At 37.7% G+C, this 57,502-nt stretch carries 57 protein-coding genes, 2 tRNA genes and 1 pseudogene (2 of these 60 only partly in view); 31 read left to right on the top strand and 29 right to left on the bottom strand.

All coding sequences use genetic code 11. From position 1 onward, the window contains the following. Positions 1-1,183, top strand: partial view of a rod shape-determining protein RodA gene (rodA, locus tag CPT03_RS21975; protein WP_099440827.1) — the 3' portion only. It extends 92 nt beyond the left edge of the window; the window shows 1,183 of its 1,275 coding nt (coding positions 93-1,275); its start codon lies beyond the left edge, outside the window; its stop codon occupies positions 1,181-1,183. A 3-nt stretch (positions 1,184-1,186) separates the two neighbouring features. Here rodA and CPT03_RS21970 read toward each other — a convergent pair whose 3' ends face one another. Continuing rightward, positions 1,187-2,191 (bottom strand): hypothetical protein, encoded by a 1,005-nt coding sequence (locus CPT03_RS21970; RefSeq protein WP_157766511.1) that lies wholly within the window; start codon positions 2,189-2,191, stop codon positions 1,187-1,189. 98 nt (positions 2,192-2,289) lie between these two features. Here CPT03_RS21970 and CPT03_RS21965 point away from each other — a divergent pair, with 98 nt between their 5' ends. After that, positions 2,290-2,880: a thymidine kinase gene (locus tag CPT03_RS21965; RefSeq protein ID WP_099440825.1), complete on the top strand. Its 591-nt coding sequence runs from the start codon at positions 2,290-2,292 to the stop codon at positions 2,878-2,880. A gap of 228 nt (positions 2,881-3,108) precedes the next feature. Here CPT03_RS21965 and CPT03_RS21960 read toward each other — a convergent pair whose 3' ends face one another. From CPT03_RS21960 to CPT03_RS21950, 3 genes are all read right to left on the bottom strand, one after another. Further along, positions 3,109-3,639, bottom strand: coding sequence for a ferritin (locus CPT03_RS21960; RefSeq protein WP_099440824.1), 531 nt, complete (start codon positions 3,637-3,639; stop codon positions 3,109-3,111). Between the two features lie 101 nt (positions 3,640-3,740). Further along, positions 3,741-4,106, bottom strand: a complete 366-nt coding sequence (locus CPT03_RS21955) for a hypothetical protein (RefSeq protein ID WP_099440823.1) — start codon at positions 4,104-4,106, stop codon at positions 3,741-3,743. Between the two features lie 311 nt (positions 4,107-4,417). Then, complete coding sequence (locus CPT03_RS21950; protein ID WP_099440822.1) at positions 4,418-6,745, bottom strand: glycosyl hydrolase family 95 catalytic domain-containing protein; 2,328 nt, start codon at positions 6,743-6,745, stop codon at positions 4,418-4,420. 326 nt (positions 6,746-7,071) lie between these two features. On the opposite strand from CPT03_RS21950, the gene CPT03_RS21945 reads away from it, so the two are divergent. From CPT03_RS21945 to CPT03_RS21925, 5 genes are all read left to right on the top strand, one after another. Then, positions 7,072-7,974 (top strand): AraC family transcriptional regulator, encoded by a 903-nt coding sequence (locus tag CPT03_RS21945; protein ID WP_099440821.1) that lies wholly within the window; start codon positions 7,072-7,074, stop codon positions 7,972-7,974. Positions 7,975-8,098: 124 nt separating this feature from the next. After that, positions 8,099-8,171 (top strand) — tRNA-Phe (locus CPT03_RS21940). 313 nt (positions 8,172-8,484) lie between these two features. Beyond that, positions 8,485-9,387: a hypothetical protein gene (locus CPT03_RS21935; RefSeq protein WP_099440820.1), complete on the top strand. Its 903-nt coding sequence runs from the start codon at positions 8,485-8,487 to the stop codon at positions 9,385-9,387. A gap of 126 nt (positions 9,388-9,513) precedes the next feature. Beyond that, positions 9,514-10,023, top strand: a complete 510-nt coding sequence (locus CPT03_RS21930; protein ID WP_099440819.1) for a hypothetical protein — start codon at positions 9,514-9,516, stop codon at positions 10,021-10,023. A 205-nt stretch (positions 10,024-10,228) separates the two neighbouring features. After that, positions 10,229-12,217, top strand: coding sequence for a hypothetical protein (locus tag CPT03_RS21925; protein ID WP_099440818.1), 1,989 nt, complete (start codon positions 10,229-10,231; stop codon positions 12,215-12,217). A 140-nt stretch (positions 12,218-12,357) separates the two neighbouring features. On the opposite strand, the gene CPT03_RS21920 is transcribed toward CPT03_RS21925, so the two are convergent. Beyond that, on the bottom strand, positions 12,358-12,750 hold the full coding sequence (locus CPT03_RS21920; protein ID WP_099440817.1) for a hypothetical protein: 393 nt from the start codon (positions 12,748-12,750) through the stop codon (positions 12,358-12,360). A 368-nt stretch (positions 12,751-13,118) separates the two neighbouring features. On the opposite strand from CPT03_RS21920, the gene CPT03_RS21915 reads away from it, so the two are divergent. The 4 genes from CPT03_RS21915 (at position 13,119) to CPT03_RS21900 (ending at position 15,876) form a co-directional block, all read left to right on the top strand. Beyond that, positions 13,119-13,631, top strand: coding sequence for a hypothetical protein (locus CPT03_RS21915; protein ID WP_099440816.1), 513 nt, complete (start codon positions 13,119-13,121; stop codon positions 13,629-13,631). Positions 13,632-13,770: 139 nt separating this feature from the next. Next, positions 13,771-14,262 (top strand): hypothetical protein, encoded by a 492-nt coding sequence (locus tag CPT03_RS21910; protein WP_099440815.1) that lies wholly within the window; start codon positions 13,771-13,773, stop codon positions 14,260-14,262. Positions 14,263-14,724: 462 nt separating this feature from the next. After that, complete coding sequence (locus CPT03_RS21905; protein ID WP_157766510.1) at positions 14,725-15,075, top strand: hypothetical protein; 351 nt, start codon at positions 14,725-14,727, stop codon at positions 15,073-15,075. A gap of 39 nt (positions 15,076-15,114) precedes the next feature. After that, complete coding sequence (locus tag CPT03_RS21900) at positions 15,115-15,876, top strand: DUF4595 domain-containing protein (RefSeq protein ID WP_099440813.1); 762 nt, start codon at positions 15,115-15,117, stop codon at positions 15,874-15,876. A 137-nt stretch (positions 15,877-16,013) separates the two neighbouring features. On the opposite strand, the gene CPT03_RS21895 is transcribed toward CPT03_RS21900, so the two are convergent. Then, positions 16,014-16,922 (bottom strand): hypothetical protein, encoded by a 909-nt coding sequence (locus CPT03_RS21895; RefSeq protein ID WP_099440812.1) that lies wholly within the window; start codon positions 16,920-16,922, stop codon positions 16,014-16,016. A gap of 911 nt (positions 16,923-17,833) precedes the next feature. Between CPT03_RS21895 and CPT03_RS21885 the strand changes: the two genes are divergently transcribed. The 4 genes from CPT03_RS21885 to CPT03_RS21870 all read left to right on the top strand — a co-directional run bounded on the left by CPT03_RS21885 (position 17,834) and on the right by CPT03_RS21870 (position 20,654). Continuing rightward, entirely contained in the window at positions 17,834-18,277 is a 444-nt protein-coding gene (locus CPT03_RS21885; protein ID WP_216641577.1) for a DUF4145 domain-containing protein, read from the top strand. A 20-nt stretch (positions 18,278-18,297) separates the two neighbouring features. After that, a complete protein-coding gene (locus CPT03_RS21880) occupies positions 18,298-18,963 on the top strand; it encodes a hypothetical protein (protein WP_099440809.1) in 666 nt (221 codons plus the stop codon). A gap of 72 nt (positions 18,964-19,035) precedes the next feature. Further along, on the top strand, positions 19,036-19,767 hold the full coding sequence (locus CPT03_RS21875) for an endonuclease/exonuclease/phosphatase family protein (protein WP_099440808.1): 732 nt from the start codon (positions 19,036-19,038) through the stop codon (positions 19,765-19,767). 401 nt (positions 19,768-20,168) lie between these two features. Next, positions 20,169-20,654, top strand: a complete 486-nt coding sequence (locus tag CPT03_RS21870; RefSeq protein WP_099440807.1) for a hypothetical protein — start codon at positions 20,169-20,171, stop codon at positions 20,652-20,654. A gap of 232 nt (positions 20,655-20,886) precedes the next feature. Here CPT03_RS21870 and CPT03_RS21865 read toward each other — a convergent pair whose 3' ends face one another. Then, positions 20,887-22,017 (bottom strand): tyrosine-type recombinase/integrase, encoded by a 1,131-nt coding sequence (locus tag CPT03_RS21865; protein ID WP_099440806.1) that lies wholly within the window; start codon positions 22,015-22,017, stop codon positions 20,887-20,889. 63 nt (positions 22,018-22,080) lie between these two features. On the opposite strand from CPT03_RS21865, the gene CPT03_RS22865 reads away from it, so the two are divergent. Together CPT03_RS22865 and CPT03_RS22860 are read left to right on the top strand one after the other, a co-directional pair. Continuing rightward, positions 22,081-22,144 (top strand) — tRNA-Phe (locus tag CPT03_RS22865). Positions 22,145-22,219: 75 nt separating this feature from the next. Then, the gene (locus CPT03_RS22860) at positions 22,220-22,390 is read left to right on the top strand and encodes a hypothetical protein (RefSeq protein ID WP_157766509.1); all 171 of its coding nucleotides are present in this window, start codon (positions 22,220-22,222) and stop codon (positions 22,388-22,390) included. Between the two features lie 366 nt (positions 22,391-22,756). Here the strand turns inward: CPT03_RS22860 and CPT03_RS21860 are convergent, their stop codons facing one another. The 5 genes from CPT03_RS21860 to CPT03_RS21840 all read right to left on the bottom strand — a co-directional run bounded on the left by CPT03_RS21860 (position 22,757) and on the right by CPT03_RS21840 (position 28,770). After that, entirely contained in the window at positions 22,757-23,878 is a 1,122-nt protein-coding gene (locus CPT03_RS21860; protein WP_099440805.1) for an ATP-binding protein, read from the bottom strand. Between the two features lie 237 nt (positions 23,879-24,115). Next, positions 24,116-25,642, bottom strand: coding sequence for an alpha-L-fucosidase (locus CPT03_RS21855; protein ID WP_099440804.1), 1,527 nt, complete (start codon positions 25,640-25,642; stop codon positions 24,116-24,118). A 180-nt stretch (positions 25,643-25,822) separates the two neighbouring features. After that, on the bottom strand, positions 25,823-28,042 hold the full coding sequence (locus tag CPT03_RS21850) for a kelch repeat-containing protein (RefSeq protein ID WP_099440803.1): 2,220 nt from the start codon (positions 28,040-28,042) through the stop codon (positions 25,823-25,825). A 259-nt stretch (positions 28,043-28,301) separates the two neighbouring features. Beyond that, entirely contained in the window at positions 28,302-28,550 is a 249-nt protein-coding gene (locus CPT03_RS21845; protein WP_099440802.1) for a hypothetical protein, read from the bottom strand. Positions 28,551-28,596: 46 nt separating this feature from the next. Then, a complete protein-coding gene (locus CPT03_RS21840; RefSeq protein WP_157766508.1) occupies positions 28,597-28,770 on the bottom strand; it encodes an alpha-ketoglutarate-dependent dioxygenase AlkB in 174 nt (57 codons plus the stop codon). 419 nt (positions 28,771-29,189) lie between these two features. Here CPT03_RS21840 and CPT03_RS21835 point away from each other — a divergent pair, with 419 nt between their 5' ends. From CPT03_RS21835 to CPT03_RS21820, 4 genes are all read left to right on the top strand, one after another. Beyond that, entirely contained in the window at positions 29,190-30,149 is a 960-nt protein-coding gene (locus CPT03_RS21835; RefSeq protein WP_099440801.1) for a D-2-hydroxyacid dehydrogenase, read from the top strand. An 11-nt stretch (positions 30,150-30,160) separates the two neighbouring features. Continuing rightward, a complete protein-coding gene (locus CPT03_RS21830) occupies positions 30,161-31,306 on the top strand; it encodes a glycerate kinase (RefSeq protein ID WP_099440800.1) in 1,146 nt (381 codons plus the stop codon). 244 nt (positions 31,307-31,550) lie between these two features. Continuing rightward, positions 31,551-32,105: a DUF2975 domain-containing protein gene (locus tag CPT03_RS21825; protein WP_099440799.1), complete on the top strand. Its 555-nt coding sequence runs from the start codon at positions 31,551-31,553 to the stop codon at positions 32,103-32,105. 2 nt (positions 32,106-32,107) lie between these two features. Next, positions 32,108-32,320 (top strand): helix-turn-helix domain-containing protein, encoded by a 213-nt coding sequence (locus tag CPT03_RS21820; protein ID WP_099440798.1) that lies wholly within the window; start codon positions 32,108-32,110, stop codon positions 32,318-32,320. 37 nt (positions 32,321-32,357) lie between these two features. On the opposite strand, the gene CPT03_RS21815 is transcribed toward CPT03_RS21820, so the two are convergent. The 6 genes from CPT03_RS21815 to CPT03_RS21790 form a co-directional block, all read right to left on the bottom strand. Next, complete coding sequence (locus CPT03_RS21815; RefSeq protein WP_099440797.1) at positions 32,358-33,752, bottom strand: aminopeptidase P family protein; 1,395 nt, start codon at positions 33,750-33,752, stop codon at positions 32,358-32,360. A gap of 15 nt (positions 33,753-33,767) precedes the next feature. Continuing rightward, a complete protein-coding gene (locus CPT03_RS21810) occupies positions 33,768-35,978 on the bottom strand; it encodes a S9 family peptidase (RefSeq protein ID WP_099440796.1) in 2,211 nt (736 codons plus the stop codon). 354 nt (positions 35,979-36,332) lie between these two features. Further along, the gene (locus CPT03_RS21805; RefSeq protein WP_099440795.1) at positions 36,333-36,824 is read right to left on the bottom strand and encodes a transposase; all 492 of its coding nucleotides are present in this window, start codon (positions 36,822-36,824) and stop codon (positions 36,333-36,335) included. Then, positions 36,817-37,296, bottom strand: a complete 480-nt coding sequence (locus CPT03_RS21800; protein WP_245869916.1) for a MarR family winged helix-turn-helix transcriptional regulator — start codon at positions 37,294-37,296, stop codon at positions 36,817-36,819. The genes CPT03_RS21805 and CPT03_RS21800 overlap by 8 nt, the downstream gene beginning before the upstream one ends. Positions 37,297-37,356: 60 nt before the next feature. Next, positions 37,357-37,725 carry a hypothetical protein gene (locus CPT03_RS21795; protein WP_099440793.1) on the bottom strand — a complete coding sequence of 123 codons (369 nt, stop codon included), beginning with the start codon at positions 37,723-37,725 and terminating at the stop codon, positions 37,357-37,359. Between the two features lies 1 nt (position 37,726). Then, positions 37,727-39,292 carry a sulfatase gene (locus CPT03_RS21790; protein WP_099440792.1) on the bottom strand — a complete coding sequence of 522 codons (1,566 nt, stop codon included), beginning with the start codon at positions 39,290-39,292 and terminating at the stop codon, positions 37,727-37,729. Positions 39,293-39,402: 110 nt separating this feature from the next. Between CPT03_RS21790 and CPT03_RS21785 the strand changes: the two genes are divergently transcribed. The 5 genes from CPT03_RS21785 to CPT03_RS21765 all read left to right on the top strand — a co-directional run bounded on the left by CPT03_RS21785 (position 39,403) and on the right by CPT03_RS21765 (position 43,480). Then, on the top strand, positions 39,403-39,774 hold the full coding sequence (locus CPT03_RS21785) for a hypothetical protein (RefSeq protein ID WP_099440791.1): 372 nt from the start codon (positions 39,403-39,405) through the stop codon (positions 39,772-39,774). 27 nt (positions 39,775-39,801) lie between these two features. Then, on the top strand, positions 39,802-40,494 hold the full coding sequence (locus CPT03_RS21780; RefSeq protein ID WP_099440790.1) for a uracil-DNA glycosylase family protein: 693 nt from the start codon (positions 39,802-39,804) through the stop codon (positions 40,492-40,494). A 69-nt stretch (positions 40,495-40,563) separates the two neighbouring features. Further along, positions 40,564-41,859: a 4Fe-4S dicluster domain-containing protein gene (locus tag CPT03_RS21775; protein WP_099441221.1), complete on the top strand. Its 1,296-nt coding sequence runs from the start codon at positions 40,564-40,566 to the stop codon at positions 41,857-41,859. 30 nt (positions 41,860-41,889) lie between these two features. Continuing rightward, complete coding sequence (locus CPT03_RS21770) at positions 41,890-42,690, top strand: (Fe-S)-binding protein (RefSeq protein WP_099440789.1); 801 nt, start codon at positions 41,890-41,892, stop codon at positions 42,688-42,690. Next, the gene (locus tag CPT03_RS21765) at positions 42,680-43,480 is read left to right on the top strand and encodes an MBL fold metallo-hydrolase (RefSeq protein ID WP_099440788.1); all 801 of its coding nucleotides are present in this window, start codon (positions 42,680-42,682) and stop codon (positions 43,478-43,480) included. The genes CPT03_RS21770 and CPT03_RS21765 overlap by 11 nt, the downstream gene beginning before the upstream one ends. On the opposite strand, the gene CPT03_RS21760 is transcribed toward CPT03_RS21765, so the two are convergent. Then, on the bottom strand, positions 43,443-43,925 hold the full coding sequence (locus CPT03_RS21760; RefSeq protein ID WP_099440787.1) for a hypothetical protein: 483 nt from the start codon (positions 43,923-43,925) through the stop codon (positions 43,443-43,445). The two genes, CPT03_RS21765 and CPT03_RS21760, sit on opposite strands and share 38 nt — an antisense overlap. Positions 43,926-43,976: 51 nt before the next feature. Between CPT03_RS21760 and CPT03_RS21755 the strand changes: the two genes are divergently transcribed. Continuing rightward, on the top strand, positions 43,977-44,456 hold the full coding sequence (locus tag CPT03_RS21755; protein WP_099440786.1) for an ABC transporter ATPase: 480 nt from the start codon (positions 43,977-43,979) through the stop codon (positions 44,454-44,456). A gap of 16 nt (positions 44,457-44,472) precedes the next feature. On the opposite strand, the gene mtgA is transcribed toward CPT03_RS21755, so the two are convergent. From mtgA to CPT03_RS21730, 5 genes are all read right to left on the bottom strand, one after another. Further along, positions 44,473-45,201: a monofunctional biosynthetic peptidoglycan transglycosylase gene (gene mtgA / locus CPT03_RS21750; RefSeq protein WP_099440785.1), complete on the bottom strand. Its 729-nt coding sequence runs from the start codon at positions 45,199-45,201 to the stop codon at positions 44,473-44,475. 106 nt (positions 45,202-45,307) lie between these two features. Beyond that, positions 45,308-45,751, bottom strand: a complete 444-nt coding sequence (gene rplI, locus CPT03_RS21745) for a 50S ribosomal protein L9 (protein WP_099440784.1) — start codon at positions 45,749-45,751, stop codon at positions 45,308-45,310. Positions 45,752-45,761: 10 nt separating this feature from the next. Continuing rightward, positions 45,762-46,025 carry a 30S ribosomal protein S18 gene (gene rpsR / locus CPT03_RS21740; RefSeq protein ID WP_012780908.1) on the bottom strand — a complete coding sequence of 88 codons (264 nt, stop codon included), beginning with the start codon at positions 46,023-46,025 and terminating at the stop codon, positions 45,762-45,764. After that, a complete protein-coding gene (gene rpsF, locus CPT03_RS21735) occupies positions 46,025-46,384 on the bottom strand; it encodes a 30S ribosomal protein S6 (protein ID WP_012780907.1) in 360 nt (119 codons plus the stop codon). The genes rpsR and rpsF overlap by 1 nt, the downstream gene beginning before the upstream one ends. Positions 46,385-46,471: 87 nt before the next feature. Further along, positions 46,472-47,692, bottom strand: coding sequence for an outer membrane beta-barrel protein (locus tag CPT03_RS21730; RefSeq protein WP_099440783.1), 1,221 nt, complete (start codon positions 47,690-47,692; stop codon positions 46,472-46,474). Between the two features lie 95 nt (positions 47,693-47,787). On the opposite strand from CPT03_RS21730, the gene CPT03_RS21725 reads away from it, so the two are divergent. After that, positions 47,788-49,608: a DNA polymerase III subunit gamma/tau gene (locus CPT03_RS21725; protein ID WP_099440782.1), complete on the top strand. Its 1,821-nt coding sequence runs from the start codon at positions 47,788-47,790 to the stop codon at positions 49,606-49,608. On the opposite strand, the gene CPT03_RS21720 is transcribed toward CPT03_RS21725, so the two are convergent. Together CPT03_RS21720 and CPT03_RS21715 are read right to left on the bottom strand one after the other, a co-directional pair. Continuing rightward, the gene (locus CPT03_RS21720) at positions 49,605-50,033 is read right to left on the bottom strand and encodes a hypothetical protein (protein WP_099440781.1); all 429 of its coding nucleotides are present in this window, start codon (positions 50,031-50,033) and stop codon (positions 49,605-49,607) included. The genes CPT03_RS21725 and CPT03_RS21720 overlap by 4 nt on opposite strands. A 174-nt stretch (positions 50,034-50,207) precedes the next feature. Further along, positions 50,208-52,427 (bottom strand): NADP-dependent isocitrate dehydrogenase, encoded by a 2,220-nt coding sequence (locus CPT03_RS21715; protein ID WP_099441220.1) that lies wholly within the window; start codon positions 52,425-52,427, stop codon positions 50,208-50,210. A 152-nt stretch (positions 52,428-52,579) separates the two neighbouring features. Here CPT03_RS21715 and CPT03_RS21710 point away from each other — a divergent pair, with 152 nt between their 5' ends. Together CPT03_RS21710 and CPT03_RS21705 are read left to right on the top strand one after the other, a co-directional pair. Next, complete coding sequence (locus tag CPT03_RS21710) at positions 52,580-54,652, top strand: TonB-dependent receptor (protein ID WP_099440780.1); 2,073 nt, start codon at positions 52,580-52,582, stop codon at positions 54,650-54,652. Positions 54,653-54,729: 77 nt separating this feature from the next. Next, positions 54,730-55,254, top strand: coding sequence for a hypothetical protein (locus CPT03_RS21705; protein ID WP_099440779.1), 525 nt, complete (start codon positions 54,730-54,732; stop codon positions 55,252-55,254). A gap of 7 nt (positions 55,255-55,261) precedes the next feature. Here CPT03_RS21705 and CPT03_RS21700 read toward each other — a convergent pair. The 3 genes and pseudogenes from CPT03_RS21700 to CPT03_RS21690 form a co-directional block, all read right to left on the bottom strand. After that, positions 55,262-55,821: pseudogene (locus CPT03_RS21700) on the bottom strand (HPP family protein). A gap of 133 nt (positions 55,822-55,954) precedes the next feature. Next, positions 55,955-56,605 carry an NAD(P)-dependent oxidoreductase gene (locus CPT03_RS21695; RefSeq protein ID WP_099440778.1) on the bottom strand — a complete coding sequence of 217 codons (651 nt, stop codon included), beginning with the start codon at positions 56,603-56,605 and terminating at the stop codon, positions 55,955-55,957. A gap of 64 nt (positions 56,606-56,669) precedes the next feature. After that, positions 56,670-57,080, bottom strand: a complete 411-nt coding sequence (locus tag CPT03_RS21690; protein ID WP_099440777.1) for an RrF2 family transcriptional regulator — start codon at positions 57,078-57,080, stop codon at positions 56,670-56,672. Between the two features lie 301 nt (positions 57,081-57,381). Between CPT03_RS21690 and CPT03_RS21685 the strand changes: the two genes are divergently transcribed. Continuing rightward, positions 57,382-57,502, top strand: partial view of a bifunctional helix-turn-helix domain-containing protein/methylated-DNA--[protein]-cysteine S-methyltransferase gene (locus CPT03_RS21685; RefSeq protein WP_099440776.1) — the beginning only. Its footprint extends 728 nt past the window's final position; only the first 121 of its 849 coding nucleotides appear in the window; its start codon is at positions 57,382-57,384; its stop codon lies off the right edge, out of view.

Genomic DNA, 57,502 nt, shown 5'->3' with positions numbered 1-57,502 from the left:
TATTTATGCTTCGGTACCTTCACATAATACCGCCGATTCTTCAGTATTTAATTTTACAAGTAATTATGGCAAGCAGCTGATTTACATTATTGCAGGTCTGGTTCTTGGTTTTTCAATATTATTGCTCGATGCTAAATTCTTCAGTGTCTTCTCGCCTATTGTTTATGGCGTTACGGTATTACTGCTTATTATTGTTTTGCTGGTGGGCAGGAATGTTGGTGGTAACCAGGCCTGGATATCTCTAGGAGGGGGTTTTAGGCTCCAACCTTCTGAATTCGCAAAATTTGGTACCGCTTTACTACTCGCAAGGTACATTAGTAGTTTTAGCCCTAAATTCAGAGATCTGAAATCAATAGCATTTGCAGGTTTAATTATGGGAATTCCGTTAGTGCTTATCATGCTTCAGCCAGATGCCGGATCGGCCCTTGTATTTTTAGCGTTCATGTTTCCAATGTACAGAGAAGGATTATCAGGTTACTTTCTGTTGATCTTTCTAGGAATGATCGTATTATTTGTGGCCGACTTCCTTGTGCCTATGCAGATTCTAATACCTACTATTCTGGTTATTGGCGGCATCTTTGTTTATCAAAACAAGCGAAAGCAAAAGGTCATGTTTTCGGCCATTATAGTAACAATAGTTGCAATTGCTTATTTATTTGTAGTAAAACTAGCTTACGAGAAAGTTTTAAAACAGCATCAACGTACGCGGATAGAGTTAATTTTGGGATTAAAAATGGATCCCAAAGGTGTTGGCTATAATGTAATACAATCTAAAATAGCCATTGGTTCAGGCCAGCTTACCGGTCGTGGTTTTTTACAGGGTACCCAAACAAAATATGGTTATGTTCCTGCACAAAGTACCGATTTTATTTTCTCAACAATAGGAGAAGAATGGGGATTTGTTGGCTGTTCAGTAGTTATCGGATTATTCTTATTCCTGTTGCTTCGCTTAATTAACCTTGCCGAACGACAGCGATCTACATTCTCCAGAGTTTACGGATATTGTGTTGCCAGCATACTATTCTTCCACGTATTTATTAATATTGGGATGGCAATAGGCATTGTGCCTGTAATTGGTATACCTCTCCCTTTTATCAGTTACGGGGGGTCATCACTTTGGAGTTTTACAATATTGCTGTTTATATTCCTTAAGCTCGACTCAAATAGAATGGGCTTTATCTAAAGCCTACGAAAACCGCTGATTTAGCAATTCATAAAATTTATCTACAGTTGTCTGTTTTGAAGCCCAATTATTCTTCTCTGCATAATTAACTTTAAGGAAGGTATCTGCTGTTTTAAAATCCGGCATTTTATTAATCAGGTCTATCGCTTCGGAATAAGCCAGGTTATAACCATTAAACAAATCCTTGATATATAATAGCTTTTCATTAAGGGTTATCCCCTTTTTAAGGTCAGTTATTGCAGGCTTATTGCTCTCTAAATTCAAATTAACAGAGTTGCTATTGCTCTTACCTGCCAGAATATCGTTTAAGGTTGGCTTTAAATTACTTACAGGCTCTTGTTGTGCTGGCTCTGGTACTTGTGGGCTCACAAAAACATTAACAGGCTCAGGGGCTTTAAAAACAACTGGTTCAGGTACAGGTATTGAAGCGGGTTTTGGAAGTTCTACTTCTTTCTGTACTATAGCCACAGGTTCTTCTTTATAAACAACCGGCTCCTCAATTGGTTCAGGTTCCTCTTCGATTGTTGCTTCTTCAATTGTAGCTTCTTCGATTTCGTTAGACTTGCTTTCCATTTGCTGCCTTTGCTTTTCGGCAATAATGCGTTCTTCTTCTTTACTTAATGGCCTATCAAAAATACTATCAACAGATTTTTCTTCAAATTCAAACTTATCTGTAGGCTCACTATCATTCAAAATAAATTCAAATGAAGGACTTTTAAACTCTATTTCTTCTACTTTCAGAACAGGCTCTGGCTCTTGCTGAATCAGAGGCTCAGGTATTTCTTTAACAGTATCTAATGTATGTTCAGGTAGTTCTTTTATGGGCCTGTTACTATTAACCTTTTTTACAATTTGAACATGATCTGACAGAAAATTAGCATTTGCCAAAAACAATTCCAGTTCTAATTCATTAAGTTGTTCAGGATTATGAGCTAAAAACTCATACTGATCTTGAAGTTCGTTTAGTATTTGTCCTATCTTTTTGAAAATATCACCTTGGTTCATCATAGTTTAATAACGGAAGAATTAACTTTTTATGTTGGTAACTTGCCATTCAAAAGTACTACAAAATTCTGATATTAGCAGGCTATAAGTACTACAATACGATGTTATTCAGCGAACAAAATTACAGAAGAGGAGAATTTTGCGGTAGCATAGAGGTAATTTGCGGCTCTATGTTTTCAGGTAAAACCGAGGAATTACTAAGGAGATTAAGAAGGGCACAGATAGCAAAGCTGAATGTTGAAATCTTTAAACCTAAAACAGACACCAGATATGATGAAAATGCAGTGGTATCTCATGATTTAAATTCGATTCAATCAACACCTGTTGAGACATCATCGTCAATCCTACTTTTAAATGCCGATACACAAGTCGTTGGCATTGATGAAGCTCAATTTTTTGATGAAGACCTTCCTGATGTTTGCAACAAACTAGCTCAGAAGGGAATAAGGGTTATTGTTGCCGGCTTAGACATGGACTTTCTGGGCAAGCCCTTTGGCCCTATTCCGGCATTAATGGCTATAGCCGAACTGGTAACAAAAGTAAATGCAGTATGTGTTAGATGCGGAAGTCCGGCTATGTATTCTTTCCGTAAAGTAGCCAGCGAATCAAAAATATTACTTGGAGAGAAGGATAGTTATGAGCCTCGTTGCAGACGTTGCTACCATATGGCTGATAATGTGATATTAAACTAAAAAGGTTAATTTAGGCCAAAAACTAGGCAAGAGGGCAATTTTTACATCGTTTCCCTCTAAGATATTTCTCACAGCAGTTCTTTTTCTTTTTATCCTTTTTCTCCTGCTTAGAATGCTTGTTCTTTTTATTTTTCTTTGACATAACCTATACAACCATTAACAAAAAAAGGCACATACTGTTTTACCAGCATGTACCTTTAAATACCAGGGTAAACTGGCTAAATTAGATTAAGCCTCGCTTTCGTATTTAATCTGGCCAACGTGTTTGTCAATCTGCCATCTTCCGGTTCCTTCTTCTCCAATTACATCAAACAGTTCAAGCGCACGACGAGCTTTGTATTCCTCTTCTCTTTGCTCTCTAAAGAACCAGTTTAAAAACTCTAGGGTTACATAATCCTGCTCTTTATGGCAACGAGCTGCAATGCTTTTAATAGATTGGGTTACATTAATTTCCTGATCTAAAGCTTCTTCAAAAACCTCACGGAAAGAGTTATATTCAATTTTGATATTTGTGATTTCAGGAGAAATTGCTGTACCTCCCATATCTAAAACATACTTATAAAATTTAAGCTGATGCGCTCTTTCTTCTTCTGCTTGCTTGAAAAAGTAATCAGACGAAAAGTCGTATCCGTTACGGTTACACCATGAGGCCATTGAAAGATAAATAGCTGATGAGTGGGCTTCTTTTTTTATTTGCTGGTTAATAAGTGTCTCTACATCTGATGAGAGTAAGCACTTTGCGCGAATGATATCTTTCATAATTACTATCTTTTAAATGATATTGTAACATCAAAAATAATGCAATAAATTAAGAATAGATAATATTAGAGTAATATGGAAAGATTCTAATTCTAAGTTAATCAGGCTACTATACGATGCAAACGATCGAATATGATATGATTTAACTCTAACATTACAAATGTACCTTGCAATAGTTCTTTTAAGGCAATAATCTCTAAAATGGATAGTACGTAACAATGATCGCAGGCACAGATAAAAATGATTTCAAGGTCCGGTGCTTTAGTACTATTTAAAAGCAGGTTCTCTATATCAATCTGGTAAACTGCTTTTCTAAGTTTAAGTAAATTGCGATAATCAAATCGGGCAAGTTTACCGGCAAAATCTATATACCAGCAGTTCTCACTATCTGATTGATAAATTGCGCCTTTGTTAGTATTAAATACTTCTGTAAAATTTATTGAAGGTAGTACAACTAAATCCTGCATGTTCACATTAAACTCTTGATAATACAAAGGTTGCTATTATTTAGAATTAATCCAAATCGTTTAGCATTTTATTTTAAAAAAACACCAAATGATTTAGGTTGCAACAAAACTCAAGGCTTTCACTAATGGTTGCTTAAAGAAATGAAACTATCATAAGCAGCCTTTATACAGGCCTGCTTACGATGATTTCCTATTAGGTTTTGCTTGTGTCTCGGTTAATTCAAAGAAAAGACGATTTGCTTATAAAAAGATTTACATTATTGTCTAAATATTAAGCGATTTTGACATAACCACGGACGTTATTAAACCTATTACAACCTTGAAGCCATTATATCGCTTACTTTTCCATTTACTTTAACTTTTACTCTTCTTGGATTAGTAGAACTAATGCGATAGCTGGTAATCCTCCCATCTTTCCAGGTCATATCTACTGTAAAATTCCCTCTCGCCCTTAATCCTTTAATTGAACCGTAAGCTTTCCAGGAATCAGGTATGGCAGGTAAAAGATCAATAAATCCATCATGGCTTTGTATTAGCATCTCAGCAATTCCTGCTGTAGCACCAAAGTTCCCATCAATTTGAAAAGGAGGCCCTGCTGAAAGCATATTGGGGTAAACACCGCCCCCTGCCCCATAATTCATATCGGTGCGTAAAGTTGGTTTTAGGATTTCTTTGAACAATTTAAAAGCACGATTCCCATCATGTAACCTGGCCCAAAACAATAGTTTATATGCTATAGTCCAGCTAGGTCCATCGTCGCCTCTCACCTCAAGGGTTTTCTTTGCAGCTTCTGCAAGCTCTGGCGTTGTAATTGGTGTGATTAAGGATGCCGGATACAGGCCATACAGATGCGATATATGACGGTGCTGTAATTCCGTTTCTTTATAATCTTCTATCCATTCCTGAATCCGTCCATCCTTACTTATTACTCCTGCCGGAGGAACCGATTTTAGCTTTTCCTGCAACTCATTTCTAAACTCTGCATCAACATTTAAAAGCTTTGAAGCAGTAATCACATTGGTAAACAATTCTCTTACAATCTGATTATCTATAGTTGGCCCCATAGATATGCTTGCTGTTTTACCATTTGGCAGATAGAAAGTATTTTCTGGCGATACCGATGGAGAAGTAACAGACCAGCCGGTTTTGGGGTCTTTTATCAATACACTTTTATAAAATTTAGCTGAGCCTTTTAAAACCGGGTAAATACTTTTTAAATAATTAATATCCTGGCTAAAGGCATAGTGATCCCACAAGTTGTTACACAACCAGCCGGAACCAGCATTTGTTGCCCCCCACGACGCACTTTCTCCAGGTTCCGTAAAGCCCCATACATTGGTAATAACGTGGGCAATCCACCCTTCGGCATTGTAATAGGCTTTGGCAGTTCTTTCTCCAGGTTTTACCAGCCCTTTTACCAAATCGGCCAGCGGCAAATTCAATTCAGAAAGATTTGATACTTCAACAGGCCAATGGTTCATCTGCACATTTACGTCTAAATGGTAATCACCATTCCATGGTGTATTGATTTGGTTTGCCCATAAACCCTGAAGATTTGGAGGAAGTAAACCTACCCTGGTGCTACTTATACTTAAATACCTGCCAAATTGAAAAAATAAGGCTGGCAAAGATTTATCATCTGCAAAGTTCTTATAAAAAAGCTCTAATCTTTTGTTAGTAGGAAGACTGGCCGATTTACCCTCTCCTAAATCGATGCTTACTCTTTTAAATAGTTTGGTATAATTTGCTATATGTTTATTTCTTTGCAATTCATAAGGAGTTTTGAGTGCTGCCAACAATAATTGCGCAGTTTTTTCTTTGAATTTAAACCCTTTAAAATCTGTTGCCGCTGAGACATAAATGATTAGTTCTGTAGCATCTTTAACAGCAAGCGCATCATTCTCTGCAAGAACTTTGCCTCCCTTTAACACAGTTCGCACCCTGGTCTGATATTGCATTCCCTTGCCATCAGTACCATTATCAAGCTGTCCGTACATTTGCAGTTCAGTGCCCTCAGTTCTTACATCTGATCTTTCCGAACGGTTAATAGATATTTTGCAATTTAACTTTCCGGGCTTATCGGCCGTTATTTTAATTACATCTACATCTCCGCCAAAGCTTGTAAAATACTCCCTTCTATAGGTTACCCCATTTATTTTATAGCTACAATTTGCTATGGCCTTATCCAGGGACAGTTCTCTGTGATACGCCTCTGGTATTATTTCAGCCGGTTTTATATCTCCGTAGGTAAAATCTATTTCAAGGTTTCCCAGAATTTGATATTTACCCCATTGGGCGCCTGCTGAGCCTTGGCCTTTACAAACAAAATCCTTGTTTACAAGATCCTGAGCCTCGTCATTTTTTCCTTGAAGAATTAACTCTCTGATCTTTGGCAAACTTTTATAAGCTTCGTAATTATTAGCATCCTGAGGGCTGCCAGACCAAAGTGTAATGTCATTTAATACAATCTTCTCTTTCAGTATGCCTCCATCAGGTGTCATACCTAATCTTCCGTTACCAAGTGGCAAGGTCTCTTCCCATACTTGCGCAGGCTTATCATACCATAACTTTGATGGTCTTTGCTGTGCATTGAGCTTTAAAGCAACAAGGGGCAATAAAAAAAATAGTTTTCTAGTCATTCCGGTTATTATACTTGGTTATTATGTGAAGCTAAAAATAGTCGACCTCAATTTCTTTTAAAATGTACAAACTTTAAAAAAGAATGGATTAAACTATCCTGTAGCCTATTAAAAAAAGCGACCACGTTAAACAAAAATAATTGACATGCATAAATAAAAAAATGGCAAAAACATTTAAGATCATGAACTATTCACTTATTTGTAATGCTTTTATTATTTAGGTATGAATTAATAAAACCCAGTTCTTAAAATCAGAATGTCCAATTCGATTAAACAACTAATCTGAATAAGCAGAATAATTCTTATAATTGTTAAACCGATAACGTATGAATGAGAAAAAAATACAGGATGGATTTGAAGGCGAGAAATATATAGCGATTCCTGAATCTGCATGGAAAAGTGCAATTAAGGACAATCCTGTTATGACTCAGTTGTATGTTACCTACATCGGTTATTTTCCTAAGGCGGCCTATCATTATAGAGAAAGACCTAAAGGTTGCGCAGATAATATATTAATCTATTGTACCCGGGGTAAAGGATGGTTCATCATAAACAACACACGCCTGGAGGTTGGGCCTAATGAATTTATAATCGTGCCGGCAACAAAAGTAGCTATGAGCTACGGGGCAGACATAAATGATCCATGGACAATCCATTGGGTACATTTTAGCGGCAAGGATATAGATTCTTTTAATAAAGGGTTTAATATTAATCTGTATGATGGCGCACAACAAATTTTATTAAATGAAAAGGGCCTCCAGATTTGGGAATCCATGTACCAAAATTTAGAGCTTGGTTATAGTAAAGAAAATCTGACAAATACAAATTTGTGCATGTATCATCTCCTGGCTACTTTCTTATACCCCGACAAGCATAGTAATGTTAAGGTTCAGGATGAAAAGAACATGATAAAAGAAACTGTAGCTTACATGAAGAACAATTTAGCTGAAAAACTTACGGTTGAGGATCTTGCCTGTAAAAACAATTTATCTACTTCACATTTCTCAAAAATGTTTAAAAAATCAACAGGAATGTCTCCGATGGATTATCTGATCCACTTGAAATTGCAAAGAGCGTGCGTACAGCTATACAATTCGGAAACCAAAGTAAAAGAGATTGCGACCTCGCTAGGTTACGATGATCCATTTCATTTTTCAAGGTTATTTAAAAAAAACATGCGCATATCTCCTAATCAATATCGAGCCAATCGAAGAAAAAAACTTGGATAACAAATAATATCAAAAAATAAATACACAGATAATCAGGCAGTAATACAATTAAATGAAATTATTTTATAAAAAGATTTTGTCATCCAAAAAAAGACACTACATTTGCAATCCCAAACGGGAAGTAGGTACGGTAGCTCAGTCGGTAGAGCAATGGACTGAAAATCCATGTGTCGCCGGTTCGATCCCGGCCCATACCACTTAAAAAGCTTCAGAGAAATCTGGAGCTTTTCTTGTTTTACGGGTTCTGTAAGCCGTCTAAGGCACTCTTTCAAACAACGCGATGGCCTTACGCCAATTGGTTAAACAATTTGTTATTTGCTTCAAGATACGAAAAATCTAACATTTTAACAAAGATTTGGCGCATTAGTTGGCGCATCTATCGACATATGACAGACTGGACAAATATCATTTTTACCGTTTAAATCATACAGGAACGAGTTACAAGCAACACTTTTATTCTAGTGATACCTTATCCTCCGGCCCATACCACTGTTATCATTACTTTAATTGGTGCAACTGCTTTCTATAGCAATACCTCTCCTAACACTTGATAATCTGTTACAGTTAAATATCTTTACAACGGAGTGGGCAAGTACTACTCCGTTTAAACAGATAGCTATGTACGAAACCACGCTCAATCCAGATTTCAATAAACTTAAGGATTACTCTCCTAACATTACTGATGCTGATATAACTAAGGTACAGGAGGCAGGAGGCGTCCCTGTTAACTTGGAATACATGAGAGAAGCACGTTATTTGACTGTCTCTGAAGGACTAAAAACAGTTGTTGAGACGTATGGTATAGCTGACCATTATGAGGAATTGCTATATTTGATATTACAGAAAAACGAACAAATAAGGGTGCGTTATGATGCCTACTGGCAGAACTATAATGACGATCTCACTTCCCGAGAGGTCGCAAAGTTTTTGTTGGCCTATAAGGAATCAAAGCCGAACCAACATTTTCAACTCGTTGCAAAGCCCTTAACAGGAAGCGTAGCAATTAAAGATACTGCAATAGCAAAATGGATGTGCGAACTGATATACAAAGCTATCGAGGCAAGGGATTTCCCATTAGATGTCTTTGGTGAGAAGTTGTTTTACGACCTCTTTGGTGATAATTTTGCTTCTGGCAATCCAATATCCTTGGACAGACTTAAAGCTACCGCACAGTTAAGCCCACGAAAGCCAACGGTACGAGTGAAAAGATTACTGGTTGAGTTCTGCTTATATATCCAAGTCTACCTTATAAAACATACAAACCTGACTACCCCATCCGATGTATTACTTACCGATGCACAGGTTAACTTCTTCTTTGATGTACTAGAACTGCTTGGATACTTGGATAGAGACGATATCGAATCTGAGCCTAAGGATTACATTCATACCATGATTAGAAATCACATTAAGTAAGTAACTGATCCTCATGGCTATATAAGTTTTTGATCTAGCTTCGGTATCATTGCCTCTGCCTACTCCCTATCTGCTGACTTTTGTATCATCATCAGCAATGAAGCGGGTGATTAAAAAACAAGAGTCATGAGACCTGAAATTTACAGAAACAACAAATCAACTGAGCAAGCTTATTTAGAACTTGAGCCAAGAGGGATGAACCAATATGCTCCACGAGCAGGTTATTACAAAGTAATACGCAAATGTAGAGTACCAATTTCAGGCCGCCTTATAAAGGGGGTAGTCGTATACTGGAAACTAAATATCGATGATGAGTTTGACACTGACTTTGAGACCAAAATACAGCTTGAGTCCTTCAATAGAAACCAATCTCCAAGTTCTTCACAATTACCGTCTGAAGACTTAACGAATAGAATCATTCATGTTAGAAGTGCCCAAATAAGGAATGATGGCATCCGTAAATTCATTGTTGATTGGGAAATACAGCCTATTATGAGAGCTACTATTGATGGCTTAAACAACTTACTTCAATCAGGCGAACATAATATTATTGACAGTGTGTTAGCATCTACTGAAGGTTTAGACTTGGATGGCGATGAAATTGATTACGGAGTCGATGACAGTCAGGATTATTAAGCACACATAAATATTCTAGTGGTTACTTTAAGAGGAAGCGCCTATGTGGTTAGCTTCCTTTTTTTGCTTACAAAGGTCTAGTGTAACTATTTGTATTTCAGGGCTATAAAACTTAGTTAAACCCCTTTCCTAGCATTGCCTCCCACGCATCTCTGCATCAACACTTTTGCATCAACGGAATCAAACCCCTCCGGCAAAAGATAAAATGAATGCCAAACACTTAGAGACCAAAGCAGCATTATCAACGATACTTCAAAGCGTTATCGAGAGCAAAACCATACCTACTGAACCCAACTATAATTACTGCTACTTAGACGGCGCTCACGATGCTATTAAGACTATTGTTACCAGACTTCATGTAGCTGATCGATTAGGTAAGGCATTTGATGTTCTACCTTCAAACGCCAACATTGACAAAGGACGGTGTGGCATTGGTGGCACAACGCTTGAAATTGAAGCTAAAAGACATAGTATCTTTATAGTATGTACACTAGGTGGTATCATAGGCAAAGCAAATGACAATCCTGAAATCTTTGCTATCCATGGAAAGATGAAACCAAAGGACATAGTGCCAGAGCTTATGAAAGATATGGGATATCGAAAGCTATTCGTAACACCGGATAGCTTTTGGAAGATCATTGAAGCAGCAGAGGATAGCATCGGCTTGAATAAGCTACACAGTGATTACTTTGTGCTTTATGATGAAGTACACACCGCAGTAACTGAAGCATGGAGACCAAACGTATTGGCTCCCTTTAAATGGATATGGGATTTTAAAAACAAGAGCTTCATTACAGCAACTCCATGTGAGATTAATGATCCTAACTTTCTTGCTTTACAGACCTACAGGATTGAGTTTCATGAACCACATGTCGGTAAAGTGAATATTATTGAATGTAAGCCTTATGAAATAAGCTCATGCGTTGATGCTCATATTGCGAACGCACCTAATCTACCGGGCAACCTGTTTTTCTTTTACAACTCTGTCACAGAGATCGCTGAGGCCATTAAACGCAATGGTATAAAAGATTGTCATATATATTGTGCTGCCAAAGGGGATAACTATGAAAAGTTACCAGAACAACTTGAAGTATTTCACAAAGAACCTAAGACAGGTGAGTATGCAAAGATCAACTTCTTCACGACAAGGTACTTTGAGTGTTTTGACTTAATGGCCAAGAACGCTACAATTATTTTAGTGACTGACACCACAAAACCGCACACTAGGGTAGGCATATCAAATAAAGGTGTGCAAGCGGTTGGGCGTATACGGGATAATGGTGAAGAAGGTGATAAGCCATATATGATTGCACACATTACCAACCACAGGAGCAGAAAAAAAATGAAGTCAAGAGAAGAATTTAAGCAGGAGTACGATTTGCACAAGACGCTTGTCATACCCTACAATCAGTATGTAGAGAAATGCAATTGTAGTAAAGTAAAGCCACTAATAAGCGCTCAGGAACCGATCAAAGCCATTACAGAGATTGATGAGGGTACCAACATAGCTACCTTCAGTCAGAACAAGCTAGACCAAGTAATCAATGAGCTAGTCTGCAATGAAGAGTTTAACGATTTACAGTTTATTATTGATGCTTGGGAACGAGGTAAGTATGGGGTGTCGGTTACGGAACACAGGAGTATCCCTGGGCTAAAAAAAACAGCAAAGAAGAATCGCTTTAGACAGTTAATAAACCTAATACACGATCTGGAGACAAACAGAGCTGGGTATATGATGGGAGTCGCAGCAAAGAGACTTAAAGAGATTCAGAAGGAGTCACCCTTAGCATTTGAGGCGTATCACACATTATCAATAGACGGAATTGATGCATTGGATTACAATGAGAAAGCTATTAGAACAGAGTTAACTGTATTACATAACATATCTGCAAAAGCTAAACTGTTATACCTGCTTGACAAAGAGTTTGAGGTTGGAGACGAAAAGCTCTCGGCTAAGAATTTAACTGATCGCCTACAGCATTGTTACGGTGTGGTGAGATTATTAAATGTAGGCAATCCTGATGCCATTCAAAAGGCACACCTCGCTGACTTTGAACGGGAAGGTTGGTTCAAGATAAAGGATGCTCGGGAGACTGGAAAAGAGCCACGTACCTATAGTATTGCTGAAAAGCTGTTCAACTTAGATGAGCCTTTATATAGTTCCGATGAGTCGGTCTCCCCACAGAATACCTAAAAACTGCATATAGTGCCTCTGTAAGGGAGAAATGTAAAAAACACATGATTTTGTGGGAATGGCGAGAGACTTGTTATACAGCAGGTCTTTTTTGATTGAGTCACCTGTATATGCTTATTTTGTTTTAAATGCTCAATACGTTATACCTTATAAACCAAACAGCCAAAAGCAACAGTTATCATATAGGAAATGGCAGTGATGTAATCCTCACGGCTAATGCTTTCCAGATGCTTGAAGTTCCAACTAAATAGTATGATTGTTAAAAGAACGCTCACAAGGAGTAGCACAACTTTTTTAAAAGCTGTAGGCCATGTTCTTGAACTGATAAAGTAATAAGCCACCCACAACAATATAAAGTTTGGAATTGAATAGGTTGAGGCAATAATTACTGCCAAAGCATAAAACGCCAATGGGGTAACTAAGGAATAGTTGTCTTTGTATCCACCTATGTGGATGATCAACAAATATAGCATTGGGCTAATTAATATACTGGTCAACCAGATCTTAAGTGGGTATTTGTAGTGTTGGAGCATTAAGCTAAAGGTAAACATATGCCAGTACTTATAATAATATATTTTTAACAAGCTGATCTTCAATACCCACCCCTCCACCCGACATTCTTGGGAATCAATTCTATATGTATAACGCTCGGTGAGGTTATGCTGATCTACCCATTTTTCCTATTCTTTTAAAAGGTGACAACGCTATCTCTTCCTCTCCTAAACATACTGCCTAAAGAAAAAAGCTGTTTATGTAGCGACTCATGTACCAGGTGGACATAAACCCCGGACATGCTTAGGATGGGGAAGCAAATAGTATATACAAGTCTTATTTGACATGGATAGAACCGCTTTTCCACAGAAGTTAACCCAGAAGAATTCACCGTTTAAAACAATCAGGAATGAGACCAGAGATCGATCACAATCAACCAATCCACAAAAACTTAGAGGCACAACAGGAAATCGAAGAGCGATTACGCTCGACTAAAAAAGTTTATAAAAACTCCACCCGTGCTAAACTAAAGGGTACAACAACACAGAAGGCAATGAATCCAGTGATAGCTAACATGTACCATATCATCAAGAAGAAGGTAAAGGAACTGTACAGTAGCCTCCCTAATAAAGAGGATAGAATCATCATTGAACTAAACAATGAGCTTGACCCTACAGATACACATGGTTTGTTTACTCTGATGACGCCTACGTTTTTCTTTTACTTGGAGTGTTCAATCACTAACCAGTACCGAATAGAATATTTGTTTCATCAATGCCCTGTTGAAGAAGAAATTCAGCAACTGATCAACGATTTCTCAATGAGGAGCTATAGTACGGAAGTGGTTAACCAAAAGGATTATCCTGCCTTCTTTCGCAGGTGCTTATCTGTACGGCCCTCCCGTTTTATACACCAACTTTAATCCACTTATAAGGCTTGTCAACTTCAACGACAGGCCTTTACTGTTTACAAGGTAACCTAGTCAAACGGGCTGCACCTGTAAGCATTTTACCTTTTAAAAGAATGACAAGCCACTAATCAAAACATAAAACCAAATCAACATGAAAACAAAGAAGGCAACAAACGTAAGCCAACAATTTACAGCAGAGCAACAGCAGAACAGCGAAGTACTTAACATATTCACACTTATTACAGAAGCAGCCCGGGCAGTTGTAAGTAACTTCGAGAATAGGAAATACAGAACCAGTGTACTCGTTAACCATCTTCTGAATAACAATAATAGTCTGGTACAGGAGTTTATCAGTTATTTCTTCAATGTTACCCTTACCCGAAATAAGAACTCTTTACTGGTCATCTATATTGGGTTTGACAGCGAGGCGGTGTCACGCTTTGGGACGCTGATACATAATATGTTTCTCCGAGAGGTGTACAAGTTAACCATGAAAGAACGAACAGCCGTAGATATCGAATCCTGCATCAGAATAGATGCTGTTACCAAGGATATACGTGGTTTCTTCTATCGCAGGCTTGCAGAGGGTGAAAATGATAACGTAACCTTTTTAATTGATGAACCAGTAGCTACTACAGAATAAATGTAACAGGCAGTTACATGAGTTTCGTTAATCTTCATTAGCTTTGTGTTATCACGAACTAATATCGGAGGAATACAACTGAAAGTATATAACATAACATAGAATTACATATTAAGATATAAGCGTTAAGCTTTCCGTTCTTGTCTAGGGAAATCGGCAAAATTAAAACTAAGACAACAAGAACAGATGAGTTCAACACCTACGCTCAATAAGCGTTAGGTGCTGACTTGTTTGTTGTTGTCAGGTTCTTGCCGAGCCTCCTAGACGCAAACATAGCTCAGTCCTAGCGCTTATTGTGTTTATTAACGCGCCGAGTTGGGACTATCGGTTATCATTTCGAATATGAATCAAGACAAGTCCAGATTACAAACAATCCTACTTACACAACTCCTAGGTGAAACACCAAAGAAGCAAGATTTCGACGTAATGGTTATCAATGACTACCAGACAAGTACAGTCATCATGAGGTTACACCTCACCATGAAAAGAGCAGGTACCGTATTCTTTCCAATGACTGAATCACTTCTGACAGTGTATTCAGATGAGAAATCAACCTTTGGTAAAGGTATCCGACTATTTCTTCTACTTGATAAACAGCATGGGTTTTTATCATGGCTTAAGCGAGAAGACATCAGGACAATCATAGCAACAACGGTTAAAGACCCATCACAAATGACTCGAGACAACCACTTTACCTTCTCGATAGCCGATTTGGAGCCTTTGGTTAAAGAGTTACGTTCTATTGAGTCGGCACACAAACAAGCTTATGAACTTGCTGTCAGCTCGCTTATTGCACAAAACATCTCCCGATAGTTCAACTACAATGAAATATTAACAATCAATTATAACAACATGAACAAATCACTATTAGCGCTCTCCGCAGTATGTCTGCTGATCGTAGCCTCATGCTCAAAAACCAAAAACGACCCTGAGCCAGACAAAGAACAAACCTGTAATGTAAAACTGGTTGAACATACCTATTCCAGTGGTAGTGGCAATGTAACCGACAAGTACTACTACAGCTATGATGGACAAGGCAGAATAACCCGTGTGGATTATGGTAAGGAACAATCCACTGAATTTCAAACCTTCACCTACGCTACGAATAAAGTAACTTGGAAAGGTGTAGATGGGGATACAGAAGTGTATAACCTCGATGCAAACGGAAGGGTTACAACGGCTGTACAGGGTGATGATGTGCTAAAGTTTAAATATAACACGGATGGTCAGTTAATTGAGGTAGGAACGGATGATGACGTGGAAACCTTCACTTATTTAAACGGTAACCTAGTTACCTCATCGTTTGATGGGAAGATTTGGATGAACTTAAGCTATGGTAGTGACGAAGTGAAAAACTCGATTGTTTACGCTTGGGTGTTTGGTGAACTATTGGATTACGATGAAATTGGTTATCGAGTGGCATCTTTTATTGGTAAGCTATCTAAGAATCTACCAAGTAAGATTATTTATGAACCTGGATCAGATCAGACTACAGCTGATCTGATCTATACAAGTGACGTGACAGGTAAGTTAACATCAGTTAAGATGGTATCGTCGTATGGGGCATCAAATAGCTTTACATCAGAGTATAAGTTTACCTACGAGTGTAAGTAACAGGTAAAACAGAATATCACTACAGAGCTGCACCAACGTGTGCAGCTTTTTCATATCCTCACCTTATATGGCATGAACTACACAGTTAGAATTACGTCACTAAGGATAGCATGAAAGTATGACTCTAGCCTTATATGTTATTCATCACGATTACTGTTTATAATACGCCTTGTAAAGTACTGAGAAACAGCAATGTTTTTAGATGAATCAGCTAATCGGTCTATCTTCAATTTGCCATCACTGAACATCTCATATTTGCAATTGACTACATTGCCCCCATCATATTTGAGTGTGATGGTATGCTTTATTGTATCAATAGTATACGCAGCATGTGTGTAGCTTGAAGCACCAGATTCATCATATTTGCCATACGCCCCAAAATATACTTTAAGATCACGACTGGCAAGCGTGCTATCCGCACTTTCTTCCTTTTCTAGCAGCCACTCTACAGGCTGTTGGCTCGGCCAATCCCCAGTTAAGGCATTACGCTGATTTCTGTATTTAATCAATGGCTCTGATGCAACATATCCTACTAGAGCAATCGCAACTATATTGATTGCAGTTTCAACTTTAGTAAGCTTAAATTGAATTCCTCTACCTATTATCACTATCAGGAGTGATTTGATCTTAGCCCACTCAAAGACCAGGGCCAAAATATTCAATATCAGTAAAGCACTTGCGATAACTTTAGTCCCGGGCCAAAGATCCAGTGCATAATTGATCAAAAACACATTAAGCGTTACTGGTAACATAAGCATTGCACCTAACAAGGTTGTCCTTCTAAACAATAACAAGATGGCAGGTATCAATTCAAGAAAACCTAATAGTACCTGAAACCATACAGAGTGCCCCAGGAAAGCCCAAGCAAGTGTAGTCCCTGACATTGACTCCAAGCTCTGTAATTCTGTTAGGGCAAACCCTGTTAGGACAAACTGGGTTCTTAATATCTTTGTTAACGCATAGGGAATCATAGTTATACCTAACAGGTATCTAGTCATCCCTAGATATAAATGCTTTTGGGTAAGAAAGGCGAGTACTTGCTTCATGTATTATACACTTTAAACCAAAACTAATAATTTAGAACAATAGTACTCTACTTATTATCAGGTTGCTATACAGCGCAACACATTCCTATTCTCAGGCTTCGCTCAAAAGAGGGGCTTAACCGAGGCGAAGCCTAAGTCCAGTCATTCGTTTATAAGGTAAACATCCTATAGTGACTATTTACAAACTGCACTGCGGACTAGTCGTACTATTATACACCTGTGGGTTTTGAACCAAGCTACACGCAGGAACAGCGGTATTCGCTGCTACTAAGCTGGCCATAAAATAACACCAGATGTCGTTTGCTTGATAAGCTTTACAAGCACATCTTCGCTTCACTTGCCCTAATGCACTCAGCTAGGCTTAGCAGCCTGGCTTAATCTACCCACATGCAATCTGTCATCATTTTTGGCTATCAGCAAGCGAAGCAGCTCATGAAAAGCTTTACTGTCTTTATTAAACGCTTCGCAATTAATAAACCCACCGCTTTTCTCAGTGTGGCTCACCTGCGGGTCGCTGTAGACTACACAACTGTCACGCCATTTGAGAGCATTCCCAGAGACCTTCAAATCAAATGCCTCGCCAGTTCTTTGTGTGAGACATTCTTTGCAGTCATGCTACGCATTACCTCTGCAAAGACCTACAGCTCCATTCGCAGGCGGTGAGCTTCTTATTTGACAAAGAAGTATGGTTTGCTTACATTTACCTCAACCAAATTAACTCGCTCATGAAGTTTGTACAGCCAAAAGCACTTCTTAAATCATTCACATGTCCTCATTGTAACGCTATTGCCCAACAAGGGTGGTGGCATTGTATGTTTAACGGATCAACGTCACCTGATACAAAAGATAATTCTATACGTGTTGGTGAATGCAAGCATTGTAATGCCTATACTATATGGGTAGTTGAAGATATGTTATACCCAGACAATGGTAATGCACCAAGTCCTAACATAGAAATGCCTGATGCAGTGAAGAAAATATACTTGGAGGCTTGTTCGATATATCAGAAATCTCCGAGGGGGGCAGCGGCCTTGTTAAGGCTGGGTATCCAAATGCTATGTAAAGAATTAGGAGAGAGTGGTGTTAATATCAATAATGACATCAAGAATCTTGTAAAGAACGGGTTGCCGGAGATTGTCCAGAAGTCACTAGACATAGTTCGGGTGACGGGTAATGATGCTGTACATCCTGGTCAAATTGATACTGACGATCCTAACACAGTTGCCAGCTTGTTTGAACTAACCAATATAGTGGTTCAGTACATGATAACTCTGCCTAAGCAAGTTGGATTACTTTATGATGCCTTGCCAGAAGACAAAACTCAAGCAATATCCAAAAGAGATACTCCTCAATAGCTACGTTGATTAATATAAGAATGAAAATAGAAGACATTAAAACCCGGATCAATGACTTGATTACACTTGCCGGAAATGTTCTCGGTACACACCATAGGAGTAATGATCCTCACCTTGTAGACACAGAGGCATTTGCAGAGTTTAGAACCTCATCCTTATCTTTTTTGGAAAAGGTCTTTGGTAAAGAGCATCCGTTCTATAGGGACTTTGATCAACAGGTCAAGGATATCGATCGATATATGACTGAGCAAGGTAGAGGTATTTTGAAAGGGGCAAAGCAAGAAATAGATGGAGGATGGTTGTTCACTGTGAAGGGCCTAGTGTCAGCAGAGATATTCTCTGATTTCTTAGAAATGGCAGAATACCTACTGCAAGAAGGATATAAAGATCCTGCGGCGGTTATGACTGGGAGTGTTCTTGAAGAGTACCTCCGACAATTATGCCGTAGAGATGGAATAGCTGTTGAGGTGGATAAAGGAGGGAAGCTATCTCCTAAGAAAGCAGACTTGCTTAATGCTGATCTGGCGAACGCGGGAGTTTATAACAAGCTAGATCAAAAGACAGTTACATCGTGGCTTGATTTAAGAAACAAAGCCGCCCATGGTAAGTATGCTGAGTATACAAAGGAACAGGTTGATTTCATGTACCAAGGTGTGACCAATTTTATTTCTAGAACCACTTCATAGCGTAAGACAAGCAGCTCACAATACGTAATTCTTTACACACTAAGTGTATTATAATATCTTTATCTTTCAGTCATGAGAATCATTACCTGGAACTGCAACGGAGCGTTCAGAAAGAAGTTTGAACACCTTGCAGCTTTTGATGCAGATATAATAATTGTACAGGAGTGCGAGAATCCACTAGAGTCTAAAGATAAGCACTATATAGACTGGGCAATAAACCATCTTTGGCACGGTGACACAAAGAACAAAGGGATAGGAATCTTTGCAAGGGAGGGTATCAAGTTGCAAAGATTAGATTGGCCAAGTGAACATATGGGACATACCGTTAAACACTTTCTACCATGCTCAGTAAACGATGAGTTCAACATTTTAGCGGTCTGGCTTCACCAGAATAAGTCGCCTACCTTTGGTTATATCGGCCAGTTCTGGAAATATTTACAGGTAAACAAAGTTAACATGATGAACACCATAGTTATAGGAGATTTCAATAGCAATGTTAGATGGGATCAATGGGACAGGTGGTGGAATCACTCAGATGTTGTCAGAGAGTTGGCGGAGATAGGGATAGTAAGTCTGTATCATAAGCTCTTAAATGAAGAGCAAGGGAAGGAAACCCGTCCAACGTTTTATCTTCATCGCAACCTAGAAAAGCCTTACCATATTGATTACTGCTTTGCTCCCGCAAGCTTTCACGCAAGACTGACTGAATTCACATTAGGCAACTATCAACAGTGGATTAGCATTAGTGACCACATGCCGATGAGTCTAAAATTTGAAGTTGCAGAGTCTTTCCATATCTTTTAAAAGGTAAACAGTTCCGAGTGGCCTACAGTGCATTTACCTTTTAAGACATAAAGGTGGAAGTAGCAACAGCATCCTCATCACCGCAACTTCTATACTCGATGGAGACTTGCCAGTGAATACAAACTCACTAAGCATTTTCTTGTTGTACTTTTATCATCATCCTACTGCGTTGCCAGTATTAATCTGTATCTGCATTTCAGCATAGTTATTCTACCGATGGTGCTTTACCTACAGTTTATAAATAGGGGGTATAAACCCTGTTGATAAGAAAAAGTGTAGGTAGCTATATCCAAAATCTGTACTCACCTATTAACAATGGTTTTTACAATAAAAAATGGATATCGAAGAGTGAAAGCAAACCGCTACCTTGACCTTTATTACATCAACTAGTAATAACCGCAATGAATGCTATATCAGGAGCAATAATAGGTGCAATATTAGGTTTCCTCTCGGGGGTTGGTTATCTCAACATGAACGTAAAGAAGAGCCAATGGTTAACTATGTTCCCAATAGTTACCTCAATAACCACGATTGTAGGCGCATGTACAGGAGGGAAGATTGGTTATAATATCGAGCGCTCAGAAAAAATAAACCGTGCACTGGGGCTTGACAAAGTTCATTATATTCATTTTAAGGTTGGTCGTTTTTGGCAGTCAGAGTCCACTTGGCAAGATTGTAAGGGGCGTACTTACAAACTAAAAACTCTGAAAGGAAACCAAGCCTCTGTTTCTTATCTGGATGGCTTTCTCCTCTGTAATCATGGGACTTCAGCGTCATCCGTTAATATAAGCAAGTATCATGCGGAAGCCAAAGAAGGAGTATTTAAAGCATTGAGAGAGAAGCATGGTGATGAGTACTTACAGATTCTAAACCAAAAGCCTAAGTAGAATATTTTAGTCTGATACTCTGTAGTCGATATCCAGAACTACCTTTAACGTGCATTAGACCAAAAGTGACTATAATAATAGCGAGTGTATTAATCATGCCACAAAGGTAAGCTTGTCCAATCGACACGTTTAAAGAAGTTCCCTTATCAAAATAAATTATCTACTGCACAAAATTTAAACAGCATCATTTATATAACCCACTCGTTTACAAATTGTGCAGTATTACCTAAGCTTAAAGCTCAGGTAATACATCTCTCAAACGTTCATCATTAATCTCCCCTAGCCCCCGAAGATAGTTAAGGGTAACAATCATATTGGAATGTTGTAGCAACTGCTGAAGAATGTGAAGGTCTTTAGTTTTCTTGTAAACGTTAACTGCCGCAGTATGTCGAAAAGAGTAGATGGTCTGTTCTTTTTCAATTAATCCAGCATCAATCATCTTCTTTTTAGCTCTTGACCATTGCGTGTTGAGGTAACTAACATTAAAGGGGTTAGCGGATTTACTCATGATGTAATCATTGGTATCACCAAGTTCTGCAACACGAGCTTTTAATATTGTCTGCACATAGGGTGGGACATTAACGACTCTTATTCGTTTACTTTTATTCTCACTACCCGCTAATACGATCATACTGCAATCCTCATTTATATGTCTGGCACAAAGCAATCTGGCCTCTTGATGGGGTCTTAAAAAGCAACCATAAGCAAGTAGGCAACATAGATGCAAGTTGGGATAGTGGATGCTAAGAAAAGCTAAAACACCCTTCAATTGATCTTGATTATATATTTTATGAAGGATTGCCTTTTGCTTTCTTCTTTGAGAGGTCTGTACTGGATTATCAGCTATAATCTTTGTTCGATATAGGTCAGAGAAGAATACATTAAGAACCCTTCGCTTATTCATATAATATGTTGCTGTAGAGCTAAATTGTGACAGGAAAGCCTCGACATCAAGATGAGTGACTTTTGTAGCTTCCGCATCTAGTTTTTCCACTGGTAAGAACTGTAAGAACTGGTCAACAACTTTAGACAGATCAGTCTTATAAGACTTGCTAAGGTCAGATGATAGCTTGCTATGCAGGATTGTTTCCAGCGCAACCTTTAAGGTTATCAATGGTTTTGAAGTTACAATTTCAACTTTGTTAGTTGGCTTCCAGCCTGCTTCCAGTGCTTTAGTAAACTCATAGGCAAGCTTTTTGAAGTGCTTTTGCCTGTCAGTATAGGTCTTACAATAATTAGGGTTTAGCTCTTGATTTAGTTTCTTGCCGTTGTACTCCCGATAGCGTTTGCCATTCAGATAAAAGGATACATACCCTCTTTGTGATAGGTCTTTTGTTAAAATGATCTTTGGTTCAGTAAACATGCTTTTGGCGCATTACTTGGCGCAAAGCCATCTCGTTTGATGAAAAACTGCGGTAAAACGCCCGTACAGTCGGTAGAGCAATGGACTGAAAATCCATGTGTCGCCGGTTCGATCCCGGCCCATACCACTACTTAGAAAAGCTCAATTTCACAACGAAATTGAGCTTTTCTGCTTTAAAAGGCACATTTCAGCTCCAATTTCAATGTCAGTCTATTCAGACTTAGTTTACGAGTTAAACGACAGCTACGCCGAGGTACTCCTGAAAACCGGAAAAACTGTGGCAGCTAGAGCGATGTATCAAAAATCGTTCGATCTGAACCCGAAAAATGATGGTACCAGAAAAGCGCTGGAGCAATTAAACAGGTCGCAATGATTTGTTCTATAGAATAGCCAACTATCCGGTTAAATTATTTTTTTAAGCACCCGTTGGGTTTCACTACTTATCTACTATGCTACCCGAAATTCTCCAATATCGAGTTCGGCGCTGAGCTGCTCGTCTGCTTGAAGGGGGGATCAGGAGTAATTACGACTGGTAGATCAGAGATGCCAGGTTTTTGAGCTTTCCCTGTTACTCTGAAGGAAAGCTGGAGTTTGCAGGAGGTAAAACAAACCAATGTTTGTTCTCCCTTCGACCTGAAATGATCAAAATTAGCCTTCAACAAAATGGCAGGGAACGGAGTTTTTTAACATATAGTGCGATTTAAGCATGAATATATAAGCTTCTTTTAAAAGCCGCAGACTATAAAAATTCCCAGTAATTATCGCTATTAATTACAGATGAGGTTTCGGGTTTGTATTTTTCCATAAACGAAGAGGGAAACTTTACTTTTACTTTCGAATTCCATTTAAGTTCAAAGATATTTAATTTATTGTCCTGCTCCTCTATGTAATCAATCTCGGCTTTATCTACTGTACGCCAAAAGTAGGTGTTGCCATAAAAACCAGTGTAGGCTAGATTCTTTTTGCGTTCACTAATGATAAAGTTTTCCCATAGAGCACCAATGTCATTGCGCTGTGCAATAGGTGCAAAATTGTTAATGATGCTATTTCTGATCCCGTTGTCGTAAAAATAGATTTTGCGTGAAGTACTGATTTCATTGCGTAAATTTCTTGCAAGAGGATTTAAGCGAAAAATGACAAAGGATTTTTCCAGCAAGTCAATGTAATTATTCACCGTGGCCTTGTCTATACCCACAGTCCCGGCAAGTTCATTATACGAAACCTCATTACCTACCTTCCACGCCAGTGCCTGTAAAAGTTTTAATAACGCTTCTGGTCTGCGGATACCACCCGATTCTAAAATATCCTTATATAAATAACTTCCCGCAAGGTTATTTAATGTCTCAATTGCACTTTCAGGATTGTTAATCACATCTGGGTACATTCCTGTTATTAAAAATTCTTCCAACTTTGGGTGAACTTTAGCGAAAGAATATTGGTCCTTTAATTCTCTCCAGGATAGCGGATATAACCGGTACTCCCATTTACGACCGGTGAGCGGCTCGTTGATTTTGCTGGCTATTTCCAATGCTGAAGACCCGGATATAAAAGGCTGTATGTCTTTTTTGGCATCAATAATCATCTTAACGCTAAGTCCTATGTTTTCCAGACGCTGCGCCTCATCAAATACGATCACTTTATAACCGCCAATGTAATTATTGATAAACGCCTGGGTTGGGTTGTTCCATGCTGCCCGTGTAGCCGGGTCATCCCCATTAATGTAAAGATAATCCTCATTCAATGAAGCCGCTATTTTAGTAATCAGTGTAGTTTTACCAACCTGTCTGGGGCCTAATATTACAATGGCTTTTTTAGAATCAACCTTACTTTCTAAGGTCTCTTGCAAGGCTCTTTTAACCATAATTTAAATTTTATTCCCCAAATACAGCAACATTTAGGGAATATAACCGCCAAAAATTGCCTTTTTTGGGGAATTAAGGTTTCTTTTTATACTTAGATCGAATTCACTTCATGCAAAAGTTGGCAAATTCAAAATCATGAAACCAATAACTGCGGTCGTTGTTCTGTAGTCAAAATGCATTTTGCAGAGACTCATCTTGATACTTTGAAGAAGAACTGCTTTTGCTGGACAAATGAACTAAATCCTACCAAAAAAGCCGGTATAATTATGAATATCCAAATTACACCGGCTTGTTATGTATTTACCTTGCTGTTTTTTCAGCTTTGAAGATTGCTTAAAAATTCCAAATGTATGAAGAGCAGCAGATGCATTTCCCTTCGTGATTCTCAACCTGATATATTTGGCCGTAATGGAAGGAAACCTGACAATCCACTTATGACCTATGCTTTGTTTGTTGCTGGCACCCGGAATGCTTTTCCAGCTCTTTCCATCGTCAGCGTATTCAACTGTCCATTCGGTGATACGATGGCCCAGTTCAATAACCTCCTGAATCATTAAACAATCGAAAGTGTTAGTCGATTTCATTTTAAAAATAATCTCATCGGTTGAGGATTCATCCTTTGTTGCATAGTAGGAATTTGGATCCTTATCAATTAAGTTTGACGTTTTGTAAATACCGCCTCTTCCGTTTTTTGCTTTTATACTTGCACCCGCTAAAAGGTTGTTTGCAAATGTTTCATCAATTATATGTCGCAATTGAACGACGTTGGCAGAATCTATAGGATGAATTAACCCCCTTCTATCCGGAGGAAAATTCAGTAGTAAAACACTGTTATGACCTACAGAATTACAATAGATATCCCAAAGTTGCTGTGGAGTTTTTACGTCCTTATCTTCCTCCGGGTGATAGAACCAACTGGGACGGATTGATACATCAGTTTCAGCAGGAATATAAGCATTGCCATTTACCTGGCCTTCATTCAGTTCTTTAATATGAGCTGATTCATCTTTGATAGATATAGAATCAATGGTAGACCAACAAGGATCTCCGGCAAGACCTGATTCATTTCCTACCCATCTTACATCAGCAAAGCGATACGAGTTTTTGGTACCGAAGATCACACAGTTTGGCTGCAATGAACGCACTATTTTTTCCCATTCCGTATAAACAGGAGTTGTTAGTTCGTCGGCTCCCGCACCATCCCACCAGGTTTCCCAGATCGGGCCATAATTAGTCAATAGTTCTTTTAACTGATTAGCATAATAACTTTGATACTTTGGTATACTGTAAAGAGGGGAAAGATGTTCATGCCTGTCATGCGGACCTAAATATAAAGCTGATTTGAGACCGGTGGCATTAAAAGCATTGGTAAACTCTTTGACCAAATCTCCTTTTCCATTACGCCATGGAGTATTCTTTACTGAATAATCCGTATAAGCACTAGGCCAATTGCAGAAACCATCTGCGTGCTTTGCTACTAATATTCCTGTTGATATCCCAGCTAATTTCATTGTTTGTGCCCATTGGTTGCAGTCTAATGAGGTGGGATTAAATATCGCGGTGCTTGCTTTACCATCTCCTTCATTTACATAATCTTCAAATGTATTGATACCAAAATGGAAGAATGCAATAATCTCCCGATCATACCATTCTTTTTGTCGTGCACTTGGTGTAGGCCCATAAGGCTTCGGAGCCTGTGCCCAGACCCGAGCAGCACCTATTGTTAGAAAAACTAACGTGATAATAAATTTACTTTTTTTCATCTTTATGCAGGTTCATTTAATACTTATAATAGGTACTGATTTCTATATCTGGTTATACCCCAATTTTAAAAAGACGCCCTATTTATTAAACAAATGTAAATGAACAGAAAACAAATATTGGGTTAATCCAGGGTTAATAGCAGTGGAAATTTCATTAATCGAGTTATCAAATGTCATTGGTTACTCAAAAAACTTATCTGCTAATTTTGCTCTAACTGATTCTTTAAAGAGGTCTGTTGCAGGAAATTCAACGCCAAATAAAAAATCTCCCCGTTGAAGTATGTGATGAATTTGACGGGTATTTTTATTTCCTTTTTGGTCGGCCATTAGTTGGTTTAGCTCGGCTAGATCACAGTAGCAAGACTCTTGCATTTTTATCCGAAAATTCCCTTTATCAAATACCAGTTCAATACCATCTAATTCCTGAAGTACTTTTCTTAATTGATTTAAGGTAACACCCCTAAGATTTTTAACATTGAGGTCTTCTTTTCCAGGCCAAATTTTTTCACTTAACTCTGCTGAGCTTATTCCATCCCCAAAGCTATATTGAAGAATGAGAAGAAAGGTCTGCTTGAGCCTGTTACTCAAAAGATAAGTGATGTCCTTCCCTCTTCTGTCATATAATATAAATTGACCAAAGAGATATATTGCATTTGCACGATCCATTTGTTTTTCTGGCGCCTTCAAAATTGCCACAGAGGGCTTTTGAACCCTGTGTTTCTTAAGGTATTTCCGGCTAAAAAGAATACACATAGCCGCGCAAAAAATAACAAAAGAGATAAATATCCATTGTAAGGATAAACTCCGTTGAGGCTTGTACATCAGCAAATCAGCATATTCAATGGGTGGGGCAGAAAGGCTATATAAAGTTGTGACAGAAAAACCATTGTCTTCAAATTCCTGAACTGTACAATAAAATTCCTTTAAAGTTGCATTGTAATACAGACAGGCATTTGTTGCTATTTTATCTGAAAAAATTGGAATAGAGTCACCAAATATCTGATGAGTACCATTGCGGATCGAAAATTTATACAATTTGAGTGCCGACCTAGCGATGTATTCTGGATAACAAAGTGCATACAAACTGGTGTCATTTGCAATGACCATGTTACGGGTGGGAACCATATTTCCTTTATCCCACGACAGATCCCACATTTTCCTGATTGTTTGGTTTCTCAGGTCAACTCGATACAAATCGTAAAAATATCTCCTGCCCAAGGTCTGATCACCCGATTCATTTCCTGCACCGCCAAAGACATATAATGATTCCTTAGTTGTGTCACAGGCTAAACTGGTAAAGTAACGCGGTAAAATTCTATCTCCTTTTAAGGACAAAGTATCCCATATTTTTTTGTCCAAATCGAATGCAAATGTTTCTCCATTATATTTCTGATTACCAAAACCTCCAAAGATTAGGTATCTATTTCTTTTCTTGTCAAAATATCCGGCATGATGATGGAGTTGCATGCCTAATGTCGATTGACTGATTGCTTCCCAGCGGTTCTGGTTCATGTCAAACATAGCTATCGTACCTGCACCCTGAAATGGTGCTACTACTTCATAAGAATAGAGATGCCCTGAGGCAGCGTCGAAGAAGTTTGTCCCTAGCTTGGAGGTAACTGGAGACACATTATAAAATCTTGCACTGCTGGTAGTATAATTTCTGAGATTAAGATATGTAATAGAATCACTATCAAAAAACAACATACTCTGCCGTTGCTTGTCGAAGTTACTACCGGAAACCTTTCTGGATTTAAAAACAAATCTCTTTTTCCAATAGTATGCATTATTAATAATCCAAACCGGATTATTAACTTTTCCGATGATTTCACCCTGCTCATTATGCACAAATGAACCCTTACTTTCATTAAGTGGAAAAAAATAATGCTTGTTACCTCCTTTGACGGTTAAATTCCTTATTGCATAGGTTGGGACATCAACTGAATTTTTATTTAAACCGAAGACAAGAGATGGAATAAACGTACCAGCTAAGTCTGTTTTTGTAATTGAATGCGATTTACCATCAATCTTAATTACAATCCGTTTTTCTTGTAATAAAAAGAATATTGACACATTAAACCAATCCTTATTCAGAAGTTTTTCTTGATCCAATTCGAAAGTAGCCAGATTTTCTTTGCCTTCGAGATTAAATTTTAGATAGCCTTTGCGGTCATTTGTAAGATAGATCAGATTGTAGGCCTGATTTGTGGGTTGATCAACGAGCGAAAAGATATACCCGAAGGGTATGTAATCTGGATAGGATAATTGGAAGTTTAATTCGAACCGTTCGGCAAAAACCAGTGATTTCTTATCAAAAACATCATATGAACCTCGTTTGTCTATGCCAACACCCTCGCCTTTAAATGCAAGACCCTGAGCAAAAGACATTTTGAATGTCATACAAAAAAACAAAAAGAGGAACAAGGCTTTTAATTCCAGCAAAGATTTCATTTGTTTCGGTTGCAACTAAATTTGCCGCATAGTTATTATTAAGATCTGCATAATGTTGCTTGGTTGTAAAGGTATAAAAATTGCTTTATCAATAAACAGACATAAGTGCTAATTCTAACCAACTTTGTCCTATAATGGCACATAATGGAATGCGGCCACAAGACTTGACTGTACTACTGAAAAATAAGTGTTTTCAGAGAAAAGCTGGTTAAATGGGGATTATTCCATATGTGGCCACCTCTTTCGCGGAAAGTGGTTCTTCCCCACTTTCCGCGAAATATACACCAAGGGATCTACCTGCTATATAAAGTCCTTTTTTGACCGGTTCGATCAGACCATCTGCTTTTAAAGACAGTATCTTATCATTTGGTCGTTTATAGTTTTTCAAAAGGCCTGCCAGCAGCCGGTGGGTCAGCGGTTGATTAGATAGCTCTTTTAGTCCTGCTTGAATATCCATTGTAAAATATAAATAAGATAAACAGCTATAATTCATCTATCTTGTATTATTTTAACTCCCAGTCCACCTGCAAATCACCCTTCATGATCATCAGCCCACCACTTTCTAAACGGATCGAATATTTCTCTCTGTGATCTCGCTTACTGCGGATATCAAAACACCTCACCAGCCCAAAACTTACCAAAACAATCACCGGTCGTTTACCTGGTGAGAAGATCATTCGATCGGATCATCCTTCTGTAGTATGGTTTGATTTCACAATCAAACCGTTCGGTAAAGACTTTCCTGGGGCATTCAGGGTTATCACAGAAATATTTTCTAGCTTTAAATTGAACTTTTGACAAATGGCCAGAAATAGGTAAATCCAAAAGTGTCCTGGAATACCGACTATGGATTTACTACTTTTTTTATTGCAAACAGGGCAGATTGAACAGGTTTGAAAGCTTCAGAGAAATCTGGAGCTTTTCTTGTTTTACAAGCTTTTAAGGCTGTTTAGAGGGACTCCATCCTTTTTCAGCTTACTAACAACTTAATGTAAGCAAGAGCGATACTATAAAGCCAACCTGACACCATAATTAATAATAAGTTTGTGAAAAATGTAAGTTTGTTATAGCTTCATTACTTATTTAACCATTAAATATGAAAATCGTAATACTAGACGGATATACACTGAATCCCGGAGACCTGAGCTGGGATGGATTAAAAGAATTCGGTGAAGTAACCTTGTACGACCGTACCCCTGTAAGTGAAGTTGTTGAACGCTCAAAAGGGGCGGATGTCATATTTACCAATAAAACACCGGTAAATGCAGAGGCATTGAACAGTCTTCCAGACTTAAAATATATTGGAGTCCTGGCCACTGGTTATAATATAGTTGATACCCAAATGGCGAGGGAAAAGGGCATAACAGTAAGTAATGTACCAGGTTACGGCACGCCATCTGTAGTGCAAATGACCTTTGCCCTTTTACTGGAACTTTGCCTGCATGTGCAGCGCCATAGTGATGCGGTGGTCTCAGGCCGATGGGCTTCCTCTACCGACTTTTGCTTCTGGGATTATCCGCTGGTTGAACTGACTGGAAAAACGATGGGTATTATCGGATTTGGCGATATAGGCAGACAGGTGGCTGATGTAGCCACTGCATTTGGAATGAAAGTTATCGGAACAAGCCGAAACCGGACAGATCAGTCTCATCGCAGTAATTTTAAATGGGCAGAAATACCCGAGCTACTTGAACAGTCAGATGTTGTCAGTATCCATTGTCCTTTAACACCTGAAACCAAAGGGCTGATCAATAAAGAAAACTTATTGCGAATGAAAAGCAGTGCTTTTCTTTTGAATACCTCAAGGGGCCCTGTCATTATTGAAGAAGATCTTGCCGAAGCATTGAACAACAGTAAAATTGCCGGAGCGGGCCTTGATGTGCTCTCTGTTGAGCCACCTTCAAAGGATAACCCACTTTTTGGGGCAAAAAACTGCATCATTACACCGCACATCGCCTGGGCAACAAAAGAAGCAAGAGCCAGATTAATGGAGATAACTATCCGCAACCTGAGTGCCTATAAAAATGGGAATCCTGTAAATGTGGTGAACCTTTAACTCTAGGCATTATGCATATCCTGATATCTCCTAATGCTTTTAAACATAGTTTGAATGCCGAAGAAGCAGCCTTTGCTATTCAGGAAGGCTTAAGGCGAAGTAAAGCCAGTGTTACAACTGAGTGTTTCCCCGTAGCAGATGGCGGTGATGGTACAGGAACCTTAATTATAAAAAAATGCAATGGCAAATTGTTGGATGCGGCAGTACATGATGCGCTAGGCAGACCAATAAACGCTGTATTTGGTCTAATCGACAATGGTGCAACTGCCGTTATAGAAATGGCAGACGCATCAGGCATAAGGTTACTTAAACCAGAAGAGCTTAGCCCTATGCGTGCCAATTCTTCGGGTACAGGGGAAATGATCAGAAAAGCACTTGACCAGGGAGTCAAAAAAATTATCATCGGCATGGGTGGCTCAGCTACTGTGGATGGCGGAACCGGTATTTTGCGTGCCCTTGGTATCCGTTTCTTAGGACCGAACGGCAATGAGTTAACCATTCTTCCTGAAGATCTGGGAGAGTTAGCCACTGTTGACCTTTCAGAACTGGACGAAAGAATATCAAAATGTGAAGTGATCGTTTTGTGCGATGTAGATAATATGCTATTAGGTGACCAAGGGTCTGCAGCTGTATTCGGTCCGCAAAAAGGTGCATCCCCGGAAGAAGTGAAAAAATTGGACCAGGTGCTCAACAAACTTGCGACCGTGGCTTTACACCATACAGGCAGAGATATGGCTACGATAAAGTATGGAGGTACTGCCGGAGGGGCAGCTGCAGGTTTATATTCATTTCTGAATGCCAGACTGGTAAATGGGATAGATCATTTTCTTTCACTTACAGATTTTAATTCAGCACTAAAGCGGGCAGATCTGGTAATTACAGGAGAAGGGAGTATTGATGAGCAAACCTTACAGGGAAAAGGACCTTTTGGCGTAGCGTACCATGCCAAACTTAAAGGACTGCCTGTGGTTGCCTTCGCAGGGAAGGTACCACTGGAACAGAATGTTAGTTTACAGGCGTATTTTGATATACTAATGCCTATTGGAAACCAGCCTAGCGATCTCGCAACTGCGTTAGCATGCACAACAGATAACCTTGCCCGAACAGCCGAAACATTAGGCAATATGCTGGTTTTGATGCAAGAGAAAAGATGTTGATATAAAAAGCATCAGGAACTGATCATGTTTTGCTTTGTAAAAAATGTTCCTGCACTCTTTTTTTGCATATTTCACAGATAATGGTTCTATAGCAAACATACTTATAGAAAAACAAAACCGAAAATGCTTCAAACTGCGCAAAATATCCCGATTACTAAAAAATATTTATTAAAATTTAATTTATATTTATTGATAATCAATAAATAATTCTATATTTACTCCTGTCATTAATACCACCTCAATTATGAAAATAGAAATTTCTGCCAAACACATCCTGAATGTACTGCAGGTACTTTCATGGATAATTTTCATTGGCCTGTGTATAGAAGCCGGAACCATTATTTTCAATCTGGTTTACACCTTTGCCGTTAAACCGATTAACACAGATAATTTCTGGCAAGGGGCTGATTTATCGGACCTCTACCGACATGATCATGGACATTTTATGGTCATTGCACTTTTTATGGTCATCGTAGCAGTGATGAAAGCGATCATTTTTTACCTTATTATCAAGCTGTTTGTTGATAAAAAACTGAGCATTTCCCAACCTTTCACTTCCAAATTGAGGAAGATTATTTTAAACGTAGCTTTTTTAACTCTGGGCATCAGTTTCTTTTCTCACTATGGAGGTAAATATGTAGCCTGGATGTTGGAGCAAAAGATAGAAATGCCCGACTTGATCAAATTGGATTTGTATGCTGCCGATGTATGGTTTTTTATGGCCATCATCCTGTTTGTAATTGCCGAGGTTGTAAAAAGAGGCATCGAAATTCAAACTGAAAACGACCTAACCATATAACTATGCCAATCATCGTAAATTTAGACGTCATGATGGCCAAGCGAAAAATGTCACTGAATGAATTGTCTGAGAAGGTTGATTTGACACTTTCGAATCTTTCCATTCTCAAAACAGGGAAAGCAAAAGCGATTCGCTTTAGTACATTGGAAGCCATTTGTAAAGCGCTCGATTGCCAGCCTGCAGATATACTAGAGTATGTAAAAGAGAAGGACTAGGGTGGACAAGATAAACTTGTACAACATCTTGACCACCTTACATCGAGCCCCTTACTTCTTCAACCTCGTCTAAAGAAATTGCCAGTTGCTTGCCTAGCTTGCGAGAACCATTTGCTGTAATTACAAAATCATCTTCTACCCTTATTCCGCCAAAAGACCTAAAGTCTTTTACCTTTTCATAATTGATGTATTCAGAAAAAGATTTTTTTGCCTCCCAGAGATCTATTAGCTCAGGAATAAAGTAAATTCCAGGTTCAACGGTTAATACGTTCCCTGAAACCAACTCTTTGCCCAACCGAAGAGATTTAAGACCAAACTGACTTGTATTTTTTAAGATGGTATCATTATAGCCAACATATTGCTCACCAAGATCTTCCATATCGTGCACATCTAATCCCATCATATGTCCTGTTCCACACTGAAAAAACAATGCATGCGCCCCCCTGCTCACGGCATCTTCCAGATTCCCCTTCATCAATCCCAACCCCTTAAGTCCCTCTGCCAATGTCATACATGCCTTACGATGTACATCAAGATACTGTACATCTGCTTGCAATAACCCCACCGCAGCAGAATAAGCATCCAGCACGATACTGTAAACTTCTCTTTGCAAAGAATTGAAGGTCTTTCCGACCGGAAATGTACGAGTCAAATCTCCGGCATACCCCATTTCAGTTTCTGCCCCGGAATCATTTAAAACAAGATTACCTTCCTTTAAAGTATTCCCGTAAAAATGATTATGAAGTATCTGCCCATTAACAGTTAGAATAATAGGATAAGCCAAATCACCTCCTTCACTTAGCGCTACCATATGTATAGCTGCAGCAACTTCACTTTCCTTCATTCCGGGACGGGCTATTTTCATGGCCAACAATTGCATATCAGCAGATATCGAAACCGCTTTGTCAATTTCAATTAACTCAATTTCAGACTTCACCGACCGCTGTGCTACAACCGCCTTAATAAACGCAACCGAAGCAAAGCCTGAAACCTGATCGGGTACAATATTAAAAAGAGCAGACAACCTCGTCTTGTTTTCTGCACGATAAGGCGGAAGAAAATGAACATTCCTTTTCTTTTTTAATGCGTAAGATATATAATCAACCAATTCCGATCCGGCACGAACTTCCAACACCCCGGCATCAAAAGCGGCTTCTTTAAGCGTTTTCTGCCTCCCCATCCAAACAATATCATCTATGCTCATTTCATCTCCAAATAGCACAACCTGCTGCTCATCAATATCAATTACAGCCGACAAGCCGGACTTCTGAATTCCAAAATAGTAAAGAAATGAACTATCCTGCCTGAAACGGTAGGTGTTATGAAGAAAATTAATCGGGCTATCTTCATTTCCTAAGAAAAGTAGAATTCCTGAATTAAACTTGCGGGAAAGTACTTCCCGTCTGCCAATATATTCGTTCTTATCAAACATAACTTAAATCAACTGTTACCAGATTGGAGGCTCCACCCCTAATAAATGTTTCACAAAATAATCCCGGCGCTTATGTTCGCCATAATCCCCTCCCGATGTATGCTTTAGTCCGGGCAACATCAAAAAATCAAAATTCTTATTGGCCTTTATTAATGCGTCTACTACCTGCAACGTTGACGAAGGATCTACATTATCATCCAACTCGCCAACCATTAACATCAGCTTCCCCTGTAGCCTGTAAGCATTTTCTACGTTAGACGATTCAGCATACTGAGGTCCTATAGGGTAACCCATCCATTGCTCGTTCCACCATATTTTATCCATTCTATTATCATGACAACCACACGAAGATACAGCAACTTTATAAAATTCAGGATGAAAAAGAAGTGCACCTGCAGAACTTTGTCCACCTGCTGAAGTGCCATAAATACCCATTTTACTAATATCCATATAGGGATATTTCTTAGCAGCCGCTTTTATCCATTCTATACGATCAGGAAAGCCCGCGTCTTTAAGGTTTTTCCAACAAACATCATGAAAAGCTTTAGAACGGTTAGATGTTCCCATTCCGTCCATCTGCACAACAATAAACCCTAATTCAGCCAGCTCTCTTGAACCATTCCCAGGCAAAATTTCGAAGTTTTTAGGTACAAATGAATCATGAGGCCCAGCATATATATATTCAATTACAGGATATGTTTTTTGAGGATCAAAATTCATTGGCCTTGTAATAACGCCCCAGATATCTGTAATGCCATCTCTACCCTTGCCTGTGAATATTTCAGGAGCCTTCCAGCCAGTATTGAGTAGGTTTTTGATATCAGCTGTCTCCAGTTCCATAAGTACTTTACCATCAAAAGAACTTCTAACAACAGTTACAGGGGGCAAATCAACCCTCGAATACTGATCTACAAACATATCACGCCCTGATGAAAGGGTAACAATATGATTGGCACTTTCCTTTGTTAAAATTTTCAGTCCCTTTCCATTAAAATTGATCTTATAATATTGTTTAAGGTATGGATCCTGATCTTTCTCTCTTCCGCTTGCAGCAAAAATTATTTCCTTTTTTTCTTCATCAACGTACTTTACTTCCCGCACAACCCAATTACCCTTAGTGATCTGATTTTTTACTTTTTTTGTAACCCCGTCATAAAGATAAAGATGGTTCCAGCCATCACGTTCAGATGCCCAGATAATTTCCTTTCCGTCATTTACATCATACCGGTATTTCTTACCACTATAATGAATAAAAGTTTTACTTTTTTCATCAATTAAAATGGCTGCTTCGCCGGAGCTTGCATCCATTTCAATAACACAATATTGCTGGTGCCCTCTTTGATTGTATTCAATAGTAAAAGCCCTGCTGTCCTTACGCCATACAGGAGTAGACAAATTATATTGATCCCTAATCAGATCGGGCGACATGGCTTTCACCTTTTTAGTCTCAACCCAAAACAATACAGGGGTAAACTGCTTAAGAGAATCCCCCGGCTTCAGATAGTCATTGGTATGAAGTTTAGGCTGAAGCTGACCTTTAGGAGAAGACTCAATAAGATATAGTTTATGTTCTTTATATCCCCTTACTTTATTTACAGCTATTTTTTTACTATCAGGTGCCCACACTATTGCATCATCATAGTAATCATTAGCGGATCCATCAAAACTAAGTTGAACTTCTGATTCTTTTTGCCCCGCTTTGCGGATATAAAGATTATAATTTTTAATGTAAGCTATAATCAGTTGGTCAGGGGATAAAACCTCCTGACCATTGTCATTCGCAGATCGCTTTGGCCATCTTACTTCCTCAACCTGTCCTGATAGGACATTCACACTCCACTCTCTGTTAAAAGCTGTAAACTCTATTCCCTTATCATTATCAGAAAAACGAAGCCGCATTAGTGGTAAATGAGTAGAATCTACATCTTTGCCTATAATTTCACTTAGTTTTTTGGAGATAACCTGTCGGTCAAAAGCAGGCTTCTTTTCATGCTTGCTTACGTTGGCCAACATGAATTGTTTGCCGTTTGCTGTAGTTACAGCATATAAGATTTGATTTGTTCCTTTAGCCCAGGCAATATCTGTAGTTACGCCAAATGCTTTATCTTTAAATAAATCCTTTAAACTATTAGCCCTATCATAATCCAACTGCTTGCCCTGGGCAATTACTTTTGAAGAGCTGATTATAGCTATGAAAAAAAATGCTGCAACAAAGAATGATTTCATGTGTGTGATTTAAATCAAATTTAAACCATCAATAACAAACAGCATCATCATATTTTAACCAATACTTACTGTTTTTAGTCAAATAAAACCCTATAATTTACGGATTGCATTAAGCTAACCCACCCGGAGTAGCAATGCAATTACTTATACTTAATTTTCATTAAAATTTCGCCTCTCTTTTGCTTATTTGTTGCTTGAGCAAAACAATAGCAAAAGGATAGCAAAAGAAACATACTCCTTTTTGTAGGTAAAACCTATTGACAATCTATTTCATAATTGCTTAAAAAGTAAGATTTAAACGTTTCCATTTGTCTGATTAGAGTATAAGGTATTATTATTACAAGTCTCTTCCGGTTATTGCCGCAAGCTAAATAGTTTAATACATAGTGGTATAAGCCCTAAAGAAATTGCAATAAAAATAGCAACCCTAACATAGTTGAGCATCTGCCAAAGCGAAGTTCGAGTTATAAGATCTTTTGCTAAAGATGGGGTTTCGGCTACTTTTTGAAAATAAATGATATTAGGTGCAAAGAATGATAGTGTCCAAACCCGTACGGCAAAGTGTATTGCAAATAGAATTAAAAGCCAATTACGGACAGGATCGATCTTCCAGCAGAAAATTATTGTTAGTATGAATGCAATTTCATGCAGGGAATGAAACACAATCCAGAAAATCTTAAGACTTGTTCCTTTTCCATCTAATAGGAGTTTGAAATTATCTGGGGGAGAATCTATCCATTTAGGAACAAAAACAAGAGTCTCAAAGATTTGCGCTCCATTCATTAAAAAATAAATAAGGATTGTAAGGCACAGCCATATTTCGGCCCTGGTCAAATCGTTAGTCATTTTGATTATTGTTTAAGCTGTCAGTAGTCTCTTTCATTATAGCTATTGCTTCAGTAAAATAGCGTTCAATGGTTTGTATTTCTTCTGTTGAAAAAGTTGAAATTAGCTTTACGGTTTTTTCTTGAAGTTTATCGAAAATAGGTTTCAAGAGCTTCATGCTGTTATTGACGTTTGGGACGATGATTACCTTTCTTCTATCATCTTTGGTGAATTGCCTTTCTAGAAGATTCTTTTTTTCTAAACGGTCGATGAGCCCTGTCACAGCTCCAGTGGTTAATCCGGTTAACTTCGAAATCTCGCCCGCTGTTATTGATTTATGCTGCAGTATAAGCCCCAAATACTTATGATCAGTACCTGAAAGCCCTGCTTTTCTGGCTATTGCCTCGTGCATAAAGGCCGAGGTATCTGAATACAATCTGCTAATTGTCCTAAATTGTTGGAGAGTTGTTTCTGATATACTTTTATTCATCATCTAAGTATCTTAGATACAAAGATAAATTTTTATTTATATAAGTGTGTAATAATGTTGCATTTATTGCAGAGATGCCGATATTAAGAAGAAGATAAAAGATGCGGCCCATACCGCCCAGCATATTGTACGGTTTGTTTCATTATTTATCTGTTGATCTTTAAATTCTTTAAAAATCAATTCACTTCGCCCCTTACTCATTAAATAGCGCTGAAGGATGATCAGGATAATGATATTTACAAACAATACAATTAGTTTGGTCCATGAACCCAATTCGCTAAGCCCCGGATCAACTAACACCCAAAGGCCTAACATAAGCCAGCATATGCTAAGTTCAACAAGCAAAACACTTCTGAAGTCGCCACCCCAGCTTTCAGGTTTGTTCCTGTAATGATATAGAAATGTGAAATAATAGAACCTTAGTAGCCTCATATTATTTCTTATCCCCTTGATTCTCTTTTAAGATTTGTAACGCTTCCATATCCTCATATTTATTAATCTGCTTGTTCAGCTCTTTGTATAAATCTGCGGTGATGGTTTCGTATCCCTTTTTACCATATTTGTTATCCATTTCATGCGGATCTTTTTGCAAATCGTACAATTCCCATCCCGAAACACGCTTATAGAATCTGATCAGTTTATATCTTTTTGTGCGGATTCCGAAATGTGGGGAAACCGAATGTTCGCCATTTTCATAATAGTGGTAGTATAACACCTGGCGGCCTTTATCTGCTTTGTTTTTCAATGCCGGCAGCATAGACATACCTTGTATATCTTTTGGAATAGTTAGTTTTGCTGCATCGAGGATGGTTGGGGCAATATCCAGATTCATTACAAAACGATCAGAAACGGTTCCTGCTTTTACTACTCCAGGGTATCTCATCACCATTGGCGTTCTAAAGGATTCTTCATAAATCCATCGCTTATCGAACCAGCCGTGTTCACCCATATAAAAACCCTGATCGGACAGATATATTACAATTGTGTTCTGGCTCAGTCCGTGCTGATCCAGATAGTCTAGTGTGCGACCGATGTTTCGGTCTAATGAAGTTGCAGTACTTAAGTAATCGCGCATGTAGCGTTGAAATTTCCATTCTGTAAGCGCCTTACCCTGCAGTTTCAAGTCATTAAACTCCTTTTCTATAGGTTTATAATAAGCATCAATTTTGGCGCGTTGAGCGGCATTCATCCGACTAAAGTTTCCATCCTTACTTTCTTTATCATCAGAACCAAACATCTTTAAGTCGTATCCCATTTGCATGGTTTTTTCGATAGACATGTCCTGTATGGCCGCAGCTTTTCGATTTTGGTAGGTATCGTAAAAATTGGCTGGGAGCGGAAAGTTAACTTTATCAAACCGGCCAAGATCAGTGGTATCGGGCAACCAAACTCTGTGCGTGGCCTTATGTCCAATTACCAGGCAAAACGGTTTTGATTCATCTCTTTTATCAAGCCAATTCTCTGTCTCATCTTCAATTACATTAGATACATATCCCTCAAATCTTTTTTTGCTACCGTCCATCATATCGAAATCCGGATTATAGTATTGTCCCTGATTAGGCAGGATTTGCCAATAATCGAACCCCTGAGGTTTGCTTTCCAAATGCCATTTACCTATCCAGGCTGTTTGATAACCCGCTTTCTTTAATTGCTTTGCAAATGAATCCTGATCACCATTAAAAATCGAGCTTTCATTATCCTTAAACCCATTTTTATGGCTGTATTTTCCAGTCAAAATCACAGCCCTGCTTGGTCCGCAAATAGAATTAGTTACATAAGCTTTATTGAAACGAACACCTTCTTTTGCGATCCGATCTATATTTGGGGTCTGCATCAATTTGCTGCCATAGGCACTTATTGTCTGGTAGGCATGATCATCTGAAACGATGATCACAATATTAGGTCGTTTTGCAGCTGTTCCTGATTGATGTTTCTGTGCAAACAAAGGCATACCGCTGTTGGCAAATGCAAGGAGTAGTAAAATCTTTTTTAATTTCATTTAGTTTCTGTGCTGTTACAAAAAAGGGTCTGACATAAACGCACTGTTTCTGACCTAACCTTTGAGATTGGAAATATAGCTTTTTGTTGAACCATGTCCAATCATCCAAAATGGGAAACAAATGCAGGGTTTGGATAGGAATATTTTTACCTGAGATTGCCATAGCTATACAAAGCTATAAAAAAAATAATTCTACAGTTTTTGTGAATTGCTGTAAATCTCTAGTTTTGTATCTTATGGACTTGTATAAAAAAGAATTGATAGATCTGCTGTTGAAGCAAAACTACCCTGGTTGGCGAATAGCCGATGATCAGAATAACATTTTTATTAATATTCCTGAAGATCAGGAGTTGGAAGTTGCTTTGGAAGAATTTAAAAAGAAAATGCGTTCATTAGCAATGAAAATCAAAAGCAAGCCAACAAAATTGGGCTTTTTTATTGGCAACAGTAAGGATAGCAGATTTTATGAGTTAAACGCATAGGGTTTTAGCTCATTATCATTTATCCAAATGACAACCTTTGCCGATAGGATTATAGAATTTAATAAGCAATTGGATTTTCATGGTTTGCTACCGCATGATATCCGGATAATGAATCCTTATAGAGAAAACCCGTTGGCTTTAACGTGCTCCTCTGCTTTTTATAAAAAATATTATAATGATAATAACCCCAGGCATCTGATACTGGGTATTAATCCTGGTCGCTTTGGTTCAGCAATGACTGGAGTATCCTTTACTGATCCAAAAAGGATGGTGGCTAAATGCGGGATCCCATTTCCCGGCCAAATGACTCATGAGCCTTCATCAGAATATGTTTACGAAATGATCGAGGCTTATGGTGGTATACAAGAATTCTACAGCAAATTTTATATTCATTCTGTATGCCCTTTAGGCTTCACCATTAAAAGCCTAAAAAGCAAAGAAGTTAATTATAACTACTACGACAATACTGACCTTTTAAAGGCTGCATATCCATTTATAGTTGAAAATCTGGAGAAACAAATTGCAATTGGCTTCGAAACTGATGTTTGTTTTTGTTTTGGGACAGGAAAAAACGAATCATTTCTAAGAAAACTTAATAACGAAAAAAGATATTTTAAAGAGATCATTCCACTGGAACACCCCAGATACATAATGCAATACAAATCGAAAAACAAGTCGGACTATATCAAAAAGTACCTAGATGCATTCAAAAAAATCTAATTTTATGCATGCATAGTAATTTGTTTTGGCATATTTATTTTTAACTTAGCAACACTAATGGAAAATCAAATGGTGGCACAAATCATATTTATAGTAATTACAGTGGCTGCAGTAGCTCTGTTTAGCTATAATATTAAAAAAGTTATCCGAAACATACAGTTAGGCAAGCTGGTAAACAGATCAGATCAACCTCAAAGAAGGTTTATGACGATGCTTAAAGTAGCATTTGGTCAAACAAAAATGTTTTTCCGGCCAATCCCCGCTTTTCTGCATCTGATAGTGTACGCAGGCTTTGTTATTATTAATATCGAAGTTCTGGAAATTTTGATTGATGGGGTATTTGGGTCTCACAGAATATTTTCTGGTGCAGGTTTTATTTATGATTTTCTAATTGGCTCGTTTGAAATTCTAGCACTTGGGGTATGGGTAGGCTGCGCTGTCTTTTTAATCAGAAGAAACATTCTTAAACTTAAGCGGTTTAGTGGTGTAGAAATGACCAAATGGCCTAGATCTGATGCTAATTATATCTTAATATCTGAGATATTATTAATGACTGCCTTTTTGCTAATGAATGCTGCTGATGCTAAACTCCAGGTTATAGGAGCCCAGCACTATACAAATGCCGGATCTTTCCCCGTTAGTCAGTTTCTGCAAGATCTTTTACCAAGCTCAGAAACAGCCCTTGTTGCTATTGAAAGAGGTTGCTGGTGGTTCCATATCATCGGGATACTTCTATTTTTAAATTACCTGCCCTATTCTAAACATTTCCATATTTTATTTGCTTTCCCTAATACCTATTTTTCCAATTTGGAACCTAAGGGCGAGTTTACTAACATGAAAAGTGTTACAAATGAAGTAAAAGCTATGCTTGACCCTTCATTTACTCCTGAAGAGGCTGAACCGGGTCGTTTTGGTGCAAAAGATATAAACGATCTTACATGGGTAAACCTGATGAATGCTTACACATGCACAGAGTGTGGAAGGTGTACTTCTGTATGTCCGGCAAATATTACGGGTAAGCTTTTATCACCCCGTAAAATAATGATGGACACCAGAGACAGGATGGAAGAGGTTGGGAAAAATATTGACAAAACCGGCAATGGTTTTGATGACGGCAAATCACTAATCGACAGTTACATTAGTCGCGAAGAAATATGGGCTTGTACAAGTTGTAATGCATGTACAGAAGCCTGCCCTATTAACATTGATCCTCTGGCAATTATTACTGAACTGAGAAGATATGCAGTAATGGAAGAGTCTCAATCGCCGGCAAGCATTAATGCCATGCTTGGCAATATTGAAAACAATGGTGCCCCGTGGAAGTATTCTCCGGCCGACAGGTTTAATTGGGCAAAAGAAAGTTAATTAAAGTATCAAATCTATTATAGCTTAAAGATGAGCGAGCAACTAAATTTTGAAGTACCTACAATGGCAGAAATGATAGCTAAAGGCGAAGAGCCTGAAATATTATTCTGGGTTGGCTGTGCAGGCAGTTATGACGAGAGAGCACAAAAAACTACTCGAGACATCTGTAAAATCCTACATCATGTAGGTATTAAATATGCTGTATTAGGTACTGAAGAAAGCTGCACCGGAGATCCAGCAAAAAGAGCAGGGAATGAATTTCTGTTCCAAATGCAAGCTATGACTAATATTGAGGTACTGAATGCTTACAACATTAAGAAAATAGTTACTGGTTGTCCTCATTGCTTTAATACAATTAGAAACGAATATCCTGGATTAGGCGGGAGCTACGAAGTAATTCATCATACCCAACTTATCCAACAGTTAATTGATGAGGGCAAGCTAAAAGCAGAAGGAGGAGAAAGCTTTAAAGGTAAAAAGATAACTTATCACGACCCATGCTATTTAGGCCGCGGAAATGGCATTTATGAGGCTCCACGTAAGGCTCTGGAAGTGCTCGATGCACAACTTGTGGAAATGAAACGCTGTAAAACTAACGGATTATGCTGTGGTGCGGGCGGAGCCCAGATGTTTAAAGAACCTGAAAAAGGTAAAAAAGACATTAACATTGAGCGTATTGAAGAAGCACTTGAAATTAAACCAAATATTATTGCTGCCGGGTGCCCTTTTTGCATGACGATGATGAGTGATGGCGTGAAACTGAAAGACCAGGATAAAAATGTACAGGTTTTAGATATTGCTGAAATTACTGTTCGTGCAAATGGCTTGTAATAAGCTATATATTGCTTCTTTAAATTCCGGCAGTAACGGGAACTGCTATTATGTTGGCAACGATCAGGAAGCTATTCTTGTAGATACAGGTATTTCTTGCAGAGAGACCGAAAAAAGAATGCTACGCCTGGGTTTATCAATGAAACATGTTAAGGCTATTTTTATTTCTCATGAGCATACGGATCATGTCCGTGGATTAGCTACCATATCGGCTAAATACAATTTACCTGTTTACATAACACAGGGAACCTTAAATGGATGCAGGTTTAATATCCGTGAAGATCTTATAAGGCTTCTGTATAGCACTCAAAACATATCTGTTGGAAGTTTGCAAATAACCAGTTTCCTTAAAATACATGATGCCTCTGAGCCACATAGTTTTGTGGTTTCGAGTGGCGGCACTAAAGTTGGGGTGTTTACTGATATTGGAGCGGCTTGTGAGCAGCTTATTTTTCATTTTAAACAGTGTCATGCTGCGTTTCTTGAAACAAATTACGATGATGACCTATTAAGCAAAAGTGCCTATCCGTATTTTCTAAAACAAAGGATTAGCGGAGGCAGGGGCCACTTATCAAACAAACACGCACTGGATCTTTTTATAAATCACAGGCCGTCTTTTATGACTCACCTACTCTTATCGCATCTATCAAAAGATAATAACAATCCTGAATTAGCACATAGCTTATTTAGTGAGCATGCCGGAGAAGTTGAAATTGTTGTAGCCTCGAGGTTTGTTGAATCTGAAGTATATACTATTTTTGAGCAAGTAAGCGAACATTCGCCTTTCTGATCTGATCTGAAAGTTCAGTAAGCTCCTCACCTTTTATATTTTTTACAGGAATAGACATATAATTTGCCATACTATCTACATCATCTTCATTTTTATCATTATAGGTTTGTACAATTACATCATCTCCTTTAGTGTATAAAAATAATGCACCTGTTGTATCCGTTGCTTTATAATCAAGGTCTTTAAATTTTACCAGGTTGAAAGAAAAATATTCGACCTTACCACTCTTAAAAAATCGTTTGTATCTACAAAAGCCACTGTTAGTAACATTAAGCTCATAATGTTTTACTTGTACTATTTCAGGCTCTTCATTGTAGTGGCTTACCAATAATTGCTGGATATAACTGGTTTGCTCATCAAGTAATTTAATTTTAGAATAGCCCATGAAAAGAAGGCATATTACTACGGAGAGGCATATTTTCAAGTTTAATGTAAACTTTTTCATGGCGTTAAGGATTTAACATAATCAATTTAAATATTTTTGTATTTTTGATCTATGAGTTTTTCTCCACAATCCAAAATATGGATATACCAAAGTAACCGTGCCTTTACAAATGATGAGGTACAGGCAATACAGCAAAAATTAAATGATTTTACTGTACAATGGAAAGCTCATGGCCATCAGTTAAAAGCGAAAGCAGAGGTATTATACAATTTCTTTATTATATTTTTTGTGGACGAGGCATCTGCAGGCGTTACCGGTTGTTCAATAGATTCGTCTGTTAGGATAGTTAAGGAAATTGAACAAGAATATGGCGTTGATTTGTTCGATAGGTTTAATATGGCCTACAAATTGAACGACAAAGTTATTGTTACCAACAAAGAAGACTTTGAAACATTGGTAAACATAAAAGCAATAGGCCCGCAAACTATTGTATTTAACAACATGGTACAAACATTACAAGAGTTTGAAACCAAATGGCAAATACCATTTGAGCAAAGCTGGCACAGTAAAGTTTTTGCTCATTTACTTTAATCAGATTTATTATCTGTTAAAAATCCAACGGCCCCAGCCTTTTCATATTTTTCATTATCAGAAATTGTCTGTGTCTGATATATTGGGTTGGGTTTCTAGGTGTCCATCTTCTTGGATTAGGAAAGCAAGCGGCAATTACAGCTGCCTGCGACTTGCTAAGTTTACTGCATGATTTATTAAAATAAGACTGGGATGCAGCTTCAGCACCGTAAATTCCATCTCCCATCTCAATTACATTCAAATAAACCTCCAATATTCTTTCTTTGCTCCAAAGTATTTCAATTAATAATGTAAAATAAGCTTCGAAGCCCTTACGAATCCATGATCGGCCTGGCCATAGGAATACATTTTTGGCGGTTTGCTGAGAGATTGTACTTCCACCCTTTATCTTTTTGCTATTTTTATTTGCGGCAAAGGCCTTTTCAATCGCTTTTAAGTCGAATCCAAGATGTTTAAGAAATAGCTGATCTTCTGCAGATACTGCTGCCCGTTTCATATTATCCGATATATCTTCAAAGTCAACCCATTTCTTCTCCATTTTAAATGGCTTATCATTTGAGCTACGCTCCAGGTTGCGTTGGATCATTAAAAGGGTGATTGGCGGATTCACAAACCTGTAAACTAGCACCCAAAGTACCGTAACCATTAGAAACCAAAGAAATACTTTAGTAACAATGGTTGTAATTTTTTTAAATAGAGGAGATTTTGAGTTTGTTTTACCGGTTGCCCGTTTACGCTTTGCCATTGGCCAAAGGTAAGATATAGGGTGATAATTTTAAAGCCTTCCGGAAGATTGTATTCAAAAAAAAACGCCTCTTTTAGAGGCGTTTTTTATATCAGAAGATAGATGATTACTCAGCTACAACTGCGAAAGGAACTTTAACTTTCACTTCTTTGTGTAAGTTTAAATTGGCAACATAATCACCAACAAATTTAGGTTCAGTTTCGAAAGTGATACGACGACGGTCAACATCAAAACCTTGTTGTTTTAATGCGTCAGCAATCATGATCGTGTTTACTGCACCAAAAATCTTACCTGTTTCACCAGCTTTAGCACCGATTGAAAGTTTAACATCAGCTAAACGCTCAGCAATGCCTTCAGCATCTTTCTTAATTTTATCTTGTTTAAAAGCGGCTTGCTTTAAGTTTTCTGCTAATACTTTTTTAGCTGAAGGAGTAGCCAACTGCGCAAATCCTTGAGGGATTAGGTAGTTACGGCCATATCCTGGCTTTACAGAAACGATATCATCTTTTTCCCCTAGGGATTTGATATCTTGTTTTAAAATAATTTCCATCTCTCAGCTCCTATTTTAATTGGTCAGCAACGAAAGGTAACAAACCGATGTGGCGAGCGCGTTTTACAGCTTGAGCCACTTTACGTTGAAATTTCAATGAAGTACCGGTTAAACGGCGAGGTAAAATTTTACCTTGATCATTGATAAACTTCAATAAAAAGTTTGCGTCTTTATAATCAATATATTTAATCCCGTTTTTTCTGAAACGGCAATATTTCTTTCTGTTATCGTCCACTTTTGGAGCGGTAACATATTGTATTTGATCCTTTGCCATTATACTGCAGCCTCCTGTTTAGGTTTTTTGTTAAAAGCACCACTGCGTTTCTTTTCGTTATAAGCAACCGCATGACGGTCTAATCTTATAGTTAAGAAACGTAGAACACGCTCATCGCGTTTAAGCTCTAACTCTAACTTGTTAATTAATTCACCTGAAGATTTGTACTCTGTAAGGTGGAAAAATCCGCTTGCTTTTTTTTCAATCGGATACGCTAATTTTCTCAAACCCCAATTGTCCTCTTGAACAATTTCGGCACCGCTGTCAGCAATGATTTTGCTAAATTTGGCAATAGCCTCTTTTGCAACTTCTTCTGACAACAACGGGGTTAGAACGATAACAGTTTCGTACTGATTCATTGTTATTATTTATTTTTTTAATTTTAATCCACGCATTTAAATACGGGGTTGCAAATGTAGCAATAAAATTCTATAAATCAAAAACACTTAATGCTTATCAAACAAGTAATTAACACCAAATGCAAAACGACTAACTGTTACCTTAACAGTTTGGTAATCTGTTAAAGAGGAATTTAAATAATAGCTTCCTGAAAATTCAATCTTTTTGCCCATAAAAAAACCAATATTAATTTTTGGAGAAAAACTAAATGTATTAAAATCTATATCACTTTTTCTTATTTTGAGTTTCCCATCCCAAGATGACATGAAGCTATTGCTATAATTGGAAATGTTAGCTGATATACCTGCTCCGGCATAAAACTTGAACATATTACTATTGTAAATAGTATAGATTACCTGGGGAGCTATTGCTATAGTTAGTTCATCGAAAGAATGTTTTATATCTGCACTCTTATTCGATATTGTATTTTTGCTCATCAACAAAGTTGCGTCGATTCTGTAAATAACTTTAGCAATTAATGGTTTAGGCATATAATCAACTCCAATCCTTATTATTGGGCTATAAGATGTTTTTAATTCATCACTGTTATTTGCCAATGCATGACTCCCCTTATATTTGAATGAATTCATACTTAATCCCACACCAGTAAAAAACCTCGTGTCTTTAGCTTTATATTCAACAGCAGTCTGATTATTTATTTTAGATACGACCTTAATTAAATCATCTGCATTATAACCTACCCATTCTAACTTTACATCCTTAAGTGTAAGGTCTTTTTTATATTTCTGCATCAACTTATATAGCTGAAGTTGAAACTTATTTTCCGTTATCGCAATCCCCTGTCTCTCATAATAAATGTTTCTAATCAATTCAAGGGGTGCTATATCGTCCTTAGACTGAATATAGAACCTAGTTTTGATATCATCTGTATACATAAATAAAGTCACATTTTCCCCAGATTGCAATACCCTAAGAAACACCGTATCATTTCTTACTGAAGTATCCCTTCCTACCCCTATTCTATTTAAATTATCATTACTTGTACTAATATTTACTATCTCACGACGATAAGAATAAAAATTTTCTACAACATATGCTTTACAATCTTTTAAGGGAAACACCTTAGTTTTACTCTCTAAATCTGACCTGTAATATACTGCATTTGGATTTAGAGATTCTTCATTGAAACTAATAAAACCACGTATTGTGTCTTGAGAATTAGTTATCAGATAACCTTTGCGAAATGTTGTTTGGGCAATACATAAGCACGGGACAATCCAGAATAGGATTAATAGAGAGCGTTTCATAATTTTTTATTTCCACAAACATATAAATAATCTAACATATTTATTTTCCCACAATTCTATATAGCTCCGTAAAAAATTTCTAATTTCGTTGGCGAATGGAAAATTTTATAGTATCAGCCCGTAAGTATCGCCCGGCAACGTTTGAAACCGTTGTTGGACAACATCACATTACTGGTACGCTAAAAAATGCCATTAAAAACAATCAGCTGGCCCAGGCATTTTTATTCTGCGGGCCTCGGGGTGTAGGAAAGACTACTTGCGCCCGTATTTTGGCTAAAACTATAAATTGTACTAATTTAACTGATGATCAGGAAGCTTGTGGAGCATGTGATTCATGTGTTTCGTTCCAAACCGGTCACTCATTTAATTTTCATGAACTCGATGCTGCATCAAATAACTCGGTTGATGATATACGTAGTTTAATTGAACAGGTCCGTATCCCGCCACAGGCCGGTAAATATAAAATCTATATTATAGATGAGGTTCACATGCTATCTGCTAATGCCTTTAACGCATTTCTGAAAACGCTTGAAGAACCACCATCTTATGCCATTTTTATATTAGCTACCACTGAGAAGCATAAAATACTGCCTACTATTTTATCAAGATGTCAGATTTTTGATTTTAATAGGATACAAGTTGACGATATATCTGGGCATCTTAATAAGATTGCACAGCGTGAGAATATTTCTGTCGAGGCTGATGGATTACATATTATAGCACAAAAGGCTGATGGTGGTTTAAGAGACGCGCTCTCTATGTTCGATCAGATTGTAAGTTATACCAATAAAAATCTAACCTACAAATCTGTAATAGACAACCTGAATATTCTTGATTACGATTATTATTTTAAACTTACTCAGAGCTTAACAAGCGCAGATGTTAGCAATGCGTTAATTTTATTTGATGAAATTTTAAATAATGGTTTTGATGGCAATAATTTTATAAACGGATTAGCCGGCCATCTTCGTAATCTACTGGTTGCTAAAGATCCTCAAACTACCAAACTTTTAGAGGTAAGTGAAAATATTAAACAGAAGTATATTTCTCAAAGTCAGCAAACGCCTGTTTCATTTATACTTACTGCATTAAACCTTGCCAACCAGTGTGATCTTAATTATAAGAATAGCAAAAATCAACGGCTGCAGGTAGAGCTGGCTTTAATAAAGATGTGCCACATCCCTTCGGTACTTCAACTAGCCCAGCAGCCTAACAATCACTCCGCAACTGACACAGATCAGATTAAAAAAAAAACTAATGTAAGTTCCAGCGAACCTGCAAAAAATGTAGTAGCAGAGATTGAAAATAAAGCACCGGAACCAGTTAAACTTTCAGAAGTTGCACCATTGCCAAAACAAGATCCGTCTCCTCTTCCTTCAATTCCTGTTACAAAAACAATCAATACAGCACCTGCAACAAAGATTGCACTGAAACCGCTAGCTGAGATAAAAAAGGTGGCCACATTAATACCATCGTTAAACGACATTGGCCGCGTATCAGATGAGGAAGATGGTGATGAACCAAAATATATAAGCGGTAACTTAAGGGAGGCTTTTACTTATGAGCAGTTATTAGCTCTGTGGACGCAATATGCAAATAAGGCAAAAGATGATGGTAAGATAAACATATATACTTTACTTAGCAGTTCAGATCCAATACTTGATTCTTCGGAAGAAATTATAGTTCACGTTGAACACAAACTGCAGGAAGGCTTATTACAGGAAGAAATGATTGATTTTCTTAATTTTTTAAGGCCAAACCTAAAAAACTTCAGCATTACAATTAAAGCTAAACAGGTGGCTAGAACTGTAGTGAACAGGCTTTACACCAATACCGAAAAATACCAGTATATGATTGAAAAGAATCCTAAACTGGAAGAGATGCGCAAACGCTTTAATCTTGATGTTAATTCTTAAATAGGTTTCCCGGACGGATTGTCGTTAATAGGATAACCTTCTTCATCTAAATCATCCCTTTCATCCTCCGGTGTGCGCGCCAATAGCTGATCTTCTGGCTCAAGTTCCAGACTTTCTATTGTATCAATGTGCATCGCAGCACTTTCAAGGTTTTCTCCAATTTGCTTGTCTTCATCGTAAGCTGAACCATTGTATGGATTTGCTTCATCATAGGTAGAAATACTATCCTCACCATTTGGAGCAGAGGTATCGTAAGGCAATGGATGATCATACTCGCTATCAGATCCTCTTACATCAAATTCAAAACTGTTTCGGCTCTTGTCGTATGATAAATTATTAAAGTCCTTAGTCTCTCCTAATTCTGTAGGATGAAGTTTGTCGAGTGCTTTTCTTGGCCCTGGAACATTGTTTTGGTCTGCGCTCATAATGGTAATTTTTATATAAACTTAGATAAAATTGTTTTTATATACAATATGGCCTTTGCGGGTATTATGTGTTAATAAAACCTAAAAAAACATTTAATTGTTTTCAGTTTTTGAATGAAAAAAAGAGGCCAATTTGCATGTGCAAATTGGCCTCTTTTTTTGGTTATTTTTAGCTTATAAATTTGCCAAAGCAGTATTAAATGTTTCGCTTGGACGCATTGCTTTAGACGCCAAATCATCATTAGGATGATAATAACCTCCAATAGTTTGTGGCTTACCTTGCGCTCCAATTAATTCTCCGGAAATCTTTGCTTCGTTTTCAGCCAAAGCTTTAGCCAACGGAGTAAATCTTGCTTTTAACTCAGCATCTTTCGTTTGTGCTGCTAAGCCCTCTGCCCAATATAAAGCCAAATAAAAGTGTGAACCTCTATTGTCTATCTGACCTACTTTACGGGCCGGAGATTTATCGTTAGCAAGGAACTTCTCAGTTGCTGCATCTAATGTCTCAGCTAATACCAAAGCTTTTGGATTATTTTGAGTTTGCCCCAAATGCTCTAAGGAAACCGCTAAAGCAAGGAATTCTCCTAATGAATCCCAACGTAAGTACCCCTCTTCAATAAACTGTTCGATATGCTTTGGTGCTGAACCTCCTGCTCCCGTTTCGAATAAACCACCCCCATTCATCAATGGCACAATAGATAACATTTTAGCTGATGTTCCTAATTCCAGAATTGGGAATAAATCGGTCAGATAATCACGTAAAACGTTACCAGTTACTGAAATTGTATCTTCTCCTTTACGGATTCTATCTAATGTAAATTTAGTTGCTTCAACAGGAGATAAAATGCGAATATCCAGGCCTGTAGTATCGTGATCCAATAAGTACTTATTTACTTTTGCAATAATCTCTCTATCATGGGCTCTGTTCTCATCTAACCAGAACACAGCTGGTGTAGCTGACAGACGAGAGCGGTTAACCGCAAGTTTTACCCAATCCTGAATTGGCGCATCTTTAGTTTGACACATACGGAAGATATCACCTTTTTCAACTTTTTGATCAAAGAAAAGCTGGCCACTAGCATCCGTTACTCGGATTGTTCCGTTAGCTGTTGCCTGGAAAGTTTTATCATGAGAACCATACTCCTCTGCTTTTTGCGCCATCAGGCCTACATTTGGTACTGAACCCATTGTAGCAACATCAAAAGCACCATGAGCTTTACAGTCATCAATTGTAGCTGTATAAACACCCGCGTAGCAACGATCTGGAATTATAGCAATAGTATCTTGCTGTTTGTTGTCCTTATTCCACATCTGACCTGAGGTACGGATCATTGCAGGCATAGAGGCATCAACAATCACATCCGAAGGGACATGAAGATTAGTAATTCCCTTATCAGAATTTACCATAGCCAATGCGGGACCATTTTCAATTGCCTGAGCAATTGCAGCTTCAACCTCTGCCTGTTTAGGATTCCCAGCAATTTTAGCGTAAACATCTCCTAAGCCGTTACGAGTATCTATATTTAACTCTTTAAATAAATCTGCATACTTAGCAAAAACATCTGCAAAGTAAACTTCAACTATAGCACCAAAAATGATAGGATCAGAAACCTTCATCATTGTTGCTTTCAAATGTGCTGAAAGTAAAACTCCAGCTGCCTTCGCTTCCTGGATTGCTTTAGCTACAAATGATTTTAAGGCCGAAAGGTTCATTGCAGAACTATCAATAACCTCTCCGGCTTTTAGCGGAGATAATCCTTTTAATTCAGTAACTACACCATCTGTACCTACAAATTCTATTTTAAATTGAGTAGCTTCTTTTACAGTAACTGATTTCTCAGATCCATAAAAATCACCCTCAGTCATGCTCGCTACCTGAGTTTTAGAATCTGCAGACCATGTTCCCATTGAGTGTGGATTAGCTTTTGCATAATTCTTAACTGCTTTTGGTGCCCGGCGATCTGAATTACCTTCGCGTAAAACCGGATTAACTGCCGAACCTAAAACTTTTGCATATTTGGCTTTGATGGCCTTTTCTTCTTCCGTTTGGGCATTATCAGGATAATTGGGAACAGCAAATCCCTGCGACTGCAATTCGGTAATTGCACCAACCAACTGTGGGATAGAAGCCGAAATATTAGGCAATTTGATAATATTGGCCTCAGGTGTGGTAGCCAACTGCCCCAGTTCTGTCAAAGCATCTGCAATTTTTTGGTCTTCCTTTAAAAACTCAGGAAAGTTTGCCAAAATTCTTCCGGCTAAAGAAATATCTCTGGTTTCTACATCAATACCAGCTGAGGCTGTAAAAGCTTGTACAATTGGTAATAATGAATAGGTTGCCAACATTGGCGCTTCATCTGTTTTGGTATAGATAATTTTTGATGTATTTGACATATTTTTATAAATACGATTATATGAATAAAAAATAAAGCAGTATTGTTTATGATAAACGTGCTTTCTACTAAAATCGCCTAAAGATATAATAAACGGATGAATTTCATGGTGTTTAACTATTATTAACTGGTAAATTTTAGCTTTGTTAAAGAATGAAAACACTTTTAGCCGGATTATTTGCATTTACAGGAGTTGTAAACTTTGCCCACGCCCAACAGGATTCAACCAGACGATTAAACGAGGTTACTATAAGGCCTTATTTTACTACTCAAACTTTAATCAGATCGACAGGTACAATTGGCCTTGTTGATAGTGCTACACTTGCTAAGCAATCTGGAAATTCTTTTGTCTCATCAGCCAATACAATTCCCGGGGTTAGAATGGAAGAGCGTTCTCCAGGAAGCTATCGGTTGTCTATAAGAGGTAGCTTACTGAGGTCGCCTTTTGGCATAAGAAATATCAAAATTTACCTGGATGATTTCCCGTTAACCGATGCCGGAGGCAATAGTTATTTAAATGCATTGGATGTTGCAGGGGCATCACAATTACAAATTTTAAAGGGTCCACAGAGTAGCATTTATGGGGCCAATTCAGGCGGTGTTGTACTAATACAGCCACAAGGCAGCAATGTTCCAACTGATAGCACTTCTGTAGCATTAAAATTGGAAGGAGCTTCATTTGGAGGTTTTCATCAAAATGTATTATTACAGCATCAATCTGGGAAATACAAATTAAACGTTACCCAAGCCTATCAGCAAAGTGATGGCTACCGTGATCACAGTAGTATGAATCGCAAATATTTTCAAGCTTTGCAAAAATGGGATTACGCAAAAAATGCAAATATAAAAGCGTTGATATTCTATTCAGACTTACATTATAACACACCTGGTGGATTAACCGCAGCCCAATATTTCCAAAATCCGAAATTATCTCGTCCCGCAGCCGGACAAACTAAAAGCGCTATAGATCAAAATGCTGGTATTTATAGCAAAACCCTTTATGGTGGTCTTTCTAATAATTGGATAATCAATGGAAATCTTAAGCATGTAATTTCCATATTCTCATCTTATACTGATTTTAAGAATCCTTTTATAACCAATTATGAAAAACGGAAAGAGTTTACACTTGGACTTCGATCTTACCTTGAATATACCAGAAGTACATCTGACGTGGATTGGAAGTTTAACCTGGGTTTAGAGAGCATGAAAACAGGCACCGATTTTGACAATTATGACAATAATTTTGGTAAAACAGGTGCTGTGCAGGCTTCTGATAAGCTAAATGCAAATTCTAATTTTGCTTTTGCTCATCTAAGTATCGATGTTCTTCAAAAACTACTTGTTGAATTATCTGCAAGCGCAAACCTCTATGGGTACAACTATAAGAGTATTGCTCCGGTTGCCATTCCAAAAAAAACCAACAAATTTGATGTTCAGTTTATGCCCAGAATTGCTTTATCTTATCTACTTGATGATCAGCTATCCATAAAAACTTCTGTAAGCAAAGGGTATTCTCCTCCAAGCCTTGCTGAAGTAAGGGCATCTAACAATGTAATAAATGTTGATTTGCAGCCAGAATATGGCTGGAATTATGAATCGGGCATAAGCTATGTGGGTTTAAACAAAAGGTTATTTCTTGATGTAACCGGCTTTTACTACAACCTTAAAAATGCAATTGTTAGGCGCTCTATTTCAGTTAACGAAAAAGAGGCAGAATATTTTACAAATGCTGGAGGCACAAAACAATGGGGCATTGAAAGTTCTCTTGCATTCTGGATTATCCCGCTAAATAATATAAATTTTATTAAAGCATTGCAATTAAGAAGTTCATATACCTACAGCCATTTTAAATTTGATCAGTATTTTGATAAGGCTAATAATTTTTCAGGCAATGATCTTACAGGTGTTCCAAAAATGACAATTGTAAGCAGTACAGATTTACAATTAGCACAAGGATTTTCTGTGTTTTTACAGCACAACTACACATCAAGCATTCCTCTTAACGATGCAAATACAGTTTACGCAAAAAAATATCATCTGATACAGGCCAGGATCGGGAAAAAGGGTCTTAAACTGGCTAATGTTCCTTTTGAACTTTATATAGGAGCAGATAATTTATTAAATCAAAAATACAGTTTAGGGAATGACTTAAATGCACTTGGTGGCCGATATTTTAACGCCTCTGCAACAAGGAACTTTTATGGCGGGTTGTTAATATGTTTATAACTAGTTGATAACTATTTTTTTCTCACCTTTCATTTTAATTTAAATGTTTGTAATTTGTTGTTAGACAAGACAAAACCATGAACTCTAACAACGAAACCCTATTTTCGGAAAAACAACGATTTGGCCAAAAATGGATCTGGGCAATCCTTATTGGAGCTAACTTAATATTCTTTTACGGTGTATTCTATCAAATTTTTTTAAGAAAATCATTTGAAGATAACTCCATGAGTAATATGCAATTGCTTATGGCCTCTGGCCTAATGCTATTGGTTACCCTTGCAATTCTAACCTTAAAGCTAGAAACCTATATAAAGAAAGATGGGATTTATGTCCGTTTTTTCCCATTTCATCTTACATTAAAAAAATATTCTTGGGATAATATTCAAAGATTTTCAGTTAGACAATATGATCCAATAATTGAATATGGAGGATGGGGTTTTAGGTTTGGCTTTTTAAAAAAGGGAATGGCATTTAATGTTTCAGGGAACAAGGGAATACAACTTGTTTTGAAAAATGGATCAAGACTACTAATTGGAACTAATAAACCGGACGAAGCATCGGAAACGCTAAAAAAATTAGAGCAACGGTCAGTTTTCAATTAACTCGTGCTTATTTTTTAAATATGCGGTGGGTAGGATATCTTCTATGTCTTAAATTATTAAATATTAGGGCTACCAGAAAAAGAATCATTATGCCCGACAACACTGGAGACAGCACATACATGTAACCCAGTGCTTTAATTTTTTCACTACCAATTACAGCTATTAATGCAGTTGCCCCACCCGGAGGATGCAATGTTTTTGTAATTTGCATTGCTACTATAGAAAGCGAAACTGCCAAAGCACAGGCCAACCATGCCTCACCTGAAAAAAATTTAGCAACTGTTACTCCAATTATTGCTGAGACCAAATGGCCCCTATTAAATTTCTTGGCTGGGCCAATGGGCTATTAATAATACCATAAATAAGAACAGATGAAGCGCCAAAAGATCCTATCAGATATAAATTATCATTGGCTACTAAATACTTACTATTTAACAATCCTATTAAGCCTATACCTACAAATGATCCAATAAAAGTTAGAATGTGTTCTTTTGAATCAATTAATGTTTCACGATATAGTACATACCTTGCCCTGCGATAGTGCTTCCTTATTCTCTTTCTCGGCATTGCTCTTTAAAATATGGCGCAAAAGTAAGGTTATATCCAGCTATTTACTAGCAATTATCTAAATATCACCACATATTATTAATCAGGAACAAAAAAAGTGAACCCAAAATGGGCTCACCTTTCAGTTTTTTAGCTAGTAACCTGCTGTAAAACGTTGCCCAAGATGGTTACTGTTTTCAAGCTCATCAACTAGTACCACCGCTAAATCCTGAACAGACAAGATGCTTCTCCCCTCTTCGTTAAATACTGGATTATTTGTACCTAAACGATACTTACCTGTACGGCCATTAGTAATACCAGGATGCATTTCAATAGCCGGGCTGAAGAAAGTCCACTTTAAATCATTTTCTTGCTTAAGTGTATTTAAATAATCTCTGGCGGCGGTGGCACCCGCTTTATAATCAGCAGGAAAGTCTGGCCCGTCAACTAATTGTTTACCGTCGATTTCAAGGCTTCCTGCCCCACCAACAACAATTAAACGATCAACTCCCGATGCCTTAACTGCTTTCTGAATAGCTTCAGAACCAGCTATAAAATCGCGGTACAAATTAGGGTTAGTCCACCCGCTATTGTAAGCACTGATTACAGCATCTGTTCCTTTTAGCACTTCTGTTAAAGCGGATGTATCACTAACATCAATCTTTTTAACAACCAAATTGTTGTTTTCAACTTTGATTTTTTCAGGGCTACGCACTATAGCTGTAACCTCATGGCCCCGATTAAGTAATTCTTCTAAAATAGCAGTTCCTACAAAACCACTTGCTCCAATTAATGCTGTTTTCATGTTATTTTTATTTAAATTTTATTATTAATGTAATATTTTTTATTACAGTTTAGTGCAAAAAAAATCAATCAAATTGACTGCTAAAATCAGCTAGCGTTTGAGAGGAAAGTTCTTTTACTAATGCCTGCTCTGTTGAATTATATAAATTATTCAAATGTGTATTCATCTGTTTACCCACTGCACATTGCGGGTTGGGCGTATTCTTCGAAACACCTAACAAGTTATTCTGTTTTACTGCATTATAAATATCTGCCAGATTAATTTCTTTTGCTGATTTACCTAAAGAACTTCCGCCATTTTTTCCCTCTTTACTATCTACAAATCCATGATTTCGTAAATTACTTAATTCCTTTCTTACCAAAACCGGATTTATATTTATGCTTCCTGCCATATATTCTGACGACAACAATTCGCCCTTAGCTCTTTCAAGCAGAGTAAGGATGTGTAAAGAAATAGCAAATCTGGAGTTATTCATTCTGTAACTATAATTATTACAGTACAAAGGTAATGTAATAATTGTAAATTCCAAATACAGTATAGGACAAGTTAATACCTTGCTATGTGTTAGAACGTCGATGGTTCGTCGATTGTTCGGCATAACCTCGCAAAAAAGGTACTTTTGCCGAACAATCGGCGCAGTAAAGCCGAATTATCCAATAACTAACCCGGTCGTGTCCTATACCAATTACAGAAGTAGCCATTACTTAATGATTAGCAAGTTTCGGGTTTTACTGCAGGTTTTGTCAATGTATTTTTGTTATATTAAACTAAAGATTATGGAAACATCAAGCCAAATTGATTATAACAGAATTGCTGAAGCAATAGCATATTTAAAACTTAATTTTAAACAGCAACCTTCACTAGATCAAGTTGCGGAGCATGTTAACGTAAGCTCTT

Source organism: Pedobacter ginsengisoli (genome assembly GCF_002736205.1).
Taxonomy (GTDB): domain Bacteria; phylum Bacteroidota; class Bacteroidia; order Sphingobacteriales; family Sphingobacteriaceae; genus Pedobacter; species Pedobacter ginsengisoli_A.
Note: the sequence above shows the minus strand (reverse complement) of the source record. Positions and strands in the feature narration are given on the sequence as shown.

Excerpts from the sequence above, each read along its gene's own strand:
- CPT03_RS21880 (WP_099440809.1), top strand. The coding sequence starts at position 18,298 with ATGAAAATAGAAGACATTAAAACCCGGATCAATGACTTGATTACACTT.
- CPT03_RS21720 (WP_099440781.1), bottom strand. The coding sequence starts at position 50,033 with ATGAGCGCAGACCAAAACAATGTTCCAGGGCCAAGAAAAGCACTCGAC.
- CPT03_RS21775 (WP_099441221.1), top strand. The coding sequence starts at position 40,564 with ATGGTGGCACAAATCATATTTATAGTAATTACAGTGGCTGCAGTAGCT.
- CPT03_RS21920 (WP_099440817.1), bottom strand. The coding sequence starts at position 12,750 with ATGCTCCAACACTACAAATACCCACTTAAGATCTGGTTGACCAGTATA.
- CPT03_RS21960 (WP_099440824.1), bottom strand. The coding sequence starts at position 3,639 with ATGAAAGATATCATTCGCGCAAAGTGCTTACTCTCATCAGATGTAGAG.
- CPT03_RS21785 (WP_099440791.1), top strand. The coding sequence starts at position 39,403 with ATGGGAAACAAATGCAGGGTTTGGATAGGAATATTTTTACCTGAGATT.
- CPT03_RS21800 (WP_245869916.1), bottom strand. The coding sequence starts at position 37,296 with ATGATGAATAAAAGTATATCAGAAACAACTCTCCAACAATTTAGGACA.
- rpsR (WP_012780908.1), bottom strand. The coding sequence starts at position 46,025 with ATGGCAAAGGATCAAATACAATATGTTACCGCTCCAAAAGTGGACGAT.
- CPT03_RS21710 (WP_099440780.1), top strand. The coding sequence starts at position 52,580 with ATGAAAACACTTTTAGCCGGATTATTTGCATTTACAGGAGTTGTAAAC.
- CPT03_RS21805 (WP_099440795.1), bottom strand. The coding sequence starts at position 36,824 with ATGACTAACGATTTGACCAGGGCCGAAATATGGCTGTGCCTTACAATC.
- CPT03_RS21860 (WP_099440805.1), bottom strand. The coding sequence starts at position 23,878 with ATGGTTAAAAGAGCCTTGCAAGAGACCTTAGAAAGTAAGGTTGATTCT.
- CPT03_RS21695 (WP_099440778.1), bottom strand. The coding sequence starts at position 56,605 with ATGAAAACAGCATTAATTGGAGCAAGTGGTTTTGTAGGAACTGCTATT.
- CPT03_RS21925 (WP_099440818.1), top strand. The coding sequence starts at position 10,229 with ATGAATGCCAAACACTTAGAGACCAAAGCAGCATTATCAACGATACTT.
- CPT03_RS21835 (WP_099440801.1), top strand. The coding sequence starts at position 29,190 with ATGAAAATCGTAATACTAGACGGATATACACTGAATCCCGGAGACCTG.
- CPT03_RS21730 (WP_099440783.1), bottom strand. The coding sequence starts at position 47,692 with ATGAAACGCTCTCTATTAATCCTATTCTGGATTGTCCCGTGCTTATGT.
- CPT03_RS21820 (WP_099440798.1), top strand. The coding sequence starts at position 32,108 with ATGCCAATCATCGTAAATTTAGACGTCATGATGGCCAAGCGAAAAATG.
- CPT03_RS21765 (WP_099440788.1), top strand. The coding sequence starts at position 42,680 with ATGGCTTGTAATAAGCTATATATTGCTTCTTTAAATTCCGGCAGTAAC.
- rplI (WP_099440784.1), bottom strand. The coding sequence starts at position 45,751 with ATGGAAATTATTTTAAAACAAGATATCAAATCCCTAGGGGAAAAAGAT.
- CPT03_RS21690 (WP_099440777.1), bottom strand. The coding sequence starts at position 57,080 with ATGAATAACTCCAGATTTGCTATTTCTTTACACATCCTTACTCTGCTT.
- CPT03_RS21845 (WP_099440802.1), bottom strand. The coding sequence starts at position 28,550 with ATGGATATTCAAGCAGGACTAAAAGAGCTATCTAATCAACCGCTGACC.
- CPT03_RS21955 (WP_099440823.1), bottom strand. The coding sequence starts at position 4,106 with ATGCAGGATTTAGTTGTACTACCTTCAATAAATTTTACAGAAGTATTT.
- CPT03_RS21865 (WP_099440806.1), bottom strand. The coding sequence starts at position 22,017 with ATGTTTACTGAACCAAAGATCATTTTAACAAAAGACCTATCACAAAGA.
- CPT03_RS21795 (WP_099440793.1), bottom strand. The coding sequence starts at position 37,725 with ATGAGGCTACTAAGGTTCTATTATTTCACATTTCTATATCATTACAGG.
- CPT03_RS21840 (WP_157766508.1), bottom strand. The coding sequence starts at position 28,770 with ATGATCTTCTCACCAGGTAAACGACCGGTGATTGTTTTGGTAAGTTTT.
- CPT03_RS21970 (WP_157766511.1), bottom strand. The coding sequence starts at position 2,191 with ATGATGAACCAAGGTGATATTTTCAAAAAGATAGGACAAATACTAAAC.
- CPT03_RS21780 (WP_099440790.1), top strand. The coding sequence starts at position 39,802 with ATGACAACCTTTGCCGATAGGATTATAGAATTTAATAAGCAATTGGAT.
- CPT03_RS21755 (WP_099440786.1), top strand. The coding sequence starts at position 43,977 with ATGAGTTTTTCTCCACAATCCAAAATATGGATATACCAAAGTAACCGT.
- CPT03_RS22860 (WP_157766509.1), top strand. The coding sequence starts at position 22,220 with ATGTCAGTCTATTCAGACTTAGTTTACGAGTTAAACGACAGCTACGCC.
- CPT03_RS21905 (WP_157766510.1), top strand. The coding sequence starts at position 14,725 with ATGAGGTTACACCTCACCATGAAAAGAGCAGGTACCGTATTCTTTCCA.
- CPT03_RS21910 (WP_099440815.1), top strand. The coding sequence starts at position 13,771 with ATGAAAACAAAGAAGGCAACAAACGTAAGCCAACAATTTACAGCAGAG.
- CPT03_RS21715 (WP_099441220.1), bottom strand. The coding sequence starts at position 52,427 with ATGTCAAATACATCAAAAATTATCTATACCAAAACAGATGAAGCGCCA.
- CPT03_RS21770 (WP_099440789.1), top strand. The coding sequence starts at position 41,890 with ATGAGCGAGCAACTAAATTTTGAAGTACCTACAATGGCAGAAATGATA.
- CPT03_RS21790 (WP_099440792.1), bottom strand. The coding sequence starts at position 39,292 with ATGAAATTAAAAAAGATTTTACTACTCCTTGCATTTGCCAACAGCGGT.
- CPT03_RS21915 (WP_099440816.1), top strand. The coding sequence starts at position 13,119 with ATGAGACCAGAGATCGATCACAATCAACCAATCCACAAAAACTTAGAG.
- CPT03_RS21895 (WP_099440812.1), bottom strand. The coding sequence starts at position 16,922 with ATGAAGCAAGTACTCGCCTTTCTTACCCAAAAGCATTTATATCTAGGG.
- CPT03_RS21945 (WP_099440821.1), top strand. The coding sequence starts at position 7,072 with ATGAATGAGAAAAAAATACAGGATGGATTTGAAGGCGAGAAATATATA.
- CPT03_RS21900 (WP_099440813.1), top strand. The coding sequence starts at position 15,115 with ATGAACAAATCACTATTAGCGCTCTCCGCAGTATGTCTGCTGATCGTA.
- CPT03_RS21950 (WP_099440822.1), bottom strand. The coding sequence starts at position 6,745 with ATGACTAGAAAACTATTTTTTTTATTGCCCCTTGTTGCTTTAAAGCTC.
- CPT03_RS21930 (WP_099440819.1), top strand. The coding sequence starts at position 9,514 with ATGAGACCTGAAATTTACAGAAACAACAAATCAACTGAGCAAGCTTAT.
- CPT03_RS21875 (WP_099440808.1), top strand. The coding sequence starts at position 19,036 with ATGAGAATCATTACCTGGAACTGCAACGGAGCGTTCAGAAAGAAGTTT.
- CPT03_RS21810 (WP_099440796.1), bottom strand. The coding sequence starts at position 35,978 with ATGAAATCATTCTTTGTTGCAGCATTTTTTTTCATAGCTATAATCAGC.
- CPT03_RS21825 (WP_099440799.1), top strand. The coding sequence starts at position 31,551 with ATGAAAATAGAAATTTCTGCCAAACACATCCTGAATGTACTGCAGGTA.
- CPT03_RS21855 (WP_099440804.1), bottom strand. The coding sequence starts at position 25,642 with ATGAAAAAAAGTAAATTTATTATCACGTTAGTTTTTCTAACAATAGGT.
- CPT03_RS21815 (WP_099440797.1), bottom strand. The coding sequence starts at position 33,752 with ATGTTTGATAAGAACGAATATATTGGCAGACGGGAAGTACTTTCCCGC.
- CPT03_RS21725 (WP_099440782.1), top strand. The coding sequence starts at position 47,788 with ATGGAAAATTTTATAGTATCAGCCCGTAAGTATCGCCCGGCAACGTTT.
- CPT03_RS21885 (WP_216641577.1), top strand. The coding sequence starts at position 17,834 with ATGTTATACCCAGACAATGGTAATGCACCAAGTCCTAACATAGAAATG.
- rpsF (WP_012780907.1), bottom strand. The coding sequence starts at position 46,384 with ATGAATCAGTACGAAACTGTTATCGTTCTAACCCCGTTGTTGTCAGAA.
- CPT03_RS21850 (WP_099440803.1), bottom strand. The coding sequence starts at position 28,042 with ATGACATTCAAAATGTCTTTTGCTCAGGGTCTTGCATTTAAAGGCGAG.
- CPT03_RS21760 (WP_099440787.1), bottom strand. The coding sequence starts at position 43,925 with ATGAAAAAGTTTACATTAAACTTGAAAATATGCCTCTCCGTAGTAATA.
- mtgA (WP_099440785.1), bottom strand. The coding sequence starts at position 45,201 with ATGGCAAAGCGTAAACGGGCAACCGGTAAAACAAACTCAAAATCTCCT.
- CPT03_RS21705 (WP_099440779.1), top strand. The coding sequence starts at position 54,730 with ATGAACTCTAACAACGAAACCCTATTTTCGGAAAAACAACGATTTGGC.
- CPT03_RS21965 (WP_099440825.1), top strand. The coding sequence starts at position 2,290 with ATGTTATTCAGCGAACAAAATTACAGAAGAGGAGAATTTTGCGGTAGC.
- CPT03_RS21830 (WP_099440800.1), top strand. The coding sequence starts at position 30,161 with ATGCATATCCTGATATCTCCTAATGCTTTTAAACATAGTTTGAATGCC.
- CPT03_RS21870 (WP_099440807.1), top strand. The coding sequence starts at position 20,169 with ATGAATGCTATATCAGGAGCAATAATAGGTGCAATATTAGGTTTCCTC.